At 64.7% G+C, this 56678-nt stretch carries 52 protein-coding genes and 1 pseudogene (1 of these 53 running past the window's edge); 42 read left to right on the top strand and 11 right to left on the bottom strand.

Annotation, left to right across the window (positions count from 1 at the left end):
* Together XI04_RS17110 and XI04_RS17105 are read left to right on the top strand one after the other, a co-directional pair.
* Positions 1–424, top strand: the end of a protein-coding gene (locus tag XI04_RS17110; protein ID WP_271609250.1) for an ABC transporter substrate-binding protein. The gene continues 1160 nt to the left of window position 1, outside the view; 424 of the gene's 1584 nt are visible here — the last part of the coding sequence; its start codon lies off the left edge, out of view; its stop codon occupies positions 422–424.
* A complete protein-coding gene (locus XI04_RS17105) occupies positions 421–1794 on the top strand; it encodes an amidohydrolase family protein (RefSeq protein WP_271609249.1) in 1374 nt (457 codons plus the stop codon). The genes XI04_RS17110 and XI04_RS17105 overlap by 4 nt, the downstream gene beginning before the upstream one ends.
* On the opposite strand, the gene XI04_RS17100 is transcribed toward XI04_RS17105, so the two are convergent.
* Positions 1784–2701: a LysR substrate-binding domain-containing protein gene (locus XI04_RS17100; protein WP_271609248.1), complete on the bottom strand. Its 918-nt coding sequence runs from the start codon at positions 2699–2701 to the stop codon at positions 1784–1786. The genes XI04_RS17105 and XI04_RS17100 overlap by 11 nt on opposite strands.
* 271 nt (positions 2702–2972) lie before the next feature.
* Between XI04_RS17100 and XI04_RS17095 the strand changes: the two genes are divergently transcribed.
* From XI04_RS17095 to XI04_RS17050, 10 genes are all read left to right on the top strand, one after another.
* Positions 2973–4007 carry an ABC transporter substrate-binding protein gene (locus XI04_RS17095; RefSeq protein ID WP_038951042.1) on the top strand — a complete coding sequence of 345 codons (1035 nt, stop codon included), beginning with the start codon at positions 2973–2975 and terminating at the stop codon, positions 4005–4007.
* A 26-nt stretch (positions 4008–4033) separates the two neighbouring features.
* Positions 4034–5074: an ABC transporter ATP-binding protein gene (locus tag XI04_RS17090; protein WP_038951041.1), complete on the top strand. Its 1041-nt coding sequence runs from the start codon at positions 4034–4036 to the stop codon at positions 5072–5074.
* Positions 5071–5946, top strand: a complete 876-nt coding sequence (locus XI04_RS17085; RefSeq protein ID WP_271609247.1) for an ABC transporter permease — start codon at positions 5071–5073, stop codon at positions 5944–5946. Before XI04_RS17090 ends, XI04_RS17085 begins: the two co-directional genes overlap by 4 nt.
* The gene (locus XI04_RS17080; protein WP_018317729.1) at positions 5943–6752 is read left to right on the top strand and encodes an ABC transporter permease; all 810 of its coding nucleotides are present in this window, start codon (positions 5943–5945) and stop codon (positions 6750–6752) included. Before XI04_RS17085 ends, XI04_RS17080 begins: the two co-directional genes overlap by 4 nt.
* An 8-nt stretch (positions 6753–6760) precedes the next feature.
* Positions 6761–7957 (top strand): NAD(P)/FAD-dependent oxidoreductase, encoded by a 1197-nt coding sequence (locus XI04_RS17075; protein WP_038951039.1) that lies wholly within the window; start codon positions 6761–6763, stop codon positions 7955–7957.
* A 29-nt stretch (positions 7958–7986) separates the two neighbouring features.
* Complete coding sequence (locus tag XI04_RS17070) at positions 7987–8283, top strand: (2Fe-2S)-binding protein (protein WP_028140357.1); 297 nt, start codon at positions 7987–7989, stop codon at positions 8281–8283.
* Complete coding sequence (locus tag XI04_RS17065) at positions 8280–9698, top strand: FAD/NAD(P)-dependent oxidoreductase (RefSeq protein WP_095426697.1); 1419 nt, start codon at positions 8280–8282, stop codon at positions 9696–9698. The genes XI04_RS17070 and XI04_RS17065 overlap by 4 nt, the downstream gene beginning before the upstream one ends.
* The gene (locus tag XI04_RS17060; RefSeq protein ID WP_038972701.1) at positions 9695–10816 is read left to right on the top strand and encodes an NAD(P)/FAD-dependent oxidoreductase; all 1122 of its coding nucleotides are present in this window, start codon (positions 9695–9697) and stop codon (positions 10814–10816) included. The genes XI04_RS17065 and XI04_RS17060 overlap by 4 nt, the downstream gene beginning before the upstream one ends.
* Before the next feature lie 17 nt (positions 10817–10833).
* Positions 10834–11181, top strand: a complete 348-nt coding sequence (locus XI04_RS17055) for a RidA family protein (protein WP_271609245.1) — start codon at positions 10834–10836, stop codon at positions 11179–11181.
* A 161-nt stretch (positions 11182–11342) separates the two neighbouring features.
* Positions 11343–12956, top strand: a complete 1614-nt coding sequence (locus XI04_RS17050) for an ABC-F family ATP-binding cassette domain-containing protein (protein ID WP_271609244.1) — start codon at positions 11343–11345, stop codon at positions 12954–12956.
* A 186-nt stretch (positions 12957–13142) separates the two neighbouring features.
* Here XI04_RS17050 and XI04_RS17045 read toward each other — a convergent pair whose 3' ends face one another.
* Positions 13143–14477, bottom strand: a complete 1335-nt coding sequence (locus XI04_RS17045; RefSeq protein WP_028140353.1) for a dicarboxylate/amino acid:cation symporter — start codon at positions 14475–14477, stop codon at positions 13143–13145.
* Between the two features lie 140 nt (positions 14478–14617).
* Between XI04_RS17045 and XI04_RS17040 the strand changes: the two genes are divergently transcribed.
* From XI04_RS17040 to XI04_RS17000, 9 genes are all read left to right on the top strand, one after another.
* On the top strand, positions 14618–15937 hold the full coding sequence (locus XI04_RS17040) for a solute carrier family 23 protein (protein WP_028140352.1): 1320 nt from the start codon (positions 14618–14620) through the stop codon (positions 15935–15937).
* Positions 15938–16010: 73 nt separating this feature from the next.
* Positions 16011–16847, top strand: a complete 837-nt coding sequence (locus XI04_RS17035; RefSeq protein ID WP_028140351.1) for an SDR family oxidoreductase — start codon at positions 16011–16013, stop codon at positions 16845–16847.
* A 116-nt stretch (positions 16848–16963) separates the two neighbouring features.
* Positions 16964–18763 (top strand): cation:proton antiporter domain-containing protein, encoded by a 1800-nt coding sequence (locus XI04_RS17030; RefSeq protein WP_271609243.1) that lies wholly within the window; start codon positions 16964–16966, stop codon positions 18761–18763.
* Between the two features lie 76 nt (positions 18764–18839).
* Positions 18840–19661, top strand: a complete 822-nt coding sequence (locus XI04_RS17025) for an NAD-dependent protein deacetylase (RefSeq protein WP_271609242.1) — start codon at positions 18840–18842, stop codon at positions 19659–19661.
* A gap of 141 nt (positions 19662–19802) precedes the next feature.
* Entirely contained in the window at positions 19803–21887 is a 2085-nt protein-coding gene (locus XI04_RS17020) for a hydantoinase/oxoprolinase family protein (protein ID WP_271609241.1), read from the top strand.
* 2 nt (positions 21888–21889) lie between these two features.
* A complete protein-coding gene (locus XI04_RS17015) occupies positions 21890–23548 on the top strand; it encodes a hydantoinase B/oxoprolinase family protein (RefSeq protein WP_038951027.1) in 1659 nt (552 codons plus the stop codon).
* A gap of 33 nt (positions 23549–23581) precedes the next feature.
* Positions 23582–24580, top strand: coding sequence for a TRAP transporter substrate-binding protein (locus tag XI04_RS17010; protein WP_271609240.1), 999 nt, complete (start codon positions 23582–23584; stop codon positions 24578–24580).
* 7 nt (positions 24581–24587) lie between these two features.
* Entirely contained in the window at positions 24588–25181 is a 594-nt protein-coding gene (locus tag XI04_RS17005; RefSeq protein WP_038951026.1) for a TRAP transporter small permease subunit, read from the top strand.
* A 31-nt stretch (positions 25182–25212) separates the two neighbouring features.
* On the top strand, positions 25213–26517 hold the full coding sequence (locus XI04_RS17000; RefSeq protein ID WP_271593605.1) for a TRAP transporter large permease: 1305 nt from the start codon (positions 25213–25215) through the stop codon (positions 26515–26517).
* A 989-nt stretch (positions 26518–27506) separates the two neighbouring features.
* Here XI04_RS17000 and XI04_RS16995 read toward each other — a convergent pair.
* Entirely contained in the window at positions 27507–28151 is a 645-nt protein-coding gene (locus XI04_RS16995) for a glutathione binding-like protein (RefSeq protein WP_271609239.1), read from the bottom strand.
* A 103-nt stretch (positions 28152–28254) separates the two neighbouring features.
* On the opposite strand from XI04_RS16995, the gene XI04_RS16990 reads away from it, so the two are divergent.
* On the top strand, positions 28255–28917 hold the full coding sequence (locus XI04_RS16990; RefSeq protein WP_038948373.1) for a TetR/AcrR family transcriptional regulator: 663 nt from the start codon (positions 28255–28257) through the stop codon (positions 28915–28917).
* 167 nt (positions 28918–29084) lie between these two features.
* Here XI04_RS16990 and XI04_RS16985 read toward each other — a convergent pair whose 3' ends face one another.
* Together XI04_RS16985 and XI04_RS16980 are read right to left on the bottom strand one after the other, a co-directional pair.
* Complete coding sequence (locus XI04_RS16985; protein ID WP_271609238.1) at positions 29085–31052, bottom strand: methyl-accepting chemotaxis protein; 1968 nt, start codon at positions 31050–31052, stop codon at positions 29085–29087.
* 302 nt (positions 31053–31354) lie between these two features.
* Positions 31355–32320 (bottom strand): 2-hydroxyacid dehydrogenase, encoded by a 966-nt coding sequence (locus XI04_RS16980; protein WP_152103676.1) that lies wholly within the window; start codon positions 32318–32320, stop codon positions 31355–31357.
* A gap of 142 nt (positions 32321–32462) precedes the next feature.
* On the opposite strand from XI04_RS16980, the gene XI04_RS16975 reads away from it, so the two are divergent.
* The 4 genes from XI04_RS16975 (at position 32463) to XI04_RS16960 (ending at position 35228) form a co-directional block, all read left to right on the top strand.
* Entirely contained in the window at positions 32463–32831 is a 369-nt protein-coding gene (locus XI04_RS16975; RefSeq protein ID WP_028140339.1) for a YciI family protein, read from the top strand.
* Positions 32828–34120 (top strand): RNA polymerase sigma factor, encoded by a 1293-nt coding sequence (locus XI04_RS16970; protein WP_095426686.1) that lies wholly within the window; start codon positions 32828–32830, stop codon positions 34118–34120. Before XI04_RS16975 ends, XI04_RS16970 begins: the two co-directional genes overlap by 4 nt.
* Before the next feature lie 124 nt (positions 34121–34244).
* Positions 34245–34784, top strand: a complete 540-nt coding sequence (locus XI04_RS16965) for an SRPBCC family protein (RefSeq protein WP_271609237.1) — start codon at positions 34245–34247, stop codon at positions 34782–34784.
* 30 nt (positions 34785–34814) lie between these two features.
* Complete coding sequence (locus XI04_RS16960; RefSeq protein WP_028140336.1) at positions 34815–35228, top strand: VOC family protein; 414 nt, start codon at positions 34815–34817, stop codon at positions 35226–35228.
* A gap of 112 nt (positions 35229–35340) precedes the next feature.
* On the opposite strand, the gene XI04_RS16955 is transcribed toward XI04_RS16960, so the two are convergent.
* The 4 genes from XI04_RS16955 to XI04_RS16940 form a co-directional block, all read right to left on the bottom strand.
* Positions 35341–35703, bottom strand: coding sequence for a hypothetical protein (locus XI04_RS16955; RefSeq protein ID WP_028140335.1), 363 nt, complete (start codon positions 35701–35703; stop codon positions 35341–35343).
* A gap of 543 nt (positions 35704–36246) precedes the next feature.
* On the bottom strand, positions 36247–36684 hold the full coding sequence (locus XI04_RS16950) for a hypothetical protein (RefSeq protein WP_028140334.1): 438 nt from the start codon (positions 36682–36684) through the stop codon (positions 36247–36249).
* A 128-nt stretch (positions 36685–36812) separates the two neighbouring features.
* A complete protein-coding gene (locus tag XI04_RS16945; protein WP_097668348.1) occupies positions 36813–37601 on the bottom strand; it encodes an SDR family NAD(P)-dependent oxidoreductase in 789 nt (262 codons plus the stop codon).
* A gap of 108 nt (positions 37602–37709) precedes the next feature.
* On the bottom strand, positions 37710–39374 hold the full coding sequence (locus XI04_RS16940; protein WP_271609236.1) for a methyl-accepting chemotaxis protein: 1665 nt from the start codon (positions 39372–39374) through the stop codon (positions 37710–37712).
* Between the two features lie 316 nt (positions 39375–39690).
* Between XI04_RS16940 and XI04_RS16935 the strand changes: the two genes are divergently transcribed.
* The 7 genes from XI04_RS16935 to XI04_RS16905 all read left to right on the top strand — a co-directional run bounded on the left by XI04_RS16935 (position 39691) and on the right by XI04_RS16905 (position 44601).
* Positions 39691–40053, top strand: a complete 363-nt coding sequence (locus XI04_RS16935) for a nuclear transport factor 2 family protein (RefSeq protein ID WP_038948382.1) — start codon at positions 39691–39693, stop codon at positions 40051–40053.
* Between the two features lie 125 nt (positions 40054–40178).
* Positions 40179–40583 carry a YciI family protein gene (locus XI04_RS16930; RefSeq protein ID WP_028140330.1) on the top strand — a complete coding sequence of 135 codons (405 nt, stop codon included), beginning with the start codon at positions 40179–40181 and terminating at the stop codon, positions 40581–40583.
* Between the two features lie 58 nt (positions 40584–40641).
* Positions 40642–41007: a YciI family protein gene (locus tag XI04_RS16925; protein WP_028140329.1), complete on the top strand. Its 366-nt coding sequence runs from the start codon at positions 40642–40644 to the stop codon at positions 41005–41007.
* A gap of 129 nt (positions 41008–41136) precedes the next feature.
* Positions 41137–41877, top strand: coding sequence for a TetR/AcrR family transcriptional regulator (locus XI04_RS16920; RefSeq protein ID WP_038970904.1), 741 nt, complete (start codon positions 41137–41139; stop codon positions 41875–41877).
* 122 nt (positions 41878–41999) lie between these two features.
* Positions 42000–42497, top strand: coding sequence for a DUF2852 domain-containing protein (locus tag XI04_RS16915; RefSeq protein ID WP_271609235.1), 498 nt, complete (start codon positions 42000–42002; stop codon positions 42495–42497).
* A gap of 401 nt (positions 42498–42898) precedes the next feature.
* Positions 42899–43792, top strand: a complete 894-nt coding sequence (locus XI04_RS16910) for a peptidoglycan-binding protein (RefSeq protein ID WP_152102391.1) — start codon at positions 42899–42901, stop codon at positions 43790–43792.
* Between the two features lie 44 nt (positions 43793–43836).
* Positions 43837–44601 (top strand): peptidoglycan-binding domain-containing protein, encoded by a 765-nt coding sequence (locus XI04_RS16905; RefSeq protein WP_083859298.1) that lies wholly within the window; start codon positions 43837–43839, stop codon positions 44599–44601.
* A gap of 90 nt (positions 44602–44691) precedes the next feature.
* Here XI04_RS16905 and XI04_RS16900 read toward each other — a convergent pair whose 3' ends face one another.
* Complete coding sequence (locus XI04_RS16900; RefSeq protein WP_038970903.1) at positions 44692–45855, bottom strand: acyl-CoA desaturase; 1164 nt, start codon at positions 45853–45855, stop codon at positions 44692–44694.
* A gap of 320 nt (positions 45856–46175) precedes the next feature.
* Here XI04_RS16900 and XI04_RS16895 point away from each other — a divergent pair, with 320 nt between their 5' ends.
* Complete coding sequence (locus XI04_RS16895) at positions 46176–46940, top strand: serine O-acetyltransferase (RefSeq protein WP_028140324.1); 765 nt, start codon at positions 46176–46178, stop codon at positions 46938–46940.
* A gap of 93 nt (positions 46941–47033) precedes the next feature.
* On the opposite strand, the gene XI04_RS16890 is transcribed toward XI04_RS16895, so the two are convergent.
* The gene (locus XI04_RS16890) at positions 47034–47552 is read right to left on the bottom strand and encodes a DUF2231 domain-containing protein (RefSeq protein ID WP_271609234.1); all 519 of its coding nucleotides are present in this window, start codon (positions 47550–47552) and stop codon (positions 47034–47036) included.
* A 523-nt stretch (positions 47553–48075) separates the two neighbouring features.
* Here XI04_RS16890 and tolQ point away from each other — a divergent pair.
* From tolQ to XI04_RS16850, 8 genes and pseudogenes are all read left to right on the top strand, one after another.
* Positions 48076–48792, top strand: coding sequence for a protein TolQ (gene tolQ / locus XI04_RS16885; RefSeq protein WP_018317771.1), 717 nt, complete (start codon positions 48076–48078; stop codon positions 48790–48792).
* Between the two features lie 43 nt (positions 48793–48835).
* Positions 48836–49285, top strand: coding sequence for a protein TolR (tolR, locus tag XI04_RS16880; protein ID WP_028140322.1), 450 nt, complete (start codon positions 48836–48838; stop codon positions 49283–49285).
* Between the two features lie 3 nt (positions 49286–49288).
* Positions 49289–50248, top strand: coding sequence for a protein TolA (locus XI04_RS16875; RefSeq protein ID WP_212474851.1), 960 nt, complete (start codon positions 49289–49291; stop codon positions 50246–50248).
* A 41-nt stretch (positions 50249–50289) separates the two neighbouring features.
* Positions 50290–51636 (top strand): Tol-Pal system beta propeller repeat protein TolB, encoded by a 1347-nt coding sequence (tolB, locus tag XI04_RS16870; RefSeq protein ID WP_028140320.1) that lies wholly within the window; start codon positions 50290–50292, stop codon positions 51634–51636.
* Positions 51637–51888: 252 nt separating this feature from the next.
* Positions 51889–54219: a putative bifunctional diguanylate cyclase/phosphodiesterase gene (locus XI04_RS16865; RefSeq protein ID WP_038974611.1), complete on the top strand. Its 2331-nt coding sequence runs from the start codon at positions 51889–51891 to the stop codon at positions 54217–54219.
* A 190-nt stretch (positions 54220–54409) separates the two neighbouring features.
* Positions 54410–55150, top strand: coding sequence for an N-acyl amino acid synthase FeeM domain-containing protein (locus tag XI04_RS16860; protein ID WP_028140318.1), 741 nt, complete (start codon positions 54410–54412; stop codon positions 55148–55150).
* Between the two features lie 305 nt (positions 55151–55455).
* The gene (pal, locus tag XI04_RS16855; RefSeq protein ID WP_018317777.1) at positions 55456–55944 is read left to right on the top strand and encodes a peptidoglycan-associated lipoprotein Pal; all 489 of its coding nucleotides are present in this window, start codon (positions 55456–55458) and stop codon (positions 55942–55944) included.
* A 204-nt stretch (positions 55945–56148) separates the two neighbouring features.
* Positions 56149–56678: pseudogene (locus XI04_RS16850) on the top strand (tol-pal system protein YbgF); the annotation flags it as partial.

The raw sequence follows: 56678 nt of genomic DNA, 5'->3' as shown, positions 1-56678 counted from the left end.
CGAGATCGCGGTCGATAGCTTGCGCAAGGCCGGCATGAACGTCGAATATGCCGGGCTCGATTTCGCCGTCGTGTTACAGCGCCAGCTCAAGAAGGATCCGGTCGGGCAGGGCGGCTGGAGCGCGGCGGTCGGCAATTGGCAGGGCATCGACTGGCTCAATCCGGCCGGCAACACCAACATCCGCGGCGAGGGCAAGGTCGCCGGCTGGTATGCGAGCGAGAAGATGGGCGCCTTGCGCAACCAATGGCTGGCCGCTTCCGAGCTCGCCGAGCAGCAGCGCATCTGCCGCCAGGTCCAGGCGGTGGCGTTCGAGGAGATTCCCTACATCCCGATCGGCCTGTACAAGCAGCCGACCGCCTATCGCAAGGCCATCACCGGCATTCTCGACGGCACCGCCGTCTTCTGGAACGTACGCCCCGCATGAGCACGATCGCAATCTTCGGCAGCTATGTGCTGTCACGGAAAGACGGCGCGCAGGATGTGCTGCGCGACCGTTGGGTCCTTATCGAAGGCAAGAGGATCGCCGCGGTCACGCGCGACAGGCCGCGCGCGGACGAGGTCTACGACCGCCCCGGCCGCTTCGTTCTGCCGGGCTTGCTGAACCTGCACAATCACTGCTTTTCTGAGGCGGTAGCGCGCAGCCACACCGAGGACGGCAACGGCCGCAAGAACAACCAGAGCATCGTCTACACGGTGCTGCTGCCGCTGACCAAGCGCGGCGCCGATCTGCTGTCGGCGGAAGAACGCATGGCGGTGGCGCGGCTCGGCATCCTCCAGCTCCTCAAGGGTGGTGCTACCACGGTGATGGAGCCGTTCCGCAATTCGATCCCTGAAATGTTCGACGCCGCCGAGGAGATGGGCATTCGCTTTTATGGCGCGCCCTATCTGTTCTCGACGTCGGACGCCAAGGCCGGCCCCGACGGCGTAGTGCAATATTCCGGCGATGACGGCGCCGCCGACATGGCGACGTGGGATGCGCTCTACCAGCGCTGGAACAATCGCGGCGACGGCCGCATCGGCCTCGCCATGAGCCCGCACGCCACCGACACCTGCGGCCCCGACCTCCTGAGAGCTTGCGCCGTGCGAGCGCGCGAGCTCGGCGTGCCCATCACGACGCATATGGCGCAGAGCCGCGCCGAGGTCGAGACCATCGGCAGGCGCTATGGCGGCCGCACGCCGGCGCAATATCTGGATTGGCTCGGCCTGCTCGCGCCCGATTTGATGGCGGCGCATTGCATGTTCAGCAGCGACGACGATCTCAAGTTGATGGCCGCGCGCGGCATGACCGTTCTGAATTGCCCGCGCGTGTTCGCGCGCGCCGGCGTCACCGCGGCCTTCAGCCGGTTCGCCGAGCATGGCGTGCGCACCGTGGTCGGCACCGACGGCTACAACATGGATCTGCTCGGTGAGCTCAATGCGGCGTCACTGATCTCCAAGACCACCTCGCAGCGCGCCGATGTCGCCAATTCGCCCGAGTTGATCGAAGCGAACACGGCCGTGGCCGCCGATGTCATCAAGCGGCCGGATCTCGGCCGGATCGAGCCGGGCGCGACCGCCGATCTCACCGTGGTCGATCTCACCCATCCGCATCTCCAGCCGCTGTTCGATCCCCGCCGCGCGCTGATCGCGCTCGCCAACCGCGCCAATATCGATCAGGTGATCGTCGATGGCCGCGTGCTGGTCGATGCCGGCCGCTATCTCGGCGCCGACGAAGCGGCGATCACCGCAGCGGGCAGCGCCGCGATCGGCAAGATCTGGGATCTGCCGGAGGCGCAGGCCGCGTTCAACGGCTGAGGCCAGCGTCGCCCTCGAACTCCATCAGCGCCTTGCGCATGGTCTCCACCAGATCCAGCGCCACCGGCGAAGGGCTGCGCTGCGCCGGAAAGACGGCGGAGAATTCGAAGTCGATGCGCGGCAGGAAGCGCCGCACGACGACGCCGCGCGTCGCGAACTCCTGTGCGGTGAAGGGATCGCAGATCGAGACCCCGAGCCCTGATGACACCATCCCGCACATGATTTCCGACAGCGTGGTCTCGACCCTGAGCACGCGGCGGACGTCGCTGCGGTGAAACACCTGGTCGACGAGGTGCCGGCTTGACGATCCCGCCGACAGCGAGATGAACGTCTCGCCCTCGAAATCGCGCGGCTCCAGCACTTCCTTCTCTGCGAGGCGATGTCCGGTCGGCACTACCGCGACGCGCGCCAGCGCCGGCAGCCGCAGGCTCGGCAGTCCGGAATGGGCAATCGGCACCTCGGCAAAGCCGATGTCGCATTGATTGTTCAAGACCCAGTCGACCACGATCGGCGAGATCACGCCGAAGAAGGCCAGGTTGAGGTTGGGCCGTTCCATCAGGAAATGACCGGCAAGTCGTGGCAAATAGCCGTTCGCCAGCGCCGGCAGCGCGGCGATGCGCAGCGAGCCAGTGCGGCGGCCACGGATTTCTTCGGCCGCAGCCGTGATGCGTTCGAGACCGACGAAGGACCGTTCGACCTCGGTATAGAGCGCCATTGCCGCGGCGGTCGGCACGAGGCCGGTGCCGCGCCGCTCGAACAACTCCATCTTCAAGAGGGCCTGGAAGTCGCGCAGCAACCGGCTGACAGCGGGCTGCGTCACCACCATCAGCTTCGCGGCCTCGGTGACGCTGCCGGTCAGCATGGTCGCGCGGAAGGCCTCCACCTGCCGCGAATTGATCCGCGCCATTCCAAATCATCCATAACATTTAGGCATACATAGGTTGCCATTATTCATTGGACGATGGAAGTATAGGTTGCGATCTTTTTCATCAGGACTGGAGACAGCCCGCTTTTTCGGCAGATTGGAGGGGTTCAAGCCTCCAGATCGCGCCAAAACCCGCCGTACGGGCGCCGGAGCCTGCTTGGAGACGGGATTGCGCGGAAGGAAATGCGGAAGAGGCTTCAGCCAGCGAGACTCGTCGGCACGTCACCTCATTCCGGTATGGAGATCGGTCCACATGAAGACTCTTCGCCTTCTGACCGCGGTCAGCATCGCAGCGCTCATTGCCGCCCCGTCGGCCGCTTCGGCCCAGCAAAAGACGCTCTACGTCGCCGGCTATGGCGGCTCGTTCGAGAAGACGATCCGCGACGAGGTGATCCCGGCCTTCGAGAAAGAGAACGGCGTCAAGGTCGAATACGTCGCCGGCAATTCCACCGACACGCTGGCAAAACTCCAGGCGCAGAAGGGCAACCAGCAGATCGACGTCGCCATCGTCGATGACGGCCCGATGTACCAGGCGATCCAGCTCGGCTTCTGCGGCAAGCTCGAGGGACTGCCGGCCGATCTCTACGACACCGCGCGCTTCAAGGACGATCGCGCAGTCGCCATCGGCATCGTCGCGACCGGGCTGATGTACAATACCAAGGTGTTCAAGGAGAAAGGCTGGGCGCCGCCGACCTCGTGGAATGACCTGAAGGATACGAAATACGCAAAACAGCTGGTGATCCCGCCGATCAACAACACCTACGGTCTCGAAGCGCTGGTGATGCTGTCGAAGATGAACGGCGGCGGCGAGACCAATGTCGATTCCGGCTTCAAGATCTTCAAGGAGCAGATCAATCCGAACGTGCTCGCTTACGAGCCGTCGCCGGGCAAGATGACCGAGCTGTTCCAGTCCGGCCAGGCCGTGATCGCGGTGTGGGGCACCGGCCGTGTGCAGAGCTTTGCCAACACCGGCTTCCCCGTCGACTTCGTCTACCCGAAGGAAGGCGCTGCGACGCTGCTGACCACGGCGTGTCCGATCACCAAGCCGAGCGCCTCGCCGCTGGCATCAAGTTTCGTCAAGATGCTGCTCGACCCCAAGATCCAGCTCGTGATGCTGAAGGATTACGGCTACGGCCCGGTGCTGAAGTCGCTGGTGATCCCGCCGGAGCTCGGCAAGATGGCGCCGATCGGCGAGCGTGCGGCCAAGCTCTATAATCCGGACTGGACCGTCATCAACGAGAAGCGCGAGGAGTGGACCAAGCGCTGGAATCGCGAGGTCGAGCGTTGATCTGATCGTCGCAGCGGAGACAGCGTATGGCCTATCTCGAGCTCGATCGGGTCGCCAAGCAATTCGGGGCGCAGACTGTGGTCGATGACTTCAGTCTCTCGGTGGGGAAGGGGGAGTTCATCTCCTTCCTCGGCCCGTCCGGCTGCGGCAAGACCACGACGTTGCAGATGATCGCGGGCTTCCTCGATCCCACCCGCGGCGCGATCCGCCTGGAGGGCAAGGACCTGACCGCGATCCATCCGGCCAAGCGTGGCCTTGGCATCGTGTTCCAGAGCTACGCGCTGTTTCCGCACATGACGGCGGCGGAGAACGTCGCCTTCGGTCTCGAGATGCGCAACGTGCCGCGCACTGAAAGAGCCGAGCGCGTTCGTGCCGCGCTCGCGATGGTCGGCCTTGCCGGCTTTGAGGACCGCCATCCCCGCCGCATGTCCGGCGGCCAGCAGCAGCGCGTGGCACTCGCCCGCGCGCTGGTGATCAAGCCGAGCGTGCTCTTGCTCGACGAGCCGCTGTCCAACCTTGACGCCAAGCTGCGCGAGGAGATGCAGATCGAGCTGCGTCAGATCCAGCGCACCATCGGCACCACCACGATCCTGGTCACCCATGACCAGAACGAGGCGATGTCGCTGTCCGATCGCATCGTGGTGATGAGCCAGGGCAAGATCGAGCAGATCGGGACGCCGCAGGAGACCTATGAGAAGCCGGCCTCGGCCTTCGTCTCGCAATTCCTCGGCAAGACCAACGATTTCGCCGCGGCGGTCGATCGGACCGCCACGCCAGCGCGGGTGACGGCGGGCTCCTGGAGTGCGCCGGCCCCGGCGGGCCTCAGCGGTCCCGTCACCGTCAGCATTCGCCCTGAAAGAATCGGCTTCGGCGATGCCGGCCTCAGCGCAAAAATCGTCACGCGCATCTTCCAGGGCAATCACTGGCTGTTCCAGTGCGACAGCGAATGCGGCCCGGCAATCGTGATCCGCCAGAATGACGGCAAGGCGCAGCCGGCCGAAGGCGAGACGGTTCGTCTTACCTGGCGGCCCGAGGATATGAGCGTCCGCGCGAGGGCTGGCGCATGAGCGCAGTCGCCGAGGAACGCAGCGCGCGTGCGCCCTGGGCGCTGACGGCGCCTGCCTTGATGCTGTTCGTCGGCGTGCTGCTGATTCCGCTGGCGATGACGGTGATGCTGTCGTTCCACGATTGGGGCCAGTACAAGGGCATCGAGCCGGTCTTCATCCTCAAGAACTGGCACGAGATCGCGACCGATCCCTATTACGCCGAGATGTTCTGGCGCACCTTTCGCATCGCGATCCTGACCACGCTGCTCACCGCGCTGCTCGGGGCGCCCGAAGCCTACATCCTCAACCGCATGAGCGGCCGTTGGAAAAGCTTCTTCCTGCTGGTCATCCTCGGGCCGCTTCTGATCTCCGTGGTGGCTCGCACGCTGGGCTGGGCGCTGCTGTTCGGCGGCAACAACGGCCTCGTCAACAAGCTCTTGATGTCGCTCGGGGTGATTAGCTCGCCCATTCCCTTCATGTTCACCGAAACCGGCATGGTGGTCGCGCTCGCACACGTGATGATGCCGTTCATGGTGCTCTCGGTGTGGGCTGCGCTGCAGCGGCTCGATCCGCAGATCGAGAATGCCGCGACGTCGCTCGGCGCCGGCCCCGCCACCATCATTCGCCGCATCATCATGCCGCAGATCATGCCGGGCGTGCTGTCGGGTGCGATCATCGTGTTTTCGCTCTCGGCCAGCGCGTTTGCGACGCCCGCGATCATCGGCGGCCGCCGGCTCAAGGTCGCCGCGACGCTCGCCTATGACGAGTTCCTCAACACGTTGAACTGGCCGCTCGGCGCAGCGGTCGCGACGCTGCTGCTGGTCGCGCTGGTGCTGATCGTCGTCGGCAGCAACGCATTGATCGAGCGGCGCTACGCGGAGGTGTTCCGATGAGACGGAACGGCCCGCTGGCGCTGATCTTCCATACCTTCTTCGTCATCGTCATGGTGGCGCCGATCCTGGTGGTCTGTCTCGTCGCCTTCACGCCCGAAGGCTTCCTGTCGCTGCCGACCAACGGCTTTTCGCTGCGCTGGTTCAGGACGATCGCGAACTACCCCGAATTCATCCACGCCTTCTGGGTCAGCCTTGGCCTCGGCGCGCTGTCCTCCTTCGTCGCGCTCCTGTTCGCGGTGCCGGCGGCATTGGCGATCGCGCGCTATCGATTCCGCGGCCGCGATGCGCTCGCCGCGCTGTTCCTGTCGCCGCTGATGATCCCGCATGTCGTGCTAGGCATCGCCTTCCTGCGCTTCTTCACCTCGGCCGGCCTGGGCGGCAGTTTTGCCGCGCTGATCATCGCGCATGTCATCATCGTGTTTCCGTTCGCGCTGCGGCTGACGCTTGCGGCAGCGACAGGCATGGACCGCACCGTCGAGATAGCCGCGGTCTCCCTCGGCGCCGGCGGCTGGACGCTGTTTCGCCGCGTGACCTTGCCGCTGATCCTCCCCGGCGTCATCAGCGGCTGGGCGCTCGCTTTCATCCAGTCCTTCGACGATCTCACCATGACCGTCTTCCTCGCGGCACCCGGTACCGAGACGTTGCCGGTGCGCATGTTCCTTTATATCCAGGACAACATCGATCCGCTGGTGACGTCGGTCTCGGCCTGCGTGATCGCTGTGACCATGACCGCCCTCATTCTGCTCGACCGCTTCTACGGGCTCGACCGTGTGCTCGCCGGCAAGGGCGGCGATACGGGGCGATAGGAGAACTTATGTCTAAAGCGTTTTCGAGCGAAGTGGACGCCGGTTCGCGTAAAGAAAACGCGTCTAAACAAAAATCTGATTACGACGTCGCCGTCGTCGGCGGCGGGTTGCTCGGCTCCGCGATTGCCTGGGGCCTCGGCCGGCTTGGCAAGTCCGTTGCCGTGCTCGACGAAGGCGACATCACCAAACGCGCCTCCCGCGCAAACTTTGCGCTGGTCTGGGTCCAGAGCAAGGGGCTCGGCATGCCCGCCTATACGGTGTGGACCGTGCAGGCGTCGCAGGCGTGGGGCCGGCTGGCGGAGGAGTTAAAGCAACAGACCGGCCTTGATGTCTCGCTTCAGCAGAATGGCGGTTTTCATCTCACCCTTGGTGAAGAGGAGTTCGGCCAGCGCACCGAGCTGGTCAAGCGCATGCACAACCAGGCCGGTGCTGCCGACTACAAGATGGAGATGCTCTCCGCATCCGAGGTCAAGAAGTCGCTGCCGCTGATCGGGCCGGAGGTCTCCGGCGGCAGCTATTGCCCGCTCGACGGCCACGTCAATTCGCTGCGCACGTTCCGCGCCTTCCACACCGGCTTCAGGGCGTTCGGCATCGATTATTTTCCGGAGCGTCCGGTCTCGGCGATCAGCAGGAGCGGCGGCGAATTCCGCCTGACCACGCCGAAGGGCGAGCTGCGCGCGGCCAAGATCGTGCTCGCCGCCGGCAATGCCAATCAGACGCTGGCGCCCATGGTCGGCCTCTACGCGCCGATGGGCCCGACCCGCGGCCAGATCGTGGTGACCGAGCGCACCATGCCGTTCCTGCCGCATCCGCTGACCACGATCCGCCAGACCGACGAGGGCACGGTGATGATCGGCGACAGCAAGGAAGACGAGCTCGATGATCGGGCGCTGAAGCATTCGATCAGCGCCGTGATGACCGATCGCGCCCAGCGCATGTTCCCGCATCTGTCGCGGCTCAACGTGGTCAGGAGCTGGGCCGGCATCCGCGTCATGCCGCAGGATGGCTTTCCGATCTACGACCAGTCGGAGACGCATCCCGGCGCCTTCGTCGCCTGCTGCCATTCCGGCGTGACGCTGGCCTCCAACCACGCCTTCGAGATCGCGCGCATGGTGGCGCAGGGCGCGCTCGAGCCCGAGCTGGTCGGCGCGTTCTCGGCTAGCCGTTTCGGCGCCGCGGGCGCTGCGAACAACAGCGGTTATTAGAGATTTTGAAGGAGCCAAGAGGCATCCCCATGTTTAGACGATCCGAACAGGACAAGCGACCGCAGGTCGAGATCTTCGTCGACGGCGTTGCCGTTGCGGCGCGCCAGGGTGACACCGTCTCGGCTGCGCTACTGGCCTCCGGCCGCGACGCACGGCGTTCCACCGCTGTGAGCGGCGCACCGCGTCTGCCCTATTGCATGATGGGCGTGTGCTTCGACTGCCTCGTCACCATCGACGGCGTCGGCAACCGCCAGGGCTGCCTCGTGCCCGTCGCCGAGGGCATGCAGATCGAGATCCAGAAGGGCAAGCGGGAGATCGGAAAATGACTGTGGCTCCCAAGCGCGAAGACTATGACGTCGTGGTGATCGGCGCGGGACCCGCGGGCCTTGCCGCCGCTGCGACATCCGCCGAAGCCGGCTTGTCCACGCTGCTGCTCGACGAGAATGTCGGCCCGGGCGGTCAGGTGTTTCGCGCGATCTCTTCGACGCCGGTAACCGATCGCAATCAGCTCGGCGCCGATTATTGGGTCGGTGCCGATCTCGTGCAGTCGCTGCGTGCGACCAGCGCCGAGGTCATTCATCGCGCGACGGTCTGGAGCCTCGACCGCAACCTCGAGATCGCCGTCTCGGTCGGCGGTGCCTCCGCCTTCGTCAAGGCGCAGCGCGTGATCCTTGCGACCGGCGCACTGGAGCGGCCGTTTCCAATACCCGGCTGGACGCTGCCGGGCGTGATGACCGCGGGCGCCGCGCAGACGATGCTGAAATCGTCGGCTCTGGTTCCCGATGGCCGCACGGTGATCGCAGGCCAAGGGCCGCTGCTGTGGCTGCTCGCCGCGCAGATCCTGCGCCTCGGCGGCCGCATCGACCGCATCCTCGACACCACCGAGCGCGGCAATTACTTTGCGGCGCTTCCGCACGCCTTCGCGTTCCTGACCTCACCCTATTTCGCCAAGGGTCTCGCGATGATGCGCGAGGTGAAGGCCAAGGTGCAGGTCGTCTCCGGCGTCGCGGAGCTCTCGGCGGCCGGCGACGGCCAGCTCGCCAGCGTGAGCTATGTCGCCGGCGGCAAGCGCGAGACCATTCCTGCTGACCTTCTGTTGCTGCATCAGGGCGTCGTGCCCAACGTTAATCTCGCGATGTCCGCAGGTGTCGAGCATCGCTGGGACGATCTGCAACTGTGCTGGTCGCCGGTGCTGGATGCCAGCGGCAGTTCGTCGGTCGCCGGCATTGCGATCGCCGGCGACGGCGCCGGCATCGGTGGTGCCAATGCCGCCGTGGTGCGCGGCCGCATCGCGGCGCGCGCGGCAGTCGAAGCGTTGGCACCCGCGGCTGCCGCAAAATTTCCGTCGATGGCAGCGTTGCGTACCGATCTTGCCAAGGCCGAGCGTGGTCGTATCTTCCTCGATACGCTGTTCCGCCCCGCGCCGCAGTTCCGTATTCCCTCCGGCGACACCATCGTCTGCCGCTGCGAGGAGGTCACGGCAAAGGACGTTCTCGATTCCGTCGCGATCGGCGCGACCGGGCCGAACCAGCTCAAGGCCTATCGCCGCACCGGCATGGGCCCGTGCCAGGGCCGGCTCTGCGGCCTCACCGTCACCGAGCTGATGGCGCAGGCGCGCGGCAAGTCTCCGCAGGAGATCGGCTATTACCGGCTGCGCGCGCCGGTGAAGCCAATCACGCTCGCCGAGCTCGCGGCCGTTCCGAAAAGCGAGGCCGACGTCAAGGCGGTGGTGCGCGGATGACAAGATGCGTGGATGCGATCGTCGTCGGCGGCGGCATCCACGGATGCTCCACCGCGTTGCATCTGTGCCTCGCCGGCCTGAAACCGGTGTTGATCGAGAAGGATTATGCCGGTCGCCACGCCTCGGGCGTCAATGCCGGCGGCGTCCGCCAGCTCGCGCGGCATATCCCGGAGATTCCGCTCTCGATCCGCTCGATGGGAATCTGGGAGAAGATCAAGGATCTCCTCGACGACGATTGCAGTTTCGAGAGCCACGGCCAGGTGCTGGTCGCCGAGAACGAGGAGGAGCTCGCGGTCTGCCGCGTGCGCGTGGCCGAGCTCAATGCGCTCGGCTTCACCCACGAAGAGCTGATCGACGCGACTGAATTGCGCCGGCTGGTGCCGGCGGTGGCTGAAAGCTGTCCCGGCGGCGTGGTTTCGCGCCGTGACGGCGCGGCCAATCCGGCGCAGACGACGACGGCGTTCCGGCGCAAGGCCCAGCAGCTCGGCACGACCGTGCGCGAAGGCGTGGCCGCCAGCAACATCCGGTACAGCGATGGGCTCTGGCATGTCGACGTCGGCACTGAAGCCTTTGCCGCGCCGGTGCTGGTCAACGCCGCGGGCGCCTGGGCCGGCAAGATCGCGGCCGCGCTCGGCGAGCCCGTGCCGGTCGAGACCGTGGCACCGATGCTGATGATCACCTCGCGCGTGCCGCACTTCATCGACCCCGTCGTGATCCTGCGCGGGCGAAAGCTCTCCTTCAAGCAGTTCTCCAACGGCACGGTGCTGATCGGCGGCGGTCATCTGGCAACGCCCTATCAGGATCGCAACGAGACGGTGCTGGACTGGAAGAGCCTCGCGACCAGCGCACGCACCGTGTTCGAGCTGTTTCCGGTGATGCGCAGCGCCACCATCGTCCGTGCCTGGGCCGGGATCGAAGCGAAGATGAAGGACGATATTCCCGTGTTCGGACCGAGCAGCCGTCACAAGGGCCTCTATCACCAGTTCGGCTTCTCGTTGCACGGCTTTCAGCTCGGCCCCGGCGCCGGTGCCGTGATGGCGGAGCTGATCGTCAACGGCGGCACCCAGACCCGCGTCGGTGATCTCGGCATCGACCGCTTCCATCCCTCAACGCCCTAGCAACAAGAGGATATCTCATGAGCATCACCCGCAGCATTCGCACGCCCATCATGCACCGCGCCGTCGAGGCCAATGGCTTCGTCTTCCTCGGCGGCACCATCGCCGATGACACCAGCATGTCCATGGGCGATCAGACCCGCAACATCCTCGGCAAGATCGCCGGTTATCTGAAAGAAGCCGGCACCGACAAGAGCCGCATCGTCAGTGCGTCGATCTTCGTCACGGATCTCTCCAAGAAGAAGGAGATGGACGCGGCCTGGACCGAGTTCTTCGGTGACAATCTGCCGACCCGCGCCACGGTCGGCGTCGCCGATCTCGGCGGCAGCGCGCTGATCGAGGTGGTGGTTACCGCGCTCAAGGGCTGATCGCGACAGGGACGTCGGCGCTCTCCGCGCCGTCGTCCCTCGAGCCGCGCCTTGATCTCGCGCTTCGATGGGACTAGTTAGAGGGTCCCCGATCAGGAACTTCGCAGCCATGGATTTTACCCCGACCGCAAAGCTCATCCGCCTTGCTCACGGGGAATTCCATGCCTGCTTCAATCATCCTGTCGAATCTGTCGCTGTCCACGCCTGACGGCCGTCCTCTTCTCTCGAACATCGATCTGACGTTCGGCGCCGAGCGGACCGGCCTCGTCGGTCGCAATGGCGTCGGGAAGACGACGTTGCTCGGGTCGATCCCCGGGGAGCATCTTCCCCAGGCGGGGCGCGTCGTCGTCAACGGAACCGTCGGTTTGCTGCGCCAGGATATCCAGCTCCTTGCCGGTGCGACGGTGGCCGATTTGTTCGGAGTGCGAGGTCACCTCGCGCTGCTTCGCCGCGCCGAGCGGGGGGAAGTCTCGGCCGACGACCTCGCCGAGGTCGATTGGACTATCGAGGCACGCCTACAGGCTGCGCTTGCACGTCTCGGGTTTGATCTCGCTCCCGACACCGAGCTGGAGCGGCTGTCCGGCGGCCAGATCACGCGGGTTCGCCTCGCCGCATTGGTCTTTGCCGAGCCGGACTTCCTGCTGCTGGACGAGCCAACCAACAATCTCGACCAGGACGGCCGCAAGGCCGTGATCGATCTCCTCGCGGCCTGGCGCGGCGGTGCGATCGTCGTCAGCCACGATCGGCGCCTGCTCGATACGATGGATGCGATTGTCGAGCTGACGTCGCTCGGAGCCACGCGATACGGCGGCAATTGGAGCCGTTACCGCGAACAGAAGGCGGTCGAGCTCGCCGCCGTCAGGCACGACCTCGCGCATGCCGAGAGGAAGCTATCCGAGATCGACGGCAAGGCGCAGGAGGCCGCGGAGAAGAAAGCGCGCAAGGACAGCGGCGGCAGGAAGAAGCGCGCCAAGGGCGACATGCCGCGCATCCTGGCGGGGGCGCGCAAGGATCGCAGCGAGGATACCGGCGGCAAGACCGCGCAAATCGCCGAGCGGCTGCGCGCGGAAGCGCTTCAAGCCGTCGACACGGCGCGCGGGCGCATCGAAATTCTTCAGCCGCTCTCCGTCAAGCTGCCCGCGACCGGCCTGCCGGCGGCCAGGGAGGTGCTTTGGCTCGACCGCGTCAGCGCCGGCTATCGGTCGGAGCAGCCGGTCCTGCGCGATCTCTCATTCGCCGTCGTCGGTCCGGAGCGGATCGCGCTGGTCGGGCCCAACGGCTCCGGCAAGACGACGCTGTTGAAACTCATCGCGGGGGATCTGCGTCCGCTTTCGGGCACCCTGCGGGTCAGGCCGGATTTCGCGCTGTTCGACCAGAAGGTCAGCCTGCTCGACCCCTCGATCTCCATCCTGGAGAATTTTGGGCGTCTCAATCCGAAGGCGGGAGCGAACGAATGCTATGCCGCGCTGGCGCGGTTCATGTTTCGCGCCGATGCCGCCTTGCAAGTCGCCGGAAGCCTGAGTGGCGGGCAGATGTTTCGCGCGGGCCTCGCTTGCGTGCTGGGCGGGTCATCGCCGCCGTCGCTGCTGATCCTGGACGAGCCGACCAATCATCTCGACATCGAGTCCATCGAAGCGGTCGAAGCCGGCTTGAGGGCCTATGACGGCGCGCTGCTCGTCGTCAGTCATGACGAAGCGTTCCTGCAGGCGATTGGGGTCACGCGGCGGCTCGACCTCGCCGCCAAGGTGTTGCGCACTCACGGCGGGATCGTCTGATCCCGGCCGGCGGTCCTGATATGGCAGTGATTTTCAAAAACCCGACGCCCTGCCCCCAGCGCGTCGGGTGGAAAAAATGAGTATCAATCCGTGATCCCAACGCAACTGTTGTGACGCGTCCCGCAGCAATTGACCACTCCGGGAAACTACCGCGTCGGAATCGCGCTGAGCCGGCTGGTTTGCAACCTACGATGCTGCACTCCCGCCCGGCTCGAGCGCTTCGCCGATCTCGAGCGGGTGGGCCATGGTCTCGTGCAGCGCCTCGCGGTCGAGCTCGCCTTCGGAGATGCTGATGACCACGCAGGCGACGCCGTTGCCGATCAGATTGGTCAGCGCGCGGCATTCGCTCATGAACTTGTCGATGCCGACCAGGATCGCGATCGACTGGATCGGGATGTCAGGCACGATCGAGAGTGTCGCTGCGAGCGTGATGAAGCCCGCGCCGGTCACGCCGGAGGCGCCCTTCGAGGTGATCATGGCGATGCCCAGAATGCCGAGCTCCTGCCAGATGGTCAGATGCGTGTTGGTCGCCTGCGCCAGAAACAGCGTCGCCAGCGTCATGTAGATGTTGGTGCCGTCGAGGTTGAAGCTGTAGCCGGTCGGAATCACGAGGCCGACCACGGATCGCGAGGCGCCGAGATGCTCCATCTTCTGGATCATCTGCGGCAGCACCGTCTCGGAGGACGACGTGCCGAGCACGATCAGCAGCTCGTCCTTGATGTAGGCGATGAAGCGGAGGATCGAGAAGCCGGCGAGCCGCGCGATCGCACCTAACACCACGAGCACGAACAGCATGCTGGTGAGATAGAACGTGCCGATCAGGGCGGCGAGATTGATCAGCGAGCCGAGGCCGTAGGCGCCGACCGTGAACGCCATCGCGCCGAAGGCGCCGATCGGCGCCACGCGCACGATGATGCGGATGATGCCGAAGAACATCTTGGCGGCCTTGTCGATCGCGTCCGCAATGGGCTCGCCGGCCTTGCCGAGAAAGGCGATGGCGAAGCCGGACAGGATCGAGATCAGCAGCACCTGCAAAAGGTCGCCGCGCGCGATCGCGCCCAAATAGCTGTCGGGGATGATCGCCATCAGATGGGCGACGATGCCCTCTTCCTTGGCTTTGGTGACGTAGGTGGCGACCGAGTTCGGGTCGATCGTGGCGGGATCGATGTTGAAGCCGTGCCCGGGCTGCAGGATCTCACCGACCAGGAGGCCGACCGCGAGCGCGACGGTCGAGACCGTCTCGAAATAGATCAGCGACTTCAGCCCGACCCGGCCGACGCGCTTGAGGTCGCCCATCGAGGAGATGCCGTGCACCACGGTGCAGAAGATCACCGGCGCGATCATCATCTTGATCAGCGCGATGAAGCCGTCGCCGAGCGGCTTCAAGGCCTTGCCGAGATCGGGGTAGAAATAGCCGATCAGTACGCCGAGCGCGATCGCGATCAGCACCTGCACGTAGAGGATCTTGTACCAGGGCTGTTGCCGGCGATGGATGGCTGGCTGGATCGCGACTTGTGTCATAGAGTGGCCCCGGAACGCATTGATTTTGCGTGATTTCGATCTTGCATGGCTTGCATCATGTGATGGTCGCCGCAGAAGCGACAATCACATTTTTGTCTGTTCGCACGAAGATCGGTCGCTGCACCGCAACTGGGGGGAACATGTCGACTTCATCAGGCGCCGGCCGGCAACAGCGAGGCTATTTCCCGCGTTGGACGTTGAAGACCTCAGGCGTGATCATGCCGGAGGAGCGGCTGTCATGGGGCCAGACCATCGTCTCCGGTCTCCAGCATTGCGTCGCGATGTCGGGCTCGACGATCATCGCGCCGCTGCTGATGGGCTTCGATCCCAATGTCGCCGTCCTGTTCTCCGGCATCGGCACGCTGATCTTCTTCGTCATCGTCGCCGGGCGCGTGCCGAGCTATCTCGGCTCGAGCTTCTCGTTCATCGCCGTCGTCATCGCGGCCACAGGCTATGCCGGGCAGGGGGCGAATCCCAATATTTCGGTCGCGCTCGGCGGCATCGTTGCCGCTGGAGTGCTCTATGGTGTGATCGCGCTGATCGTGATGTGGTCGGGAGTCGGCTGGATCGAGCGGCTGCTGCCGCCGGCCGTCACCGGTGCCGTGGTCGCAGCCATCGGCCTCAACCTCGCGCCCGTGGCGGTCAAGGCGGTGAGCGCGAATGCGTTCGATACCGGAATCGGACTTGCGACCGTTCTGATCATCGGCGTGGTGGCCGTTGCGGCGCCAGGCTTGTGGCGCCGCCTGCCGATCATCCTTGGCGCGATCGGCGGATATCTTCTGTACCTGCTGTTCGCCAACGGGCTCGGTTTCGGCAAGCCGATCGACTTCACTCAGCTTTCAGCCGCGCCGTGGTTCGGCATGCCGAGCTTCACCACGCCGACATTCCAGGCCGATGCGATCTTCCTGATCGCGCCGGTTGCGATCATTCTCGTTGCCGAGAATCTCGGGCACATCAAGGCCGTCGGCGCCATGACGGGCCGGAGTCTCGACGCCTATCTCGGCCGCGCCCTGTTCGCCGACAGCTTAGCTACCATCGTGGCGGCCTGCGGCGGCGGCACCGGCGTCACCACCTATGCCGAGAACATCGGCGTCATGGCGGCGACGAAGGTCTATTCGACATTGCTGTTCGCCTTCGCCGCCATGGTGTCGATCCTGCTCGGCTTCTCGCCGAAATTCGGCGCGCTGATCCTGTCGATCCCGGGACCCGTCATCGGCGGCCTCTCGATCGTGCTGTTCGGACTGATCGCGGCGATGGCGGGCCGGATCTGGGTCGAGAACAAGGTCGATTTCGCCAATCCTGCAAACCTGATCACCGTCGCCGTGGCGCTGACCGCCGGTGCGGGCGACCTCACGCTCAAATTCGGCGCATTCACGATCGGCGGGATCGGCACGGCAACTTTTGGCGCCATCATCCTCTACCAGATCCTGACCTCGCCGCTGGCGCGGCGCGCGGAGTGATTCCCAGGGATGCACGAAAGGGATGGAACAAAACGCCGGTTCCATCGATGATGAGACATCCCGGAGAGAACCCATGCCGCAAACCGATCGCTCGACCTCCTTTCCCTCGCGCCTCGTTGGCCAATACGCCCTGGTGACCGGCGCCTCGCAAGGCATCGGTCGCGCCGTCGCCATCCGGCTCGCCCAGGAAGGTGCGACTGTTGCGATCAATTATTTCGAGAACGAGGAGCGGGCGGAGGAGACGCTGGCGCATGCACGCACGGCATCGGGCGATCGTGGCCATGGCAAGCTCGATCATCTCATCGTCAGGGCCAATGTCGGCAACGCGCAGGAGATCGCCGCGATGTTCGAGACGATTTTGGCGCGCTGGAAGCGCCTCGATTGTCTCGTCAACAATGCCGGCTTCCAGAAGGAATCACCGAGCGAGGCGCTCGACGTCGAGACCTATCGGCGCATCATCGACGTCAACCTCAACGGCGCCGTGCTCTGCGCCCAGAAGGCGCTCGCGCATTTCGTGGCGCGCGGGGGAGGGGGCTCCATCATCAACTGCTCCAGCGTGCACCAGATCATCCCGAAACCCGGCTATCTCGCCTATTCGATCAGCAAGGGCGGCATGGCCAATCTGACGCGCACGCTGGCGCTGGAGTTCGCCGGCCGCGGCATTCGCGTCAACGCGGTCGGGCCCGGCGCGATCGACACGCCGATCAACGCGGCCTGGACCGGCGATCCCGAAAAGCGCGGCGTCGTCACCAGCCACATTCCCATGGGACGCGTCGGTACGCCGGAGGAGATCGCCGCCGTGTTCGCCTTCCTCGCCTCGGACGATGCGAGCTACATCACCGGGCAGACCCTCTACGCCTGCGGAGGCCTGACGCTCTTTCCGGAATTCCGCGAGAACTGGGCGAGTTGATCTCAGTTTGGGACTGTGAGGATGGCGGTCGGGCCGGGTAGGGGTCTGCGGCGCCGTGTGCTATCGACCGTGGACGACGCTGCCGCTATTGGCAAGCGTCGACACATGAAGGGCTCGTGACCACAACCATCAACATCAATGCCTACAGCGACGCGCTGGTGGTCCTCGGCACTGCCGGCGTCGTGGTGCCGATTGTCCGCCATTGGGGCATCAATCCCGTGCTGGGCTATCTCGGTGCCGGCGCCATTCTCGGTCCGCTCGGGCTCGGCTCGCTCGTTCAGCAGCTCCCGTTGCTGTACTGGGTCACCGTCGCCGACGCGCAGAATGTCGAGGGTATCGCCAATCTCGGTATCGTCTTCCTGCTGTTCCTGATCGGGCTCGAACTATCTTTCAGGCGGCTCGTCACGATGCGGCGCCTGGTGTTCGGGCTTGGTGGCCTGCAGGTGCTGGCGACGTCCGCCATGATTTTCGGCGTGACGCTTCTCTCCGGGCAGAGCTCGGATACGGCCGTCATCCTGGGCGCGAGCCTTGCGTTGTCCTCGACGGCGATCGTGCTCGAGCTTTTGTCCACCGAGAAACGACTTGCGACCACTGCCGGTCGCGCCAGCTTCTCGGTGCTGCTGGCCCAGGACCTCGCAGTCGTTCCCATTCTGGTTTTCGTCTCGGTGCTCGGCGCGGAGAGTGGCGGCTCCGTCCTGGCGCACATCTCCAGCGCGATCCTGAAGGCCGCGCTGGCGGTCGCTGTCCTCACTCTGCTCGGACGGCTGCTGATGCGGCCGCTGTTCCAGATGGTTGCGGGCACCCACTCGACGGAGCTGTTTGTCGCCACGACCTTGTTCGTCATCGTCGGCGCAGGGATTGCCGCGCACCAGGCGGGCCTGTCGATGGCGCTCGGAGCATTCGTTGCGGGACTGATGCTGGCGGAAACGGAGTATGGCAAGGCCATTGAGGCCACCGTCGAGCCGTTCAAGGGCCTGCTGCTGGGCATCTTCTTCTTCACGGTCGGCATGGCCATCGACTTCCGCGTGTTCATGCGCGAGCCTGGTTGGCTGCTGGCTGCGGTCATCGGCATTCTCGTCGGCAAGGCGATCGTGCTCATCATGCTCGGCCGGCTCTTCAGGCTGTCCTGGGCGACGGCGATCGAGATCGGCTTCCTGCTGGGTCCCGTCGGCGAATTCGCGTTCGTCAGCATCGGAATGGCGGCGGCCGGCGGTCTGATCGAGCCGCGCGTGTCGAGCTTTGCCGTCGCCATCACCGCCGTGACGATGGCCTTGACGCCGCTTTTGGGCGCGCTCGGACGCCGACTGGCCGCGAAGCTGGGTCCTGAGCGCTCGCCCGATCCAGAGCTGGCGGTCCGGCCGCCCGGCGACCGGGCGCAGGCCATCGTGGTCGGCTACGGCCGCGTTGGAAAAGTCGTCTGTTCGCTGCTGACCAGCCACGGCCTGAACTACATCGCGGTCGATCACGAGGCCGTCGCCGTGGCGCGCGACCGCCGCGACGGTCACAAGGTCTATTTTGGCGATGCGACAGAGCTCGGTTTCCTCGAGGCTTGCGGCCTGATGCAGACGACCGGTGTGATCATCACCATCCAGTCGCGGCCGGCGATCGATGCTGTCGTCGAGCGGATCCGGGCGGTGCGGCCGGATGTGCTGATCGTTTCACGTGCGCGGGATGCCGACCATGCCCGTCACCTCTATGCGATCGGCGCAACCGATGCGGTGCCGGAAACCATCGAGGCAAGCCTGCAGCTTTCCGAAGCCGCACTGGTCGGCCTCGGAGTTGCGGTCGGGAATGCGATAGCCTCGGTGCACGAGAAGCGGGATGAATTCCGGCTGACGCTGCAGCAAGCCGCCCGCATTGCCGGACAGGAGAAAGTGCGCCCGCTCGATCTCACGGGGCGCCGGTCCCCGCGATAACCGCCCATCCGGGTCGCTATGCGCTGCGGACTGCGATGATCTGGCAAAACCCGCCCGCGCAGACTACATCTGCGCCATGGCAAACGCTCCACTGGCAAGCTCCCCGCTCCAGGATTTCGTCGGCCGGCACGAAAAACTGTTCGTGCTGACCGGCGCCGGCTGCAGCACCAATTCTGGCATTCCCGATTATCGCGACAGCAACGGCAACTGGAAGCGGACCCAGCCGGTCAACTTCCAGTCCTTCATGTCGGACGAGCATACGCGGCGGCGCTATTGGGCGCGCAGCCTGATCGGCTGGCGGCGGTTCGGCCAGGCTCGCCCGAACGATGCGCATCGTGCGCTGGCCCGGCTCGAGGCGAACGGCCGGTGCGGGATGCTGCTGAACCAGAACGTCGACCGGCTGCATCAGTCGGCCGGCCACCGCCAGGTGATCGACCTGCACGGCCGGCTCGATCTGGTTCGCTGCATGGGCTGCGGCCGCAAGACGCCTCGCGATGAGTTTCAGCACGCGCTTGGTCGCGCGAATGCGGCGTGGCTGACGCTCGATGCGGCCGATGCACCCGATGGCGACGCCGATCTGGAGCACGAGGATTTTTCGTCCTTCCAGGTGCCTCCTTGCGAAGCCTGCGGCGGCATCCTCAAGCCCGACGTCGTGTTCTTCGGCGAGAACGTGCCCCGCGACATCGTCGCCACCGCGCAGGATCATCTGGCGCAGGCCGACGCCATGCTGATCGTCGGCTCCTCGCTGATGGTCTATTCCGGATTCCGCTTCGTGCAGGCTGCCGCGCAGCGCAATATTCCGATTGCGGCGGTCAATCTCGGCCGCACCCGCGCCGACGATCTCCTGACGCTCAAGGTCGAGGAGCGCTGCGAGGCGGCGCTTGCATTCCTGCTCTGATCGCGCAGGCGGTGAACTCAGCTTGCCTATTGCATAGGTGCCAAGCAGAATGGCCGGGCGCGGCGTTGTCCTCGTCGTCCATGGCATGGAAATTGCTGCGCTTTCGACCTCAGTCTTGACGATCAGCGCGGAGAATTTGGAATGCTTGAGGGAGCCGAGGTGCGGCTTGCCGTCGATATCGGTGGTACGTTCACCGACATCGTGCTGGACGTGGGGCAGGATCGCAAGACGCGCAAGCTGCTGACGACGCCGCAGCGCCCCGAACAGGCCGTGCTGGACGGGATGCGTCTCATTCTCGCCGATGCGCGCGCGCATATCAGCGACATCGACGTCTTCATTCACGGCACCACGCTCGCCACCAACGCCATCATCGAGCGCCGCGGTGCCAAGACGGCCCTGATTGCGACCGAAGGCTTTCGCGACGTGCTCGATATCGGCACCGAGAGCCGCTACGATCAATATGATCTCGGCATCGACAAACCGAGGCCGCTGGCGCCGCGCAGCCTGCGTTTCACCGTGCCCGAGCGCGTCGACGCCCACGGCGCCGTCCGTCTCCCGCTCGACGAAGCGTCGGTGCGTGCACTCGCGCCGAAATTGCGTGAGCTGGGCGTCGCGAGCGTCGGGATCGCCTTCCTGCACTCCTATGCCAATCCCGAGCACGAGCGACGTGCGGCCGCGATCCTGGCCGAGGAGATGCCTGATATCTCCGTGACCGTGTCCTCGGCCGTTTGCCCGGAGATTCGCGAGTATGAGCGCACATCGACAGCGGTCGCGAACGCCTATGTGCAACCCCTGATCGACGGCTATCTCGCCCGCATGGCCGACGCCTTGCAGGTCGAGCAGTTCCGCGGCGCGATCTATCTCGTCACCTCAGGTGGCGGCGTCACCTCGATCGAGACGGCGCGGCGCTTTCCGGTGCGCCTCGTCGAGTCCGGGCCTGCCGGCGGCGCAATCTTCGCGGCGCAGATCGCGGCGCGTCTTGGCGAGAGCAAGGTGCTGTCCTTCGACATGGGCGGCACCACGGCAAAGATTTGCCTGATCGAAAAGTACCAGCCCGAGACCTCGCGCGTGTTCGAGGTCGATCGCGCCGCGCGCTTCCTCAAAGGCTCCGGCCTGCCGGTGCGCATCCCCGTGATCGAGATGGTCGAGATCGGCGCCGGGGGCGGCTCGATCGCCCATGTCGACGCGATGAAGCGCGTCACCGTCGGGCCCGAGAGTGCATCGTCCGAGCCGGGCCCGGCCTGCTACGGCCGCGGCGGCCAGCGTCCGGCGGTGACCGATGCGGACGTCGCGCTCGGCATGATTGATCCCGACGCATTTGCCGGCGGTACGATCAAGCTCGATCCGGAGCTTTCGAAGCAGGCGCTGCTGCGCAGCGTCGGCGAGCCGCTCGGCCTGTCGGCAGAGACTGCGGCCTATGCCGTGCACGAGGTCGTCTGCGAGAACATGGCGAGTGCGGCGCGTGTCCATGCGGTCGAGCGCGGCGAGATCGTCGGCCAGCACACGCTGATCGCCTTTGGCGGCGCGGCGCCGTTGCATGCGGCGCGCGTTGCCGAGAAGATCGGCGTCTCCCGCGTGATCGTGCCGTCGAATGCCGGTGTCGGCTCGGCCGTCGGTTTCCTTGCGGCACCGATCGCCTATGAGCTGGTGCGCAGTCGACATGTCCGGCTCGATGATTTCGACACCGAAGCGGTGTCGGATCTCCTGCAGGAGATGGTGACCGAGGCGCGCGCGCTGGTCGAGCCTGGTGCTGCCGGTGCGCCGGTGCGCGAACGACGCGCCGCCTTCATGCGCTATGTCGGCCAGGGCCATGAGATCTCGGTCGAGCTGCCGAACCGGCGGCTGACGGGGGCCGATCTCGCCGGCCTGCGCCAGAAGTTCGAGGCGGACTATTCCGCGATGTTCGAGCGGCCGATCCCGGGCGCCGCGATCGAGGTGTTGAGCTGGTCGGTGCTCGCTACGACGGAGGCGCGCAATCCATCTGCTGTCGCCGCCGTCACGCGCAAGCCTGCCGGCAAGGCTGTCGGCAGCCGCAAATTCTTCGACGGCCGCGCCGGCGAGGTGATCGAGATCCCGCTCTATCGCCGCGAGGACATGGTGCCGGGCGCGACCATCGCAGGCCCGGCCGTGATCGCGGAGGACGAGACCTCTACCTTCGTTTCCACCAGTTTTGATGCCCATATCGACGGTGCCGGCAGCATCGTCATGGAACGGAAGGCGGCCTGATCATGAGCAAGGCAAATGGCGCGAGCCTGATCGACCTTCAGATCATGTGGCACCGGCTGATCGCCGTGGTCGAGGAGCAGGCCCAGGTGCTGCTCCGCACCGCCTTCAGCCCGATCGTGCGCGAATGCGGCGACCTCTCGGCCGGCGTGTTCGACCTCAAGGGGCGGATGCTGGCGCAGGCGGTGACCGGCACGCCCGGTCACGTCAACTCGATGGCGGAATCGGTCAAGCACTTCATCAACCACTTCCCGATCGAGACGATGAAGGAGGGTGATGCCTACATCACCAACGATCCCTGGATGGGCACCGGTCATCTCAACGACTTCGTCGTCACCACGCCCTGCTTCAAGGACGGCAAACCGGTCGCGCTGTTCTCCTGCACCAGCCACCTGATGGACATCGGCGGCATCGGCTTCGGGCCTGACGCCACCGACGTGTTCATGGAGGGGCTCTACATCCCCATGCTGAAGCTGATCGACCAGGGCGTCGTCAACGAGACGCTGATGGCGATGATCCGCACCAACACGCGGCTGCCGATCGATACCGAAGGCGACACCTATTCGCTCGCCGGCTGCAACGACGTCGGCTGCGAGCGCCTGGTCGAGATGATGACCGAGTTCGGCATCGATACGCTCGACGGGCTCGGCGATTACATCTGCGACCGCTCACGCGAGGCGGTCCTGGCCGAGATCGCCAAGCTGCCGAAAGGCAGCTGGCGCAACACCATGGTGGTCGACGGTTATGATGCCCCGGTCACGCTGGCTGCGACGCTGACGATCTCGGATGCGGGCATCCATGTCGATTTCGACGGCACCTCCGCGGCCTCGAAGTTCGGCATCAACGTGCCCTTGTCCTACACCACCGCCTACACCGTGTTCGGCCTCGGCTGTGTCGTGGCGTCGCAGATCCCGAACAATGCCGGCTCGCTGTCGCCGCTGACGGTGTCGGCACCCGCAGGCGCGATCCTGAATGCGCCGAAGCCCGCGCCGGTCGCCTCGCGCCACATCATCGGGCAGATGCTGCCCGACGTGGTGTTCGGCTGCCTGCGTCAGATCATTCCCGAGCGCGTTCCGGCCGAAGGCACCTCGTGCCTGTGGAATCTCAACGTCCGCGGCCAGACCCGCTCCGGCGTCGGCGGCAATTACGGATTCTCGATGGCGGTGACCTCCAATGGCGGCACCGGTGCGCGCTTCGGCAAGGATGGGCTGTCGGCCACCGCCTATCCCAGCGGCGTGCGCGGCACCCCGGTCGAGATCGCGGAGACGCAGACGCCGCTGATCTTCTGGCGCAAGGAGCTGCGTCCGGATTCCGGCGGGGCAGGGCGCACCCGCGGCGGCCTCGGCCAGATCATCGAGGTCGGCAGCGGCGTCGATGCGCCGTTCGACATCCTGGCGGCGTTCGACCGCATCGATCATCCGCCGCGCGGGCGCGATGGCGGCAAGAACGGCGAGGCCGGCTATGTCGGCCTCAAGTCAGGCAAGAAGCTGCGTGGAAAAGGATTTCAGCAGGTGCCGCCGGACGACCGGCTTGTTGTGCTGACGCCGGGCGGCGCCGGCATCGGCGCCCCCACGACGCGCGATCGCGCGGCGGTCAGGGACGACATCGAAAGCGGGCTCGTGTCCGCCGACAATGCGGCTGCAGTTTATGGGTACCCGCGCTGACAAACCAGTGCGCTTGGTAAACGGAGGGGAGCAATGATCACGCGACGGAACTTCACCGCGGGCGCAGCGACGCTGCTCGCCGCCGGCCACATCTCGACCCGCGCCGGGGCGGCGACGGCGAACTGGGACATGTCGACGGTCTGGCCCGACGGCAATTTCCACACCCAGAACGCGATGGCCTTCGCCGAGGAAGTGAAGAAGCAGAGCGGCGGCTCGGTCGCGATTACCGTGAAGGCCGGTGGCCAACTCGGCTTCAAGGGACCCGAACATCTGCGCGCCGTGCGCGACGGCCTGGTGCCGCTTGCCGACGTCCTCAACATCCAGCAGGTCGGCGACGAGCCCTTCATGGGCGTCGAGAGCATTCCCTTCCTCTGCAGCTCGATGGACGAACTGAAGGTGCTGCACAAATATGTGCGGCCCGAATACGAGAAAGTCGCCGCACGCAACAACCAGAAGATCCTCTACATCGTGCCGTGGCCGACGCAGTATCTGCATCTCAAGGTCAAGGTCGCCGATGTCGACGGATTGAAGAACATCAAGATCCGCGTGCCCGACAAGAACGCCGTCGACATGCTGGCCGTGGTCGGCATGGCGCCGGTGATGATCCCCTGGGGCGAGACCATCCCCGCGCTCGCCTCGGGCGCCGTCGCGGGCGTCTCGACCTCGGCGGTCTCGGGCGTCGACGGCAAGTTCTGGGAATTCCTGAAATACGTCTACCCGACCAATCACGTCTGGTCCTCGCAGATGCTCACCGTCAATCTCGATTCCTGGAAGGCCCTCAGCGCCGACCAACAGCAGATGGTCGCCGGCATCGCCGCGAAGATGGAGCCGGGGTTCTGGGCGAACTCGCTCAAGGCCGATGCCGACAGCCTCAACCGCCTGAAGGAGGGCGGTATGGAGGTGGTGCCGGTCTCGGGCGCGATGATGACGGATATCCGGGCCAAGACCGCGCCGCAGCTCGACGCCTTCCTCAAGCGCGTGCCGGCGGCCGATAAGCCGGTGCGGGCCTATCTCGCCGAAATGAAGCGCTGAGGCCGATATGGTCAGCGTTTCGCCCGCGGCTTCACAAAGTCTCAACGCCGCGGCGCCGGCGCCGCTGCGCATTCTGCTCGACGGCATCGACCGTCTCGGCCGGCTCGACGGCTGGATCGGCGGCGGCTGCCTGTTGACGCTGACACTGCTGATGCTGTGCGAGGTCGCAACGCGCTTCCTCTCGAATTTCCTGTCGTTCTTCCCGCCGACGATCTCGATTGCCTGGGAATACTCATCCTATCTGATGGCGGCGTCCTTCACCTTCGGAGCCGCCATGACCTTGCGTGTCGGCGGCCACATCCGTGTCGTGCTACTGCTCAAGAACGCGCCGGCGCCGTTGCAACGGGCGCTGGAGATCCTGTCCGCCGCGGCCGGTTTTGCCTTCATGGCGTTCCTGACCTCGGCCATGGCGAAGTTCGCTTTCGGCGCCTATGTGCGCGGCCAGGTCTCGACCTCGAGCGACACGCCGCTGTGGTTTCCGGAAGCCGTCGTCACCTTCGGCATGCTGCTGCTCACGCTGCAATTCCTGGCACGCGCGATCCAGGCCGTGCTCGGCCTGCCGCTGGAGGATCACCGCATGAAGGCCTCGCCCGTCGAATGACAGCTTTGCTCGCTCCCGGATTCCAGATCGCATGACCATCGAAGTCGTCGCCCTGTTCGCGATCCTGTTTGCGCTGCTGGCCTGCGGCGTGTGGATCGGCCTCACGCTCGCGCTGACAGCGACATTGCTGCTCGCGATGTTCCGCTCGATCCCGCTCGACAAGCTGTTGCCGCAATACGCCTGGAACATCCTGACCACGCAGGAGCTGTTGGCGCTGCCGCTGTTCATCCTGATGGGCGAGTTGCTGTTCCGCACCCGCCTGTCGCGCTCGCTGTTTCAGGGGCTGGCGCCCTGGGCGGGGTTGCTGCCCGGCCGATTGCTGCATGTGAACGTGATCGGCTGCACCATCTTCGCGGCGATCTCGGGCTCGTCGGCCGCGACCACGCAGGTGATCGGCCGCATGTCGCTCAACGAGCTCTTGCGCCGCGGCTACTCGCGCGACATCGCGATCGGCTCGCTCGCCGGTGCCGGCACGCTCGGCTTCCTGATCCCGCCGTCCAACATCATGATCATCTACGGCGTGCTCGGCGACGTCTCGATCCTGAAACTGTTCACCGCCGGCGTGCTGCCCGGACTTCTGCTCGCCGCAACCTTCATGGGCTGGGTGATGCTGCACACCACGCTCAAGCCCGCGATGGTGCCGGAGACGGAAGCAAAGCTCTCGCAGGTGCCGTGGGGCGAGCGCTTCGCCGCGCTGAAGGATCTCGCACCGGCGCTGTTCCTAATCGCCTGCGTGCTCGGCTCGATGTATGGCGGGCTTGCGACCCCGTCGGAGGCCGCCGCCGTCGGCGTGCTGGGCGCGGCGCTGGTGGCCTGGGCGCAGGGCTCGATGTCGCAGCAGGTGATGCGCGACGTGCTGATCGGCTCGGTCGTGACCTGCTCGATGATCGCGCTGATCGTGCTCGGCGCTTCGATTCTCGGCAATGCCGCGGCCTTTCTCGGCATCCCGCAGGCCGTCGCCGCCTTCGTCAAGGGGCTCGGCCTGTCGCCCTTCATGCTGATCGTGGTGCTGGTCGTCTTCTACCTGATCCTCGGCTGCTTCCTCGACGGCTTCTCGATGATCGTGATGACGTTGCCGATCGTGCTGCCGATCGTGAAGGGGGCGGGATTCGACGAGATCTGGTTCGGCATCTTCCTCGTGCTCGCGGTCGAGATGGCGCAGATCACCCCGCCCGTCGGCTTCAACCTGTTCGTGATCCAGGGCCTGACGGAAGATGGCCTCGGCTACATCGCGCGCGTGACGCTGCCGTATCTCGTCATCATGATCGGCTTCGTGCTGCTGCTGACGCTGTGGCCCGGCATCGTCACGATTCTGCCGCGGGTGCTGTACGGGTAGATTGGTCGGTGGCGGGTGTGGCGGGTGCCGCAGCCGTCAGCGGAATGGCGTTGCGGTGCGGCGGGGATCGCAGGCCTGCCCACCTACCATCCGTTGTGTCGCCCGACGGGCAAATCACGCCAGTGCTGGGTCGATAGCCGCGCGCGAAAATATTCGAATTTACAGAAGTTCGGTTTTGCCGTACAACCCGTGACATCCCGCCCGCCACGAGGGGCGTTTCGCGATCGTCACGAGACGCGGGCCGGGATGCGGTGGCCGCGACGGCGTCGGCGCGCGATGATGGCTGCAGGGCGGGAAACCGTGAGCAGCGACAGGCGCGATACGACACGGCGCTGACAGCGTCCTTGTTCGGCCCCGATGGCGAGCGCACGCCAGCCGTCGGGGATGCGGATGGGGATGTGCGCGGACGGAGAAGTCGTGTGGTCCTGACGCCCGGGGTCTGTGCGTCAAGGCTTGCGGTGATGTGGCGGCCCGACCGGGCGCGTGCATCAGCCATCTGCAAGGCGACGGGGGCAATAGTGCATCGCTCCCCGAGGAGAGCACGAAGGACACCGTGAAAACCATCGCGCAGGGAAGGCCGGGCGACCGGCATCACCTGTCGTCCACCCCGTGCGCGTTTCTTTCGCACACGCGGGACTTCGGGTGCCAGCCGGCGCCCGGCCTTCCCTGCGCCCTTGCTTTTAAAGGGCGGAAGAGATCAGCAAAGCTCGGGCAAGTCAGGCCGCGAGAATAAGCAGTCATGTCCATCGCTAAACAACGGTCTCGTGCCCCGGACGCAGTGCAACGCGCCGCGTCTTCGCGGCGTGGTGCGCTGCAGAGCCGGGGCCCATGCATCAGCGAAGTGTGTAGCCTTCTGGGTCCCGGCTCTGCGCAGCAGCGTAAGAACGCTGCAGCTCGTCCGGGACACGAGAGAGGCGCGCCAAACGTCGTCCCGGCTTGTCGACCGGGACGACTTGCGCGAGCAAGAGCGAAGGGGTGTTCGGCTCGGCCTAGGCCGCCGCCTTCTTGCGCGCGAGCTCGGCCTTGTACAGCTCGAACTCTTCTGCAACCGCCTTCGCGACCGACGGCCGCTGGCGCAGGCGCTCGTAATAGGCCTTCACCTTTGGCCATTTCGCGAGCTCGATCGGCGGCGTTGCCATGGTCCAGTTGATGACCGTGACCAGATAGGCGTCGGCAACGCTGAAATGGTCGAGCAGGAAGTCGCGCCCCTTCAGGTAGTTGTCGAGATAGTCGAGCCGCGACAGGTTCTTCTCGAGGGCATAGGCCTTGGTCTCCTGCGGGGCCTTGCGATCGAGCACCGGGATGAAGAGGCCCTTGTGAAGTTCGGTACCGATGAAGCACAGCCATTGATGCAGCCGCGTGCGCTCGATGCCCTCTGCGGCGCCAAGCCCGGATTGCGGGAAGCGGTCGGCGACGTATTGCAGGATTGCCGCGTTCTCGGTCAGAACCACGCCCTCGTCGGTGCGCAGCGTCGGCACCAGGCCGATCGGATTGACGGCGCGGAAGTCGGAGCCGTCGCTCAGCACGGTCTTGGTCGGCGGGTCGACCTCGAGATAGTTCGCTTCGGCGCCGGCTTCATACAGCGCGACACGGGTTGCCATCGAACAGGCGAGCGGCGAGAAATAGAGATCCATCTGTAGCCTCCTTGGGCAATTTCTGAGATTTCGCTCAACCTGGCCAGATTGATTTTTGTACCATGTTGCATAATATGGGATCGGTCAAGGATTAGTTTGCGAAATGGTACAAAAATCGAAGCCGCCAGCTGCTGCCAATGAACCCGAGGGCGGCGGCCAACCTAGGCGCCGCGGCCGTCCGCGCGCCTACCAGCCGGATATCGCGCTCGGCAAGGCGCTGGATCTGTTCCGCCGGCAGGGTTTTGCCGCGACCTCGCTCGATGATCTGAGCGAAGCGACCGGGATGAACCGCCCGAGCCTTTACGGCGCCTTCGGCGACAAGCGGGAGCTCTACATCAAGAGCTATCAGCGCTACCGCGAGGATGCGCGGGCTTCCATGGCTGCGATCTTCCGCGAGGAGATGCCGGTGCGTCAGCGGCTGGAACGCATCTTCGCCTCCGCGCTGAACATCTATCTCTCGGGCGAGACCGGTCCGCGCGGCTGCTTTACGGTGGTGACCGCGGCGTCAGAAGCCGTTGGCGATCCCGAGATTCGCGCCATGGTGCTCGACGGTCTCGCCGAGCTCGACAAGGCCTTTGCAAACTGCTTCCGCCGCGCCAAGGAGAACGGCGAGCTGCCGGCGAGCGCCGATCCGGTCGTGCTGGCGCAGATCGCATCAGCCACCGTCCACACCATCGCCATCCGCTCGCGCGCGCGTGTATCGCGCAAGGAGCTGGAGGCGATCGTGAAGGGGGCGATCGACGTGATGGTGGGGGCCAAGAGTTAGGCTGTCGTCCCGGGGCGCGCGTAGCGCGAGCCCGGGACCCATAGCCACAGGGAGGTGTTTGGCGAAGACTAGGAGGTACCAGCTCGCCTAACAAACTTCTCCCTGGGGTTATGGGTCCCCGCCTTCGCGGGGACGACAGCGAGTATGTCGCGCGATCCCGCGCTCAACTACGCCGCGCGGATCTGCGCGAGGAAGCGATCCACCTCGTCCCGCAGTCGCTGCGACTGCTTCGACAGCTCGATCGCCGAACCCAGCACCTCCTCGGCCGCCGTGCCCGTTGCGGCGATGCCCGCGCTAACACCGGAGATGTTCTGCGAGACCTCGCCGGTGCGGGCGGCCGCCTGCTGGACGTTCTGTGCGATCTCCTGGGTCGCCGTGCCCTGCTGGCCGACGGCTGCGGCGATCGCGGCGGAGATTTCGTCGACTTGCTGGATCGTCGCGCAGATCGACTGGATGCCGTCCACAGCGCCTGATGTCTCGCCCTGCACCGCGTTGACCTGGGCGCCGATCTCCTCGGTCGCCTTCGCCGTCTGCGTCGCCAGTGCCTTGACCTCGGAAGCGACCACGGCAAAGCCGCGGCCGGCTTCGCCCGCGCGCGCCGCTTCGATCGTCGCGTTCAGCGCCAGCAGGTTGGTCTGGCCCGCGATGCCGTTGATGAAGGAGACGACGTCCCCGATCTTTTGCGCCGCGTCCGCCAGGCTCTGCACGCGCTCGTTCGAGCGCCGTCCGTCGCTCGCGGCCTTGCCCACCACTTCGGTGGCGTGGGCGAGGCGCCGGCTGATCTCGGTCATCGACGAGGACAACTCCTCGGCTGCTGCGGCGACGGTCTGCACATTTTCCGAGGCCAGCGCCGACGCGGATGATACGGCGCCGGTCTGCTGTCGGGATTGCTCGACGATGGCCGACATCGAGCGCGCCGTATGCTCCATCTCGACCGCAGCCGAGGACACCGTGGTGACGACGTCGCGGATGCTGGCCTCGAAATTGTCGGCAAGCGCGGCGAAGGCACGCCGCTTCTCCGCTTCGGACTGCGCCTTGGCCTCCAGCTGCTCGGCCTGAAGCTTGCCAAAGTTGACGGCGTTGTCGCGGAACACCGCGACCGCCTTCACCATCGCCCCGACTTCGTCATTCGCCTTGCTGGCGGGGATGGTGACGTCGGTCCGGCCGTCTGCGAGCTCGCGCATGACGGACGTGATGGAGAGGATCGGACGCGAGATGCTGCGGGCGATGAGATAGCCGACGATGGCGGCAAGCACGAGCCCGATCGCGGCGATCGCAATCGCGAGCATCCAGGCGCGGTCGGCCGAGGCCTCGTAATCGGCATTGTCCATCACCAGTTCGACGGCGCCGAGCGGCTTTCCGGAAAAATCCCTGATCGGTCCGAGCAGCGCCGCCACCGGCGTATTGTCGAGCTTGGCCCGCTTCACCGTGAAGCTGCCTGTGGTAGCGCGGCCGTAATCGGCCGCGTCGAAGAAGCTCTTGCCCTTCAGCGTGCCGCCGAACAGCTTGAAGCCCGAGCCGTCGGCGAGGTGGAAGGCGACGTCGACATGGCGGTTGGTCTTGAAATCGTCGAGGAAGGACTGGCCGAAGGTCAGGCCGAATTCGACCGAGCCGAGCTGCTTGGCTCCTTGCGCGATCGGCACCACGCCGCGGATGCCGAGCCCGGCGACGCCGCCTTCGAGGCCGACCACGACCTTGCGATCCTGGTTGGCGACGACGACGGTCTTGCGGAATCCGCTGAGATCGTCGCCGAACTTGGCGGGCTGGTGGACGCGCAGGAACGAGGTCGCCGGCGCCACGTGGAACTGGAACTGCTCGACGCCGTATTCCGATTTGGTCGCGGCAAAGACCGGCCCGAACAGGGCTATCAGGGCGTTGCGGTCCTGCTTGGCCATCGCATCCTGCGTCGCCGGCATCGCGGCCACGACCGTGCTCATGGCGGCGGCCCGGTGCGATTCCTCGGCGATGCGCGACTGAAGGGCATCATAATGGCTGTGCAGCTCGCGCTGGTCGGCGCGGTCGATGATCCCCGCGATGATCCACATCGCCCCGAGCACCGCAAACAGGGCGGTTGCCGCCGCCGTCACCGCGAGGGCAACCGTGATCCGCATCCTGAGGCCGAGGCTCGCGCGCATGTTCGACTCGTTGTTTGAGCGTTGGTTAACAACGCTTATCAACTTCTCGCTAAGAGAGGGTGAACGGGATACCGGCGGAGCGCTGTGGTTGTGAGCGATCGTTAGGCCAGCCCGGTTGCCTCCCCACAAACCGGGTCGTCCCCGCGAACGCGGGGACCCATACCGCGGAATCTATCAAGTAAAGACAGTCGCAGTACCGAGCTGCGACTTTTCGCAAAACTTCACCCTGTGGTTATGGATCCCCGCGTGCGCGGGGATGACACGGAATTTGCAGAACCAGCGTTCGCAAAATTCCGAGCGCCTCAATAGCCCCTGGCCCGGTCCACCACGTTCTCCAGCGTGCCGCCGGCCTCGAACCGTGCGATCTGCTCGGCGACATAGGCCGAGATCGCGTCCGCGTCGGTGTCGGCTGCGTTGTGGGGCGTCAGCACCACCTTGGGATGGGTCCAGAACCGGCTGTCCGCCGGCTGCGGCTCCTGCACGAAGACATCGAGCGAGGCGGCGCCCAGCGTGCCATCGTCGAGGCAGGCGAGGATGTCGGCCTCGTTCTGCAAGCCCCCGCGGCCGGCATTGATCAGCACCGGCGCGCCGAGCGGGCTGTTGCGGTTGAGCTTGGTGAAGACGTCGCGGTTGAGGATGCCGTGCGTCTCCGGCGTCAGCGGCAGCAGGCAGACCAGGATATCGGTCGCGCGCAGGAACGTATCGATCTGGGCCGAGCCATGGAAGCATTCGACGCCGTCGATCGCGCGCGGGCTGCGGCTCCAGCCGGCGACGCGGAAGCCGAGCCGGCGCAGCACGTCGGCCGCATCCGCTCCTAACGTGCCGAGCCCCATGACGCCAACCGTGACCGCGCTCGCAGGCCATTGATATTTCGGCTCCCAGCGTTTTGCACGCTGCGAGTCCCGCAAATAGAGCTCCTGGCGGTGATGCATCAGCACGTGCAGCACGACATATTCAGTCATGCGGCCGGTCAGGTCGGGTACGGCGACCCGGACCAGCGGCACATCGGGCAGGCTCTTGTCCGCCATCAGCGCATCGACGCCGGCGCCGAGATTGAAGATCGCCCGCAGATTGGGGAAGGCGCCGAGATCGCCGGGCACCGGCTTCCACACCGTGGCATAGTGCACCTCGGCGGGATCGAGCGTGGAATCCGGCAGCAGCACCACACGGCGGCCGCCGCAGACAGCGTCAAACCGGGCCTTCCAGCGCTCGGGCAACCAGTTCTGCTGCGTGCTGTTGATCAGGACGGCCAGTGTGCCCTTGGTCATTCGAAGTGCCTCGTCGGTTCCGCTCAAGAAGGCCCTCCTTGGCACGACCTGCCGGATTTTTCCTGCTATTTTTTTCCGCAGTCCTGTCGGACCGGGGCATAGTGGATCGTCTTCACAACAAGACCCGAGGAAAATGTCGCCCATGCTTTATGCAATCCTTTGCTATCACGATGAGGACTTTGTCGGCTCCTGGAGCAAGGAGCAGGACGAGGCCGTGATGAAGAAGCTCGCCGTGGTGCAGGAGAAGCTCACCCAGCAGGGCCGGCTCGGGCCGGTCGCGCGGCTGCTGCCGACCACGGCAGCGGCGACCCTGCGCAAGGAAGATCCGCCGCTGGTGCTCGACGGCCCCTATGCCGAGACCAAGGAGCAGCTGCTCGGCTTCTACATCGTCGACTGCAAGAATCTCGATGAGGCGCTCGACGTCGCCCGCGACCTTGGCGCAGCCAATCCCGGCGGCGCCTATGAGGTGCGTCCCGTCGGCGTGTTCCGGCCCGGAGGAAACCTGACGTGAGCGAGACCGACACCGCCTGGATCGAGACCGCGCTGACCTCGGCGCGCCCCCAGGCGGTCGGCGCGCTGCTGCGTTATTTCCGTGATCTCGACACCGCCGAGGAGGCGTTCCAGAACGCCTCCCTGCGCGCGCTCAAGACCTGGCCGCAGAACGGACCGCCGCGCGATCCTGCGGCCTGGCTGATCATGGTCGGCCGCAATGCCGCCATCGACGAGGTGCGCCGGACCCGCAAGCAGCAGCCGCTGCCGGAGGACGATCAGGCGATCTCCGATCTCGACGACGCCGAAGGCGCGCTGGCCGAACGGCTGGACGGCTCGCACTACCGCGACGACATCCTGCGGTTGATGTTCATCTGCTGCCATCCGCAATTGCCGGCGACGCAGCAGATCGCGCTGGCGCTGCGCATCGTCTCGGGGCTTACCGTGAAGCAGATCGCGCGCGCCTTCCTGGTGTCGGACGCGGCGATGGAGCAGCGCATCACCCGCGCCAAGGCGAAGGTCGCGGAAGCCGGGACGCCGTTCGAAGCGCCCGGCGCAATCGAGCGCTCCGAGCGGCTCGCCGGTGTCGCGGCGATGATTTATTTGATCTTCAACGAGGGCTATTCGGCGAGCGGCGACACCGCGGAGATCCGCAAGCCGCTTTGCGAGGAGGCGATCCGGCTGGGGCGCCTGCTGCTCAGGCTGTTTCCGAGCGAGCCGGAGATCATGGGGCTCACGGCGCTCATCTTGCTGCAGCATGCACGCAGTGCCGCGCGCTTTGCCGCGGACGGTTCGCTGATCCTGCTGGACGACCAGGACCGTTCGCTTTGGAATGACACCATGATCGCGGAAGGGCTGGCGCTGATCGACAAGGCGATGCGCCACCGCCGCAGCGGGCCCTATCAGATCCAGGCCGCGATCGCTGCGCTGCATGCCCGCGCGTCGACGCCGGAGGAGACCGACTGGACGCAGATCGACCTGCTCTATGGCGCACTTGAAGTTGTGCAGCCGTCTCCCGTGGTGACGCTCAACCGCGCGGTCGCGGTCTCCAAGGTGCGGGGGCCGCAAGCCGCGCTCGATCTGATCGAGCCGCTTGCGCCGAAGCTCTCCAACTACTTCCATTTCTACGGCGTGCGCGGCGCCTTCCTGATGCAGCTCGGCCGCAACGAGGAGGCGCGTGTCGCCTTCGACCGCGCCATCGCGCTTGCCAACACGTCCGCAGAAGCGGCCCACATCCGCATGCACATCGATCGCCTGATCCGGGACAGCCAGCCGAAGGCTGGCGCGCGGCAGGGTGCGAAAGTGAAGTGACGCCGCACGCGTCATTCCGGGTTTACCCTTCGGGTGCCCCGGAATGACGGCAGAATAATTTCGTCTTCAAGTGTCGGCCTCCGCCGTTCCCGTTCGTCCTAAGCCCGTATCCACGGAGCTCCTCATGCTGAAAGCCGTTGCCGTCATCGCCATCCTGCTCGCCGCCGGACTTGCGGGCGTCCTCGCCTTTGCCCTGACAAAACCTGACACGTTCCGCGTCGAGCGGAGCCTCGCGGTGAAGGCGCAGGCCGGTGCGATCTATCCGCAGGTCGCCGATTTCCGCCGCTGGACCAACTGGTCCCCCTATGAGACCCGCGATCCCGCCATGAAGCGCACCTTCGGTGGATCTGAGGCAGGCAAGGGCGCGACCTATGCCTGGGACGGCAACAACAATGTCGGCGCCGGCCGGATGGAGATCCTCGAGGCGACGGGGCCGTCCAAGCTTCGCATCAAGCTCGATTTCGAGCGGCCGTTCGAAGGTCACAACACCGCCGAGTTCACCTTTGTGCCGCAAGGCGATGCCACCCTGGTCACATGGGCGATGTACGGTCCGGCTCCGTTCATGTCCAAGATCATGCAGGTGTTCATCAACATGGACGGCATGATCGGCAAGGATTTCGATGCCGGCCTCGCCAGCCTGAAGAAGCTGACCGAGAAGCAATAAGCCTCACTGCAAACGAAGAGGAGAGAAACGATGCTCAACGCTTATCTGTTCTATCAGGACACCTGCGAAGCTGCGTTCAACTTCTACGCCAAGGTCCTGGGCGGCAAGATCGACGCCATGATGCGGTCATCGGACGCGCCGCCGGACATGCCCGCCGCGCCCGGCCGCGAGAAGATGATCATGCACGCGCGAATGTCGTTGCCCGACGGCAGCGTGCTGATGGCTTCCGACGCGCCGCCGGAGCATTTCGCCAAGCCACAAGGTTTTTCGATCTCGTTCACGGTCAAGGATCCCGCAGATGGCGAGCGTAAGTTCAACGCGCTCGCCGATGGCGGCACCGTCACCATGCCGTTCAGCAAGACGTTCTGGGCCAAGGGCTTTGGCATGTGCGTCGACAAGTTCGGCATTCCCTGGATGGTGAACTGCCCGGCCGAAGGGATGTGACAGGCGCGACCGCCTGCATGATCTGTTGAGTCCGCAATCCCCTCTCTGCACTGTCGCGCGAGAGGGGACGCCTGGATTTATCGCGTCATATCCGGATCGGTCGTGCGCTCGCTCAACGGATCGATCCGGTCGCGTCCTCGCTTTGCTGCGGCGGCTGAACGCAGCGAGGGCAGATCACGAGCTTGGTGCCGAGCTGCTTGTCGTTCTCGGCTTCGATCTCGTCATGGACCGCCCACCACGCCTCCGAGTATGGCCGCAAGGTGCCGAGCACTCGTTGCCGCTCCTGATTGGGATCACTTGCCGCGGGCGCGGGGTTCGTCGCGCGCCGCTTGGCGGCATGCGGGCGGTTCGAGCCTTTGTTGGGGTCCTGGCCGAGGCCATCCCATGCGATCGGGCGGCGCTCCTGCGCCGGTGCGACTGCACATCCAAGCAGCGCTGTGCAGAAAGTAAGCAAGATGAAGCCGCGTCGTATCATGCCGGACCCAAAGTTCGATGCGCAATGCGCAAGCTTCCGCACGGGAAACTTGCATCGCGTCGGTCAAATGGAACTTAAGGCAAACGATTGGCCGGCGTGGCCGAGGAATGAACGCGCGATTCGCATCACCTTGCGGGAGCAGTGAGGCCGCTTCGTGAAACCATGCGGACTGCATCGCACAACAATTGACGCAATATTGGGCTGTAATCTGCACGTCAGAATCGCTATTGGTGACTCACAAAATCTAAAAAGCTGGGGTGGACGTCACTTGGAAGGGGAGCGACCGATGGCGGCGGCGCTACAGATCAATTTTGCCCTGTGGGGGATGCTTATCTGCGTCAGCATGAAGCTGGGGCCGGTGATCCAGACTCTTTATTGACGGCAGCCAAAGTGTAATGGCGTGGAGACCCCGGTGCGCACATTGGGTGCGAGCACAGGGAACCTGCCGTGTGGCCTCGGGCCGGCCAGGCCAATGCCTTTGATGTGACGTGACGCGGTTCACAGAACTCATTCACGTCACATGCGTGGCGGCTGCCACATTCGTCAGCGGCAGCGCGGATAGATCGCGGCGAGATCGCGCCCCTTGAGCAAGAGTAGCCGCGAAGTGAGGCCGCCACGGCGGCTGATCCAGTCGCGCACTGGGCCGGGATAGGCGGCAAGCACCGCGACCGATGCTTCCGGCTCGGCATAAAAGCGCCCGCGCCGGTCGACCGAACGTGCCGCATGGAAGCCGAGCACGGCGCGCTTGGTGACGCAGATGCGCTCGCCCGGCACGATGCTCAGCACCAGCGTGCAGGCAGACAGGCAGGGACCATCGATCACCACGCGCTCGCCGCTCTCGCGCACCTTCTCGAACAAATCGAGGAACGGCCCGACCTGTCCGCCCGGAGACTGGATGATGCGGATTTCAGCGGACGCGGGCGCGGCGGCGAGCAGGGCGGATGCGAGGATCAGGGCTTTGAGGGAGGTGACGCGTCGCATGAACTCTCCACCAACTCGGTTTCGTAGGGTGGGCAAAGCGTAGCGTGCCCACCTTCAGCATCGCAGATCCGGAAGAACGTGGTGGGCACGGCGCAAGAGCGCCTTTGCCCACCCTACAGAAACTGTGCCTACCCGTTCCGCCTTTGCCCGCGCAGCGTCGGCAGGCCGATACCCGCCGCATCGAACCCGCCATCAACGGCCAAAATTTGACCGGTGATGTAGCTCGATCGTTCCGAGCACAGGAAGTAGATCGCTTCCGCAAGCTCCTCCTCCAGGCCGTAACGGTTGAGCGGAATGGCGTCGTGATAGTCGGCGCGGATCTCCTTGGAATGCACCTGCTTCGCCATCGCGGTGTCGACCGGCCCCGGCGCAACCGCGTTGACGCGGATGTTGAGCGAGGCGAGTTCGACAGCGAGCTGCTTGGTCAGGTGCGCGAGCCCGGCCTTGCTGGTGCCGTAGGCCGAGCGCAGCGTCGAGGCGCGTACCGCCGAGATCGAGGTGATGTTGACGATGGCGCCGCCATGGCCTTCGCGCATCAAGGGAACCGCGGCCTTGGTGCAGAGGAACGGGCCGGTGAGATTGACCTCGAGCACGCGGCGCCAATCGGTCTCGGACGTCTCCATCAGCGGTGCGAACACCGCGATGCCGGCATTGTTGACCAGTGCATCCAGTCGGCCGAACCGGCGCTCGACCGCCTCCATTGCATCGCTCACCGCGGCGGCGTCCGAGACGTCGCAGGTCAGCGCCAACGTCGCCTCGCTTTGGTCGATTTCGGCGACCGCCCGGCCGAGCAACTCGCCCTCGATGTCGAGCAGCGCCACGCGCCAGCCCTCGCCAAGGAACTTCTTCGCGGTCGCAAGCCCGATGCCGCGGGCGGCTCCGGTGACGAGAGCGATTTTTTGCGGGGCTTGCGGCATGGGAGATTTGTCCTCGAGTAGCATATGGGCGCAGGAATGCAGGCTCCTTTTACTGCGCTTTTATGCTGGCGAGGAAGGGGCAGGCGAGGGCTGGAGGGGAAGTCGCCCTTACGCCAGCTCCGCCGAGGCACGCTGCATGTTGGCCGACATGTCCGCGGTCACGATGCTCTGCTCCTCGACCGCGGCTGCGGTGGAGGCGATGAACTCGTTGACGCCTGCGATCGCGGCCTTGATCGCGGTCAGGGAGCTCGCGACGTCGCCGGAGATTGTGTTCAGCGCGTCGATTTCGGACGTGATCGTGTCGGTCGCCTGCTTGGCCTGGCTCGCGAGGTTCTTCACCTCGGACGCCACCACCGCAAAGCCGCGTCCCGCTTCGCCGGCGCGGGCCGATTCAATCGTGGCGTTGAGCGCGAGCAGATTGATCTGGCTGGTGATGCCCGAGATCATCTCGACGATGCCGCTCATGGCCTGTGCGGCGGCCGTCAGCTTCTGGGCCTGGAGGTCGGCGGACTCGACCCTTGTGGTCGCGACCTTGGACGTCTCGCGCGACTTCGTCATGGTCTCGGAGATTTCGCGGATCGATGCGCTCATCTCTTCGCTGCCGGCGGCGACCGCCTCGATCAGCCCGCGCGCGTTGTCGGCCTTCTTGCGGCCGATCGCCTGCGCGGTGATGTCGGTGGCGTATTTCACCACCTTGTACGGCTGGCCGTTGAGATCGAAGATCGGGTTGTAGGACGCCTGGATCCAGATCTCGCGGCCGCCCTTGGCGATGCGCTTGTATTCGGCCGCCTGGTATTCGCCGCGATTGAGCGCTTCCCAGAATTGGCGGTAGGCGGCCGAATTCTTCTCGTTCGGCTCGACGAACATGGAATGGTGCTGGCCCTTGATCTCGGCCAGCGAATAGCCCATCGCCTTCAGGAAATTCTCGTTGGCGGTGCGGATCGTGCCGTCCAGGTTGAACTCGATCACCGCTTGCGACTTCTGGATCGCGGCGAGCTGACCGTCATTGTCGGCTGCCTTCATCTTCTGCGCGGTGACGTCAGTGGCGAACTTCACCACCTTGAGCGGCCTGCCCATCTCGTCGAGGATCGGGTTATAGGTCGCCAGGATCCAGACTTCCTTGGCCCCCTTGCCGAGCCGCTTGTATTCGGCCGCCTCGAACTGGCCGCGGTTCAGCCGCGCCCAGAAATCCTTGTAGGCGGAGCCCGCGCGGTCCTGCGGCGTCACGAACATGGAGTGGTGCTTGCCCTTGATCTCGTCGAGCGAGTATCCCATCGTCTTGAGGAAGTTCTCGTTGGCGGTGACGATGGTGCCGTCCATGTTGAACTCGATCATGGCCTGCGCACGACTGATCGCCGCGAGCTTCCCCGCGTCCTCCATGGTCCGCATCTTGTAGGCCGTGATGTCGGTGGCGAACTTGATGAAGCTGACCACCTTGCCGGTCTCGTCGAGCAGCGGCGCGTAGGAGGCATGGATCCAGAGCTCTTTGCCGTCCTTGCCGTAGCGCCTGTATTGCGTGGTCTGGAACTCGCCGCGGTTCAGGCTGGCCCAGAAGTCGCGATAGCGGGCGCTTTCGCGCTCGGCCGGGCTGACGAAGATGCTGTGGTGCTTGCCCTTGATCTCCGCGAGCGTGTAGCCGCTCATCTTGAGCAGGTTCTCATTGGCATCGAGGATGGTGCCGTCGAGCCCAAATTCGATGACCGCCTGCGACCGGTCGAGCGCCTCGACCTCCGCGATGGCGTGCCTGACCTTCTTGCTCAGGAAATTGAACACGTAAGCCCCGCAATGCTCGGATGCGATCCGATAGGATCGCCATACCGTTTCCCCTGAGCTGAAAAGTTGCATTGCTATCGTTGAGCATCGGTAAATCCTGAATAACGCTGCGACGAGCTCCGCGAGTCCGCGTGCGACAGCCAACTACTTCAACTGACAGCTGCTCTTGGTTTATATGCACGGTGGAGTTCACAATGCGGAGCCGTACTTGTACGGGGGCGCAGCCGAGATATTTTTCGCGCCGCCTTGCATGGCGGTGTCGGCGCGGTCAGGGGCGAACCGTCTTTAACAGGATGCCTCGTTGCGGAGACTAGCGATGCCCGACCATGAATGCCTGATCCGAGACCTCTTCGCCGCCTATCTCGCCAACGACCGGCAGCGGGTCGCCGACGCATTGGCCGACGATTTCCGCTTCACCAGTCCGTTCGACGACGACCTCGACAAGGCGACCTATTTCGAACGCTGCTGGAGCGACAGCGGCTGGATTGCACGGCATGACATCGAGCGCATCTTCGCCCGGGGCGAGGAGGCCTTCGTTACTTATCTCTGCCTTGCGACAGATGGCAGGAGTTTTCGCAACACGGAGTTCTTCACCTTCGCAAGCGGCAAGATCCGGCGCATCGATGTCTATTTCGGCGCTGCCCGGCAGGATGGTCGTTTCCTGCCGCAGCCGCGCTAGGGCCAGGCCCCTCAGATTATTTCCGCGGGCGTGTCGGTTCGGTGAGAGTTCGTTCGTCTTGAAGGCGAGCGGGCCTGCGCCTCACGGCGCATCCCGGAACCACCGCAGAAGCCAGGATACGACCCATGCGATTCATGATGTTGATGATCCCGCTCGGCTACGAGGCCGCGCCGCCGGACGTCCAGCTCGATCCCGAGCGCGTCGCGGCGATGATGCGCTACAACGAGGCGCTGAAGGACGCGGGCGTGCTGATCACGCTCGATGGCCTGCATCCGCCGTCGATGGGCGCGCGGGTTTCGTTTGCGACCGGCGAGCCTGTCGTGACCGACGGCCCATTCACTGAAGCCAAGGAAGTCCTTGGCGGCTATTGGATGATCGAGGTTGCCTCGCGCGCCGAGGCGATTGCCTGGGCGAAGAAGTGTCCAGCTTCGGCCAACGAGATCATCGAGATCCGGCAAGTCCAGGAGATGAGCGACTTTCCGCCCAACGTGCAGGAGGCCGCGGCCGGTTTCGGCGACCTGAAGAGGTAGCCACAGCGATCGCGATGAAATCGCGTCTGTCGTCAGTCAATCAGCAAGGAGAGAACCGATGAGCACCGAACATAAATTCCTCGCCGTCTATCTCGGCAGCACGAGCGGCGAAAAGATGAAGGCCTGGCATGCGATGCCCGAGGCTGAACGGAAGGCAAAAGAGCGCGAAGGCATGGCCGCCTGGCACGGCTGGGTCGAGAAGCACAAGGATGTCATCGTCGAGCTGGGCGGCCCGCTCGGCAAGACCCGCCGGATCGACGGACGCGGCATTGCCGAGATCAGCAATGCGCTGACCGGCTTCACGGTGGTGCGGGCCGCCTCGCAGGAGGAAGCTGCAAAATTGTTCGAGAACCATCCGCATTTTGCGATCTTCCCGGGCGAGGCGATCGAGGTCATGCCCGTGCTGCCGATTCCGCAGATGTAGCTGCGGACGAGGCCAATTGCGGGTGTGATGCCGTCGCTCCGGGCCGGCATCGCCCGTGAAAGTACGGGGTTAATCACGCCCGATTCCTGCTAGTGACCTTCACCGCCGGCTCATGTAAAGATCGTTCACATGAGCTGGCGCAAGGAGCAGCGCCGCGCCGAGCGCGGCTATCACCACGGAAATCTGAAGGAAGCCCTTTTGCAGGCCGCTCTCGGGCTGATCGCCGAGAAGGGCGCGGCTGGCTTCACCTTCGCCGATGCCGCACGCATGGCCGGCGTCAGCGCAGCGGCGCCCTATCGGCATTTCCGCGACCGTGACGAGCTGTTGTCCTCGATTGCCCAGCGCGGCTTCGAGCAGTTCGAGCAGCGCCTGACCGCGGCCTGGGACGACGGACGCCCCGACACAGTCACCGCGTTCGAGCGCGTCGGCAAAGCCTATCTCGCCTTCGCCCGTGAGGAGCCCGCGTTCTACAACGCGATGTTCGAATCGGGCGTGCCCGTCGACGCCAATCCCGCACTTCAGGCCGCCAGCGAACGCGCCTTCAACATCATTCGCGCTGCAGCCGAGCGGCTCGCGGCGCTGACGCCGCCGGGTAGGCCGCGGCCGCCGGCGATGATGATGGCGCTGCACATCTGGTCGATGGCGCACGGCGTGGCTTCGCTGTTCTCCCGAGGGGACGCCGCGCGACGAAAACTGCCGATGTCGCCGGACGAACTGCTCGAGGCCGAGGTGCTGATCTATCTGCGCGGCCTCGGCTTCCCGACCGACCGCCGTCCTGCAGGCAAGGGCGCCGAGCCGCCGCCGGTGCCGCCGGAGGCGTCCTCCAGTTCAGGCGTGCCGCCGGCTGGTCCCTGGGGCAAGCCGAAATAAAACTGCGCAAAATAATCACGTGGGCGTGTCTGGCGGCCAGCTTGACAAAATCGCCGGATGGTCTAGCTATGTAAATGTTATTTACATTCACAACGGCGCTGGTGCCGTGATGGAGATGGGAAATGGCCTACACCGCTGACGTTAATCGCTGGCGCGGCCCTTCGGACCAATACCAACAATACGAGCGTCCCCGCATGCTCGATACGCCCTGGCATCCCGGCTGGATCGCCGTGACCATCCTCGGCTTCATCATCTGGTGGCCGATCGGACTTGCCCTTCTCTTTTTCACACTCGGGAGCAGAAGAATGTCGTGCTGGAGCCATCAGGATCGCTGGCAGAACAAGATGGAAAAGATGCAGTACAAGATGGACCGCATGCGCGGCCGCATGGAGCGCCGCGGCTTCGGCTTCGGCTTCGGCTTCGGCCCGCCGTCCTCCGGCAACCGCGCCTTCGACGAGTACCGCTCGGAAACGCTGCAGCGGCTCGAGGAGGAGCAGGTCGAGTTCAGGAACTTCCTCGACCGTCTGCGCCACGCCAAGGACAAGGAAGAGTTCGACCAGTTCATGGCGCAGCACAAGACGCGTCCGACCCCGCCGCCGACCGACCAGCAGCAGGGCTGATCTTCAAGGCTGACACCTCTCAAAGCCTTCAGGCGCATGCCCCCAAAGTCCTGATGGCCCCGAGCCGCCCGTCTGCGCAACCCGCAGGCGGGCGGTTTGGTTTTTGGGATCTTGCTTCAATCTCTCGCGTGCGCGAGAGGAGGCATCGGCGGGCTTCGGCCGTCATCGTTGCTCGCATTGCTCGTTGTGCCGCGGCTAGCCCTGTCGCGAGATGCAGGTTGCAATTTATCGAGATAGCAACTGACAATCACTAGACCGGACGTTGCTGCGAATGTCGCTAAGTTGCGGCGATGCGGCCTGTCCGGAAAATCGAATCTCCTCTTGCAACCAAAGGGTGTTGCGCATAATCTTCGGACGTTTTTCAATCGATGATATTTGGCTGAATATTAGGGAGTATTTTCGTGCGGATCGTAACGATCGTTCGGAAGGTAGCCCCTCGCTGCTATCCCAATTACCTCAAGGCTTTTGAAGACGGCGACGAAATCTTCGACCGCTTCAAGATCAACACTCCGCTTCGCATCGCGCACTTCCTGGCTCAGGCGCTATATGAAACCGGCCGCGGTACGGTTCTGTTCGAGAGCCTCAAATACAAAACCACGGCGCGACTTCTCGAGATTTTCGGCATCGGCCATCATAGCGCGGCCATCCGGCCCGACGAGGTCGATCAATATCTCAACAATGATCGTGCCTTGGCCGAGCGCGTCTACGGACTGGGCAATCCGAAGAAGGCGAAGGAGCTCGGCAATACCAAGCAAGGAGACGGATACAAATATCGCGGTGGCGGCCTGTTGCAGACGACTGGCGGCGCCAACTACCTGCGCATGGGCAAACTCGCAGGCGTGGACTTCTACAATAACCCGGATCTGATTGTCTCACCCGAAGCGGCTCTGCTTCCCGCCCTTCACGAATGGAATGAGGGAGGCCTGAACGCATATGCGGATCGGAACGATATCCGCACAATCACGCGGCTCATCAACGGTGGCTACAACGGCCTGAGCGGTCGCACGGAGCTCTTCGAGGTCGTGTGGAGCGCAATAGGCAAGAGCGGCGCGAACCAGGTGGCCTGGAAAGCCGCAACCACGTCGGACGAAACGCGCGAGCTTCAGGAGGCCCTGAACGATCTCGGGGCTGAGCCGGCGCTTGTCGTGGATGGACGATATGGTCCCGCCACCGCGCAGGCGGTCGAGTGGTTTCAAAACCACGCCAAGATCCCGGTCGATGGAAATGCAGGCGTGGTGACGCAGGCGGCGTTGAATCTCCGCCTGAATTCCCGGACGGCTTCAGAGCGCCCCTGAGAGCGTGCCGCCTGTGACGCGCGAAGGTCGCCGGAGCTTCGCAAATGGATGTCTCGATTATTGAGGGCCGAATTTTAGCAAGTTTCATTACGCAGAAGGAATTGAGCATGACCGACGGCGAAAAGATGCTGAAGCTGGCCGAGTCCCGCATCGGCGAGAAATACGTCAATGTCTGCGTTCCCAAGAACAACAAGAACTGGCACGGTCCATGGGACTGCGCGGAGTTCATGTCCTGGTTGGTGTGGCAGGTCGGTGGATTCCTGTACGGATGCGTCGACGACAACGGCAATCCAGCAACGGTCGAGGCCTATACCGGTGCCTGGAAGAGCGATTCACAAAAACTTGGAAAGCGCGTGCCGTGGCGGCAGGCAGCCTCTACGGTGGGAGGCATTCTTCTCCGCTATCCGCCCGGACCGGGCATGATGGGGCACATCGTCGTTTGCGACGGCGAGGGCGGCACCGTGGAGGCGATGGGAACGGCCTATGGCGTTCGTCGCGGCAAGGTGTCGGGCCGGAATTGGGATACCGGCGTCTTGCTGCCGAACTTCACGTATGGGGCGGCGGGTGGAGCACTCGACCTGGTTGAGCCGAGCCAGCTGTATGCGCTTGGGCAGCCGAATATGAAGGCGTCCGTCGTTCGGGACATCCAACGCGCGTTGAAAGAGCTGGGGTTCAATCCGGGGCCGATCAACGGTGAATATAATGACCTGACGGTGGCGGCGGTCGCAGCGTTTCAGGCGACCAAAGGACTCATTGTCGACGGACAGGTAGGACCGCAGACCGCAAAACGGTTGAAGATCGAACTCTAGGGATCGGCGGACTCTTCCACCTGCTCCGCGCGCGACGGAGGCGTCCCGGCGGCATGACTGGCGCCGGGCTGCATCGCATGACCGCCAGCTTCAGCGCGCGGTGGCCAGCTGCGCGTGAACCGAAGCCAGGAATTGTTCGTAGGCGTGATCCACGATCTCGTTGAGCGATCGCGTTCGTGCGAACATCGCCTTGGCCTCGGCGAGAAACTCCTCGCGGGTCGGTATCTTCGGCAGATGCAGGTGTGTCAGCGCGTCGACGCCGTCATGCGCGCGATTGAGGATGTCGTGCAGCGTCGGCAGCTGCAGCTGGGTCGGGTCGGCCCGGTGCAGCGCCGAAGAGATCGCATGTGCAAGCTTCGGCGCGTCGAACCGCCCGGCAAGCTCGCGGGCGGCCCGATTGATGACGCGGGCGCCGAGCGGCTGCTCATTGCGCAGCACCTGTTCGGGCGGCGCCTTCATGTTCCAGACGATTCCGAACCAGGACAATACCGTCAGCACGTAATAGGTGACGTCGATCTCCCACCAGCGAAAACCCTGCCGCACGCTGCTCTGATAGGCGTGGTGATTGTTGTGCCAGCCCTCGCCCATGGTGAGCAGCGCCAGCAGCCAGTTGTTGCGGGAATCATCGCCCGTCACGTAGCGCTTGCGTCCGTGCACATGGGCCAGCGAATTGATGCAGAAGGTCGCGTGATAGACCAGCACCGTGCTCCACAGGAAGCCGACGATCAGACCCGACCACCCGGCCACCAGGAAGCAGAGCGCTGCAAGCACGAAGGCCGGCAGCAGCTCCAGCCGATGCAGCCACATCAGCTCAGGATAAACCGTGAGATCGCCGACTTTCACGAGATCGGTCGCGTCGTGCTCCCGGTAAAAGATCCAGCCGAGATGGCTGTACAGGAAACCGCGCTGACGCGGCGAATGCACATCCAGTTCGGTGTCGGAATGCAGATGATGATGCCGATGCTTGGCCGCCCACCACAACACGCTCTTCTGCGCGGTGCTTTGCGCAAGGCAGGCAAGGATGAACTGAAACACGCGGCCGGTGGCGAAAGCCCGATGGGAGAAATAGCGGTGGTAGCCGGCGCCGATCGCAAACATCCGCACGACATACAGTGAACCGCAGATCGCGACGGCCTGCCACGTGACGCCTGACCAGATCGCCGCAAAGCATCCGAGATGGACCAGCACGAACGGTATGGCGGAGGGGTACATGACGTCGTCGTGGTGGTCGTCGGCGGGCGCGTTGGGCAACATGTTTCAGCGTGACCTCAGGTAACGGGGATCCGGAATTTGCATCGGCAGCACCGAGGGCTGCCGGGTACGAAAAACCCGCGGATGGCGGACCACCGCGGGGCTTGAGCGCGCTGCTTTGCGTGTCATCCCGGCTAAAGCAGCATCAGCCGAAAATCCGACTGAATATATGGGCGCGGATGGCTGGCATGCAAGCTCGTAGCCTCACGGGGAGCTGCGGCATGGTGCTCAGGTAGTCACGGCGGCTGCCGCGTGGCGCGCGGGTCGTCCGCGGCCTATATTCGACACGTGAAGGAAGCACCAAAGCACCGGAGGCGGCCTTGATGGCAGCTGCGACCGCAACGAACGATCGCCTCTGGCAGAACATACGCGCGGAGGCGCAGCGCGTGTGCGAATCCGATCCCGTCTTCAGCAAGTCGCTTGCCGATGCAGTGCTGGCGCATGATAGTTTTGCCGCGGCTCTGGCCGATCTGATCGGGCGCAGGCTTGGCGGCAACGCCGCCGGGCAGGCACGCTTCACGGCCTTTTCTATCGACGCCTTTCGTGGCGCGCCGGAATTGATCGAAGCGGCCGGCCGCGACTTGCAGGCGATCGTGCTCCGCGATCCCGCCGTCGCCGGCCTGTTGCCGCCGCTGCTGCATTTCAAGGGCTACGTGGCGCTACAAGCCTGGCGCGTCTCGCACCGGCTCTGGCGTCATGACCAGCGCGACGCGGCGCTGCTGTTTCAGAACGAGGCCGCGAACGTCCTGCAGGTCAGCATTCACCCGGCGGCCAGCATCGGCTCGTCCGTGTATCTCGACCACGCCACCGGGATCGTGATCGGCGCCAATGTGCTGATCGGCGATGACGTCACCATTCTCCAGAATGTCAGCATCGGCCGCGGCAGCGAACTGCCGACGCGCTCGCCGCGTATCGGCTGCGGCGTCTTCATCGGCGCCGGCGCGACCATCTTGGGCGATATCCGGATCGGCGATTTCGCCAGGATCGGCGCCGACACGGTCGTGACTTCCGACGTTCCCGGCGGCTGCACCGCGGTTGGAAATCCTGCGCGGTTGACCAATTGTCCCGCGCCCGCTTCGGCGGCCTGAGGCGCCATCACGTCATGAGATGCGGCGGAGCGCGGCCCGATCAGCCGCAAAGGCAGGGTCGCCGAGGTCTGCCCCCGGCGACATCCCGTTGCCTCAGGCGGCGCGGCGATGGCTCTCGCCGCCATGCTGGGGCGTGACCGGCTCCGAGCTGGTCTGGCCCGGCGCATCCAGCACCGCGACGTGGTGACGATAGACCATCTCCCAGCCCTTCCATCCCGTGAACAGGAGGATGCCGACCACGATCAGGGAGAGCACCACGCCCCACGGCTTGATCGCAGCCTCGGCGCCTTGCGCGTAGCGCAGGTAGAAATTGACCAGGGCCAGCACGACCGCCGCGAGATTGCCGACCATGTGGTACCAGGCATCGTTGAGGCGGCGGATGCGGGGCTCGCCGAAGAAGTCCGTAAAGCCGGCCACAGCCGCGACGAGCGCCATGACGATGCCAGCCCCGATCAGCCACATCGCGGCTCTGGCCCAGAAATTGTCGCCGGTTCCGATGAAGGCCAGATCGGCGACGGGCGCGCCGACCAGGCATGCGACCGGGAACGGGATCAGCATGGGGTGGAGCGGGTGATCGCCGATGGCGGCGGTCGTCTTGGGGTTGATGGTCATGGCAACACCTCGCGGAAAGTGATTTTTGGGACAATTTTTCGGGCGAGGGCTGGTTCCTCCGGTCGCACGGACACGCGGAACTCTCGCGCCCCGGACGCACCGCAGCGTCTCTTTGACGATGCGCTGCTGAGCCGGGGCCCATCTCACCGCACATGCACGCCGCATCCCGGGTCCGGGACACGGACTAGGCCTGTCCGCCCATCCCCCTGCGCCACCTACCTTTCCGGCAACCAAATTCACCCCTGGTAACCCCGCATTAACCAACGGCGGGCTCTGGTAAGGGCGGACAATCGCGCCCAAAGCCCGAAGCCAGGGACCGTCAAGGCCCGGGGCCAAAGGCCCATAGTTTTGACATCTTGGCAGGGAATGCAGACGGCCGGCTCTGGACGAGCCCCTGCACCCAGAAAGACAAGGCTTTGAGCGGGCTTGCCGGCCGCGCCGGTGCTAGCGCGGCCATTGGGGAACCGGCAGCCATTTGCTGGCCGGCACATCGGGTAACGATCGCCTTGAGAGGATACTGCTTATGAATCCGGCCGACGTGGCTCAGTCAGCCCTTCCGGTTGCCGCTTCCGCGGACGTGTCGCTGATCGCGCTGTTCTGGCAGGCTCACTGGATCGTGAAAGCGGTGATGCTGGGACTTCTGTCCTGCTCGGTCTGGGTCTGGGCGATCGCCATCGACAAGATCTTCCTGTTTGCCCGCACCCGCCGCTCGATGGACCGCTTCGAGCAGGCGTTCTGGTCCGGCGAATCGATCGAGGAGCTCTATCGCACCCTCTCTGCCAAGCCGACGCATTCGATGGCGGCCTGTTTCGTGGCGGCGATGCGCGAGTGGAAGCGCTCGTTCGAGAACCAGGCCCGCTCGGTCGCCGGCCTTCAGATGCGCATCGACAAGGTCATGAACGTCTCGATCGCCCGCGAGGTCGAGCGGCTGGAACGCCGCCTGCTGGTGCTTGCGACCGTCGGCTCCGCCGGCCCCTTCGTCGGCCTGTTCGGCACCGTCTGGGGCATCATGTCGAGCTTCCAGTCGATCGCGGCGTCGAAAAATACCTCTCTGGCGGTGGTCGCGCCGGGCATCGCGGAGGCGCTGTTTGCGACCGCGGTGGGCCTTATCGCCGCCATTCCTGCCACTATTTTCTACAATAAGTTCACGTCCGAGGTGAACCGGCAGGCCCAGCGGCTCGAGGGCTTCGCCGATGAATTTTCCGCCATCCTGTCGCGTCAGATCGACGAGCGGGGCTGACGGGCGGCATGTATAGTGTGAAGGGCAATTTGGGCACGCGATCATGGCGATGAACGTTGCGAGTTCGTCCGGAGGCGGCGGCCGCCGTGGCCGGCGCAAGCCCGTCGTGGCCGAGATCAATGTCACGCCGATGGTCGACGTGATGCTGGTGCTGCTCATCATCTTCATGGTGTCGGCGCCGATGCTGACGGTCGGCGTGCCGCTCGACCTGCCGCAGACCCAGGCCAAGAGCCTCGAAAACAACGACCAGAAGCCGATCCAGATGTCGATCGACATCAAGGGCAAGGTGTTCATCAACGACGCCGAGATCGCGATCAACGAGTTGATACCCAAGCTGAAGGCAATCACCGACGCGCGCGGCGGGCTCGAGGAGCGCATCTATTTGCGCGCCGACAAGAAGGCGGATTACGGCACGGTGGCCAGGGTGATGGGCCAGTTGTCCGGCGCCGGATTCAAGAAGCTCGCCCTCGTCACGGAAGCGGATCAGGGGTAGGCCGTGAAGGTGAAGGTCGACAAGACACTCGTTGCGTCGATTGCCCTGCATGTCCTCGTGCTGGGATGGGGGCTGGTCACCTTTAGCAGCAAGGCCTACGTCGCGCCGGAAGAGTCACTTCCGATCGACATCATCTCGACCGATCAGCTCGCGAAGATGATGGCCGGGCAAAAGACCGGCAAGAAGGAAGAGCCCAAGCCCAAGGTCGAGAAGATCGCCGAGCCCAAGCCGGAGGAAGACGCCGTCGGCAAGGTCACCGAGAAGAAAGAGCTGATCAAGACCAATTCGCAGCCAGAGCCGCCGCCGAAGCCGGTCGAGAAGCCGGTGGAGAAGAAACCCGAGCCGCCGAAGCCTGTGGCCGAGGCGAAGCCGAAGGAAGAGCCGAAGCCGCAGGAAAAGAAGCCTGATCCGGCCAAGGAAGATCCGATCGCCGAGCTGCAGAAGAAGCTGGAGACCAAGAAGCCGCCGCCCAAGCCCGTGGAGCAGAAGGTTGCGGCGGTGCAGCCGCAGCAGCAGCCCAAGCCCAAGGAGCGCAGCTTCGATCCCGCGCAGATCCAGCGCGACCTCGACAAGCGTGCCGCGACCCGGCACGAGCTCGCGGGAACGGCGCTGAACGCCTCGGCCTCGCTGGGATCGGCGACCGGCACTGCCGCCAACAACATTGCGACCTGGCGCGGTGCGTTCCAGGCCGCGGTCAAGCGCTGCTTCACGCCGACCTATAACGGGCAGGACGCCGACCAGTACGAAGCCGACATCGACATTCCCATGAAGATCGACGGATCGCTGGCGTCCGAACCCATCGTGGTCGCGGTGAGGGGGCCGTCGCGGTCGATCGCCCAGGCGGTGGCGGAGAGCGCCAGGCGCGCCATCGTGCAGTGTCAGGTCTACGCGTTCATGCCGAAGCAGCAGTACGAGAGCTGGAAGCTCATTCCGATGACTTTCGGCCTGAAAGATATGTTGTGACATCCGAACAAAAGAATTTTGCAATGAATGACGTCCGATCGATGAACCGCCGCCGCTTCATGACCCTGACCGGATCAACGCTCGCGATGCTCGGGGGCGGACGTGCCCTCGCTCAAGGCCAGGACGGCCGCATCCGCATCGATCCCACGGCATTCCAGCCGATCCCGATCGCGATCACCGGCTTCGTGCCGGGCTCGCCGTCCGACGGCGACGTCGGCAACGGCGTCACTCAGGTCATCACCAACAATCTGAAGCGCTCGGGCCTGTTTGCCCCGATCGACCAGGCCGCCTTCATCGAGCGCATCAGCAACATCGACGTCGCGCCGCAATTCCAGAACTGGAAGACGCTCAACGCGCAGGCCCTCGTCACCGGCCGCATGACGCGGCAATCAGATGGACGGCTCAAGGCCGAATTTCGCCTGTGGGACGTGGTCTCCGGCCAGCAGCTCGCCGGACAGCAATATTTCACCTCGCCGGAATATTGGCGCCGCATCGCCCACATCATCTCCGACCAGATCTATGAGCGGATGACCGGCGAGAAGGGCTATTTCGACAGCCGCGTGGTGTTCGTGGACGAGAGCGGCCCGAAGGAGCGTCGCGTCAAGCGGCTCGCGATGATGGACCAGGACGGCGCCAATGTGCGCTACCTGACCCGCGGCTCCGACCTCGTGCTGACGCCGCGCTTCTCGCCGAACTCGCAAGAGATCACCTATATGGAGTTCGGCCAGGGCGATCCGAAGGTCTATTTGTTCAACATCGAGACCGGCCAGCGCGAGATCGTCGGCAACTTCCCGGGCATGACCTTTGCGCCGCGCTTCTCGCCGGACGGCCAGCGCGTCATCATGAGCCTGCAGCAGGGCGGCAATTCCAACCTGTTCGTGATGGATCTGCGCTCGCGCTCGACCACGCGCCTCACCGACACGCCGGCGATCGATACCTCGCCGTCTTACTCGCCGGACGGCACCCGCATCTGCTTCGAGTCCGATCGTGGCGGCAGGTCGCAGATCTATGTGATGGCCGCGGGCGGAGGACAGGCGCAGCGGATCTCCTTCTCCAAGGACGATACCAATGCCAGCTATTCGACCCCGGTGTGGTCGCCGAAGGGCGATTACATCGCCTTCACCAGGCAGGGCGGCGGGCAATTCTCGATCGGCGTCATGAAGCCCGACGGCTCCGGCGAGCGGCTGCTCACCTCCGGCTTCCACAATGAGGGCCCGACCTTCTCGCCGAACGGCCGCGTGCTGATGTTCTTCCGCGATCCCGGCGGCAATGGCGGGCCGTCGCTGTACAGCGTCGACATCTCCGGCCGCAACGAGCTCAAAGTGCCGACGCCCGGCTTCGCCTCCGACCCGGCATGGTCGCCGCTGCTATCCTCGACTGCGGGTTGACAAGAGAGCGCTAAAACATCGCGCGTTCAGACGCGCGATGTTGTCGAAAAACGCGCCGATTTTTTCGACTTTTCTGCGCAAAGCAAGCCTTCCTTCACCTTGTGCTCGGCAAGGCTTGCCTAGTTGCTTGATATTTAAGCGGAAATCGGTTCGCTGATACCGAAAAACAACTCGACTTTAACGATGTTCCCTCAGAAAGACTTCATCTGGGCTGGGTAAGACTACGCGCCAAACAGGACGCGTAACAAGCCAATGCAACTGGCCGACCAGAAGCAGAGTGATCGAGACGAGCTGGAGCCGATACTCTACGCCGCTCTCATCAACTCCATGGTGCAGAATTTCTGGGCGATCTTCCTCGGCTCGGCCTCCGCGGCCGTGGCCGCGGTGATGACTGCGTTGAAGACGGGCGACGTCTGGCTGTGGCCGCTTGCATTCCTGCTGATTGCCATCGGCACCGCGCGCGCCTTCCAGATGCGCGGATATGAAAACCGCACCGAGGTGCTGTCATTCGAAGAGGCCAAGCACCTGGAGCCGCGTTACTGGATCGGCGCGCTGAGCTATGCGGCCGTGCTCGGTGTGTGGGCCTTCGTCGTCATCTACAACAACAACGATCCGGTCGCCGACATGCTCTGTGTCGCCATCGGCATCGGCTACACCGCGGGCGGCGCCGCCCGCAATTACGGGCAGCCCCGGGTGATCCAGTGGCACGTCGCACTGGCCTGCGGTCCGATGTCGCTCGCCTTGCTGCTGCACGGCGGCTTCTACCACATCGGTCTTGCCATCCTGCTGGTGTTCTTCTTCATCGGGCTCAAGAACATCAACCTCAGCCTGCATGCGATCTTCGTCAAGGCGCTGACCTCGAGCTTCCGCGAATCCGCGCTGGCGAGCCAGTTCGACACCGCGCTCAACAACATGCCGCACGGCCTGTGCATGTTCCGCGCCGACGGCCGCCTTGCGGTGATGAACCACCGCTTCGGCGAGCTGATGGCCTTGCCCGAGGACCTCGTCAAGCGCGGCGCCACTGCCGCCGATATCGCGGCGGCCTGCGTTTCCGCCGGGTCGATCTCGGCGGAGAGCGGCAACCACATCCTGGCCGAGATCGAGCATGCGCGGATCTGCGAGATCGTCACCGCCGATCCGGATTCCTCGCGCGGCCGCACCCTGGCTTGGACGTTCCAGCCGATGACCGGCGGCGGCACGGTGCTGCTGCTGGAAGACATCACCGAACGCACCAATGCGGAAGCCCGCATCAGCCATCTCGCCCGTTATGACGAGCTCACGGCGCTGCCCAACCGGGTCAGCTTTCACGACGAGATCGAGCGGCTGCTGAAGAATTCGCATCATGCCGAGCGGCTCTCCGCGCTGCTCTTCGTCGACCTCGACCAGTTCAAGCAGGTCAACGACACGCTCGGTCATCCCTGCGGCGACCAGCTGCTGTGCGCCGTCGCCAACCGTCTGCGCGAAATGCTGCGCCCCGAAGATTTCGTCGCCCGTTTCGGCGGCGACGAATTCGTCGTGTTCCAGCAGAACATCTCCTCGCCCGAGGACGCCGCCGCGCTGGCCCGCCGCATCGTCGAGCGGCTGAGCGAGCGCTACCGCATCGACAATCATTTGGTCGAGATCGGCGCCAGCGTCGGCATCGCGCTGACCTCGCCGGGCGATGCCAGTGCCGATACGCTGCTCAAGAACGCCGACATGGCGCTGTACCGTGCCAAGGCCGACGGCCGCGGCACGTTCTGCTTCTTCCGCGACGAGATGGCGGCGACCGTCGAGGCCCGCCGCATCCTCGAGCTCGACCTGCGCAAGGCGCTCGCCAACGAGGAATTCGAGCTGTTCTACCAGCCGCTGGTCAATCTGAAGTCCGGCAAGATCACCACGTGTGAGGCGCTGCTGCGCTGGAATCATCCGGTGCGCGGCACGGTCTCGCCGATCGACATCATCCCGGTCGCCGAGGACATGGGCCTGATCGTCGATCTCGGCCGCTGGATCCTGCGCCGCGCCTGCATGGAATGCATGAAGTGGCCGGAGGGCGTCAGCGTCGCCGTCAACTTCTCGCCGCAGCAATTCCACCAGCGCGACGTGCTGAGCGAAATCCGCTACGCGCTGGAGGTGTCGGGCCTGCCGGCGCATCGGCTGGAGATCGAGATCACCGAGTCCTCGCTGCTGCGCAACACCCAGCTGACCCACGACATCCTGTCGCAATTGCATGCGCTCGGCGTGCGCATCTCGCTCGACGATTTCGGCACCGGCTATTCCAGCCTCAGCTATCTGCACAATTTCCCGATGCAGAAGGTGAAGATCGACCGCTCCTTCCTCGAAGGCATCGACACCGACCGCCCGCTGACGCTGCTGCGCGGCGTGGCGCGGCTGTCCGCCGATCTCGGCATGGCCGTCGTGGTCGAGGGCATCGAGACCAACGAGCAGCTCGATCTGATCAGCGCCGACGGCACCGTCTCCGAGGCGCAAGGCTATCTGTTCAGCCGTCCGGTGCCCGCCGTGCGGATGCGCCAGCTGCTCAACGCCTCGCATGGGCGGCGCGGCGAAGGCCAGCTCCACGTCGCCAGCTCGCGCTCCTTCGCTTAACTCCGTTTCTCGGAACGTCCCATCATTTCAGACTGTTGCAGGGTACCGTAGTGCTACGGAGGTTAACCCTAACCCTTCGATTGCTTTGCATACTTGTTAAGAAGGTGTTAATAAATCATGGCGCGCGCGTAAGTTGTCTTGCAGGAATTACCTTCGAATGCCGCGACGTGAGTGTGTTTAAGGAGTTGGAATGCAGTCCTCAGCCAGATCTGTCATTTCGGCTGTTGGACGGGGAGCAGAGCTTCTGACCGACGTCGATTATCATCTTGCCGAAACCGTCGCGGAGAAGGAGGAGATCTACAATCTCCGCTACCGCGCCTATCTGCGGGAAGGCGCGGTGAAGCCCTCCGCCGATGCGCGGGTGACCGACCGCTACGACGAGCTGCCGAACGCGTGGACCTTCGGCGTCTATCTCCATGGCGAACTCTGCAGCTCGGTGCGCATCAGCGTGCTGACATCGGAATGGCGCGAGTCCACCTCGGCCGATGTCTTCCCGGACATCCTGCTGCCGCGGCTCGATCGCGGCGAGGTCATGATCGACCCGACCCGCTTCGTCGCCGATCCCGACCAGGTCAAGCGGGTCCCGGAATTGCCCTATCTGACGACGCGTCTCGCTTACATGGCCTGTGAGCATTTCAATGCCGATCTCGGCCTCGCCATCGTGCGCCCCGAGCATCAGGCCTTCTACCGGCGGGTGTTCCTGCATGAGACCATCGCCGAGCCGCGGCTGGTTCCCGGCCTCACCAAGCCGTTCGGACTGATGGCGGCGGACTTCCCGACCTTCCGCAAGAAGGTGTTCGAGCGTTATCCAATCATGCGGTCGACTGCCTTCGAGCGGCGGATGCTGTTCGGGCGCGGCGGCCAGCGCCAGGTGCCGCAGCGGCCGGTGCTCGTGGCTGACGCTGCGCACGCGGACGCCGCGCACGCCTGAGTCGGCGATGGCGTGGATGCGGCTCCAGGTTTGAGCCTGGGCTCTGCCCCTTACCCGTCACGCGTCGCCACGCATCGCGCCCTGGGCCCAAAATTCCGGCGAAAGCCGGGTTTTTGCCGGCCGCCGCGGCTTGCCTTCACCCTCGCGCCACATTTACAACCCATTAACCATGACGGGTGCTTTTCGCTGGTTGGGGGCATTTGATCGGCTGAGGCAAGGTTCCGTCAAGGTTGACGGAACGTTCGCTTAACCAACCCCCTGTAGACCGGACAGCAGTGGACTAACGTGAGCGTGGAGGCTCCGGAATGAAACATCCTATGCGTATCCTCCAGGGATTGAAGCTGGTCGCGGTGCTCGCCGTCGCGCTGTCGATGGGCGCCTGCGCCAACAAGAATGCCGCGACGGATGCGATGGCCAATGCGGCAACACCTGGCAGTCAGCAGGATTTCGTCGTCAACGTGGGTGACCGCGTATTCTTCGAAAGCGACCAGACCGATCTGACCCCGCAGGCGATCGTGACCCTGGAGAAGCAGGCGCAGTGGCTGCAGACCTATCCGCGCTACAGCTTCACCGTCGAAGGCCACGCCGACGAGCGCGGCACCCGCGAATACAACATCGCGCTCGGCGCCCGGCGAGCCCAGTCGGTGCGTTCGTTCCTGGCCTCGCGCGGCATCGATCCGAACCGCATGCGCACGATCTCCTACGGCAAGGAGCGGCCGGTCGCCGTCTGTAACGACATCTCCTGCTGGTCGCAGAACCGTCGTGCCGTCACCGTGCTGAACGCGAGCTCCTGACGCCGAGATACTGACACTCAGTCAGGCGCCGTTCATCTTCCAGAACCGAGTATACCGGCGCCCTCTCGGGCGCCGGTTTCGTTTCAGCAAACCGTGACCTAAAACCCCTTGGTTCAAGTCACGGTTTTGGCGTACTCCCTTCCTCATTATGTGGCGCGGCGATTGGTCCGCCGTGGGCCACGTCGCTTTTGTCGTCAGGGCAAGATGTCATCGAAATTCAAGGCAATTACCGGCACCGTGGCAACCGTCGCGCTGCTCTCTTTGTGTTCGCCCGCAACTGCGCAGTCGGTCTTTGCGCAGTCGGATGATGCCGATCCCGAGATGCGGATCGAGCGGCTGGAGAACCAGCTGCGCCAGCTCACTGGCCAGAACGAAGAGCTGCAATACCGCAACCGCCAGCTCGAAGAGCGGCTGCGGGCGCTCGAGGGCGGCGCCCAAGGCGCGCCCGGACAGGCGCCCAATGTCGCGGCGATGCCGCCCGCCCAGGTCGGACCAGGTCAGGTTGCGCCCGGCTATCGCCAGCAGCCGCAGCAACAGGCCGTGCAACCGAATTACGAGCAGCCGCAGAGCGCGGCTTCTGCGCCGATCGTTCAGGAGCAGCCGGCGCCCGGCGCTCCCGGCACGCGCCGTCGCGGCGATGCCTTCGATCCGAACCAGAACCCGAACGCGCCGGGTGCGCCGCGCGCGCTCGGCGGCGGCCCGCAGCCGATGCCGTCGGGAGCACCCGGCGGCCG

Origin of the sequence: Bradyrhizobium sp. CCBAU 11430, from assembly GCF_028128855.1 — a bacterium.
GTDB lineage: Bacteria > Pseudomonadota > Alphaproteobacteria > Rhizobiales > Xanthobacteraceae > Bradyrhizobium > Bradyrhizobium ottawaense.
The sequence above is the reverse complement of the archived record's forward strand: the minus strand, read 5'-3'. Positions and strand labels throughout refer to the sequence as shown.

What these genes read in the sequence shown, in the direction of transcription:
- XI04_RS16945 (WP_097668348.1), bottom strand. Translation starts at nt 37,601, where the DNA reads ATGCCGCAAGCCCCGCAAAAAATCGCTCTCGTCACCGGAGCCGCCCGC.
- XI04_RS16925 (WP_028140329.1), top strand. Translation starts at nt 40,642, where the DNA reads ATGAGCACCGAACATAAATTCCTCGCCGTCTATCTCGGCAGCACGAGC.
- XI04_RS16935 (WP_038948382.1), top strand. Translation starts at nt 39,691, where the DNA reads ATGCCCGACCATGAATGCCTGATCCGAGACCTCTTCGCCGCCTATCTC.
- XI04_RS17085 (WP_271609247.1), top strand. Translation starts at nt 5,071, where the DNA reads ATGAGCGCAGTCGCCGAGGAACGCAGCGCGCGTGCGCCCTGGGCGCTG.
- XI04_RS16905 (WP_083859298.1), top strand. Translation starts at nt 43,837, where the DNA reads ATGGATGTCTCGATTATTGAGGGCCGAATTTTAGCAAGTTTCATTACG.
- XI04_RS17005 (WP_038951026.1), top strand. Translation starts at nt 24,588, where the DNA reads ATGGTCAGCGTTTCGCCCGCGGCTTCACAAAGTCTCAACGCCGCGGCG.
- XI04_RS17090 (WP_038951041.1), top strand. Translation starts at nt 4,034, where the DNA reads ATGGCCTATCTCGAGCTCGATCGGGTCGCCAAGCAATTCGGGGCGCAG.
- XI04_RS16920 (WP_038970904.1), top strand. Translation starts at nt 41,137, where the DNA reads ATGAGCTGGCGCAAGGAGCAGCGCCGCGCCGAGCGCGGCTATCACCAC.
- XI04_RS16865 (WP_038974611.1), top strand. Translation starts at nt 51,889, where the DNA reads ATGCAACTGGCCGACCAGAAGCAGAGTGATCGAGACGAGCTGGAGCCG.
- XI04_RS16950 (WP_028140334.1), bottom strand. Translation starts at nt 36,684, where the DNA reads ATGCGACGCGTCACCTCCCTCAAAGCCCTGATCCTCGCATCCGCCCTG.
- XI04_RS16895 (WP_028140324.1), top strand. Translation starts at nt 46,176, where the DNA reads ATGGCAGCTGCGACCGCAACGAACGATCGCCTCTGGCAGAACATACGC.
- XI04_RS17040 (WP_028140352.1), top strand. Translation starts at nt 14,618, where the DNA reads ATGTCGACTTCATCAGGCGCCGGCCGGCAACAGCGAGGCTATTTCCCG.
- XI04_RS16995 (WP_271609239.1), bottom strand. Translation starts at nt 28,151, where the DNA reads ATGGATCTCTATTTCTCGCCGCTCGCCTGTTCGATGGCAACCCGTGTC.
- XI04_RS17100 (WP_271609248.1), bottom strand. Translation starts at nt 2,701, where the DNA reads ATGGCGCGGATCAATTCGCGGCAGGTGGAGGCCTTCCGCGCGACCATG.
- tolB (WP_028140320.1), top strand. Translation starts at nt 50,290, where the DNA reads ATGAACCGCCGCCGCTTCATGACCCTGACCGGATCAACGCTCGCGATG.
- XI04_RS16900 (WP_038970903.1), bottom strand. Translation starts at nt 45,855, where the DNA reads ATGTTGCCCAACGCGCCCGCCGACGACCACCACGACGACGTCATGTAC.
- XI04_RS17010 (WP_271609240.1), top strand. Translation starts at nt 23,582, where the DNA reads ATGATCACGCGACGGAACTTCACCGCGGGCGCAGCGACGCTGCTCGCC.
- XI04_RS17080 (WP_018317729.1), top strand. Translation starts at nt 5,943, where the DNA reads ATGAGACGGAACGGCCCGCTGGCGCTGATCTTCCATACCTTCTTCGTC.
- XI04_RS17060 (WP_038972701.1), top strand. Translation starts at nt 9,695, where the DNA reads ATGACAAGATGCGTGGATGCGATCGTCGTCGGCGGCGGCATCCACGGA.
- XI04_RS17000 (WP_271593605.1), top strand. Translation starts at nt 25,213, where the DNA reads ATGACCATCGAAGTCGTCGCCCTGTTCGCGATCCTGTTTGCGCTGCTG.
- XI04_RS16960 (WP_028140336.1), top strand. Translation starts at nt 34,815, where the DNA reads ATGCTCAACGCTTATCTGTTCTATCAGGACACCTGCGAAGCTGCGTTC.
- XI04_RS16860 (WP_028140318.1), top strand. Translation starts at nt 54,410, where the DNA reads ATGCAGTCCTCAGCCAGATCTGTCATTTCGGCTGTTGGACGGGGAGCA.
- XI04_RS16890 (WP_271609234.1), bottom strand. Translation starts at nt 47,552, where the DNA reads ATGACCATCAACCCCAAGACGACCGCCGCCATCGGCGATCACCCGCTC.
- XI04_RS17055 (WP_271609245.1), top strand. Translation starts at nt 10,834, where the DNA reads ATGAGCATCACCCGCAGCATTCGCACGCCCATCATGCACCGCGCCGTC.
- XI04_RS17015 (WP_038951027.1), top strand. Translation starts at nt 21,890, where the DNA reads ATGAGCAAGGCAAATGGCGCGAGCCTGATCGACCTTCAGATCATGTGG.
- XI04_RS17025 (WP_271609242.1), top strand. Translation starts at nt 18,840, where the DNA reads ATGGCAAACGCTCCACTGGCAAGCTCCCCGCTCCAGGATTTCGTCGGC.
- XI04_RS16955 (WP_028140335.1), bottom strand. Translation starts at nt 35,703, where the DNA reads ATGATACGACGCGGCTTCATCTTGCTTACTTTCTGCACAGCGCTGCTT.
- XI04_RS16990 (WP_038948373.1), top strand. Translation starts at nt 28,255, where the DNA reads ATGGTACAAAAATCGAAGCCGCCAGCTGCTGCCAATGAACCCGAGGGC.
- XI04_RS16930 (WP_028140330.1), top strand. Translation starts at nt 40,179, where the DNA reads ATGCGATTCATGATGTTGATGATCCCGCTCGGCTACGAGGCCGCGCCG.
- XI04_RS17105 (WP_271609249.1), top strand. Translation starts at nt 421, where the DNA reads ATGAGCACGATCGCAATCTTCGGCAGCTATGTGCTGTCACGGAAAGAC.
- tolQ (WP_018317771.1), top strand. Translation starts at nt 48,076, where the DNA reads ATGAATCCGGCCGACGTGGCTCAGTCAGCCCTTCCGGTTGCCGCTTCC.
- XI04_RS17020 (WP_271609241.1), top strand. Translation starts at nt 19,803, where the DNA reads ATGCTTGAGGGAGCCGAGGTGCGGCTTGCCGTCGATATCGGTGGTACG.
- XI04_RS17075 (WP_038951039.1), top strand. Translation starts at nt 6,761, where the DNA reads ATGTCTAAAGCGTTTTCGAGCGAAGTGGACGCCGGTTCGCGTAAAGAA.
- XI04_RS17050 (WP_271609244.1), top strand. Translation starts at nt 11,343, where the DNA reads ATGCCTGCTTCAATCATCCTGTCGAATCTGTCGCTGTCCACGCCTGAC.
- XI04_RS17095 (WP_038951042.1), top strand. Translation starts at nt 2,973, where the DNA reads ATGAAGACTCTTCGCCTTCTGACCGCGGTCAGCATCGCAGCGCTCATT.
- pal (WP_018317777.1), top strand. Translation starts at nt 55,456, where the DNA reads ATGAAACATCCTATGCGTATCCTCCAGGGATTGAAGCTGGTCGCGGTG.
- XI04_RS16915 (WP_271609235.1), top strand. Translation starts at nt 42,000, where the DNA reads ATGGCCTACACCGCTGACGTTAATCGCTGGCGCGGCCCTTCGGACCAA.
- XI04_RS16965 (WP_271609237.1), top strand. Translation starts at nt 34,245, where the DNA reads ATGCTGAAAGCCGTTGCCGTCATCGCCATCCTGCTCGCCGCCGGACTT.
- XI04_RS17035 (WP_028140351.1), top strand. Translation starts at nt 16,011, where the DNA reads ATGCCGCAAACCGATCGCTCGACCTCCTTTCCCTCGCGCCTCGTTGGC.
- XI04_RS16985 (WP_271609238.1), bottom strand. Translation starts at nt 31,052, where the DNA reads ATGCGCGCGAGCCTCGGCCTCAGGATGCGGATCACGGTTGCCCTCGCG.
- XI04_RS16980 (WP_152103676.1), bottom strand. Translation starts at nt 32,320, where the DNA reads ATGACCAAGGGCACACTGGCCGTCCTGATCAACAGCACGCAGCAGAAC.
- XI04_RS16975 (WP_028140339.1), top strand. Translation starts at nt 32,463, where the DNA reads ATGCTTTATGCAATCCTTTGCTATCACGATGAGGACTTTGTCGGCTCC.
- XI04_RS17065 (WP_095426697.1), top strand. Translation starts at nt 8,280, where the DNA reads ATGACTGTGGCTCCCAAGCGCGAAGACTATGACGTCGTGGTGATCGGC.
- XI04_RS17070 (WP_028140357.1), top strand. Translation starts at nt 7,987, where the DNA reads ATGTTTAGACGATCCGAACAGGACAAGCGACCGCAGGTCGAGATCTTC.
- tolR (WP_028140322.1), top strand. Translation starts at nt 48,836, where the DNA reads ATGGCGATGAACGTTGCGAGTTCGTCCGGAGGCGGCGGCCGCCGTGGC.
- XI04_RS17045 (WP_028140353.1), bottom strand. Translation starts at nt 14,477, where the DNA reads ATGACACAAGTCGCGATCCAGCCAGCCATCCATCGCCGGCAACAGCCC.